Source organism: Rhodococcus sp. LB1, from assembly GCF_001583455.1.
Taxonomy (GTDB): Bacteria; Actinomycetota; Actinomycetes; order Mycobacteriales; family Mycobacteriaceae; genus Rhodococcus_F; species Rhodococcus_F opacus.
In genome coordinates this window covers 1-40,540 of the sequence record NZ_LTCZ01000011.1, presented here as the reverse complement: position 1 = coordinate 40,540, position 40,540 = coordinate 1, and the positions used below count along the sequence as shown (strand labels likewise).

Below are 40,540 nucleotides of genomic sequence, written 5' to 3'. Positions count from 1 at the left end.
GACGCCTTGTCGGAGAAGCTCCCAACGGTAGCCGACCATCTCGACGCGGCTCGCCCGGATCTGCTCGCGTTCACCGGCTTCCCGAAGCAGATCTGGCGGCAGATCTGGTCCAACAATCCCCAGGAGAGGCTGAACAAGGAGATCCGCCGCAGAACCGATGTCGTCGGGATCTTCCCCGATCGCACCGCCCTGATTCGGCTCGTCGGCGCGGTACTCGCCGAGCAGCATGACGAGTGGATCGAAGGCCGCCGCTACCTCGGCCTCGACGTCCTGGCTCGGTCTCGCGGCACCCACGCAACACCCGAACCTACCGAGGAGGTGACGCCGGCGGCTCTGACCGCATAACCCCACGAGGAGTCACGCGACGACCGTCGTACACCACGCCCTGGGACTTGACCGCACTCGATGGTTTCTTCTCCGCTCGCAGCCGTTTGTATTCCTTGCGGATCCACCGCACCAAGTAGGCGTTGATTCGTGAGAGGACTTGATACAAGGCAGAGCGGTGAAACGCCCCCGTGATACTGCATCCAGTCCCTTACCTGGATTGATGCGTCGTGCGAGGTCGGCGAAGGCGTGACCGGTGCGGGTGTGCAGCCGCCAGGACCGCACCGCCGCACCGATCTCCTTCACAGCGTCCTTGCTGTCCGCGGGCAGGAACGCGCTGAAGTGCTGCCCATTCCTGTGCGGCGCCCTGCGCTGGCGGAACGTGAACCCCAAAAACGTGAACGACGTGTGCTCGCGCGAGCCGCGCCGCGTGCCGTCCTTGCAGTAGACGATCCGTGTCTTGTCAGGATGCAACCGCAACCCGACCTGCCCATCCTGTTTGCTCAGCGACAGGCAGGGCCTTTACAGCAGATCGGCGTTCTCACGAGGTTCAGCGCTGAGGTGTCACATCTCGTATCCGGGTTCCAGTGAGGTCAAGAAGCCAATACTGCACGCTCACACCATCACTCTGGCCCTGTCTGACGGTCCTCCCAGTGTTACTGACGAAGAGGGGTATCACCGGATTGGACGCGCTGCCCACTCGTAGCCCAGTGGTCGACCTCGGACATTTCGGCCATCCCGGGTGCGTAGGCGGCGATGTCTTCCGGGCGCGCCAAGCCGGCGCCGCCGGATGCGTAAGAACCACCATCGATGGCCAGGTTGAGCCCCGTAACCCAGGAGGCCTCGTCTGAGGCCAGATAGACAGCCGCGCTGGCAATATCTTCGGGTTGCCCAAGGCGCGGAATCAGATTCGGTGTCATGGTAACACGCCGCTGTTCGGTGCCTTCCGTGCCGTAGAACAGCAGGCCGTTCGGGGTTGCCACACAGCCTGGTGAGATCGTGTTCACCCGGATGTTCGCGCTGGCCACTTCGTTCGTCAGGCAGCTTGCCAATCGGATGACACCAGCTTTGGCCACCGAGTAGGCCTGGATGATGGGGAGGTTGCCCGGGTACCCCGTCCCTATATCGGAACCGGCCACCGAGCCCATGAAGATGATGCTGCCGCCGCCGCGTGCGCGAAGGTGGGGAATGGCGTGTTTGGAGACCAGGAAGGGAACGGTCAGTGTGTGGTCGAGGGTGAATTTCCAGTCCGCGAGGCTGGAGTCTTCGACTGTTCCCAATCGTAACTGCATCGCGCTGTTGTGTAGGACGTCGATGCCGCCAAATTTCTCGGCGGCGAACTCGAGTAGCTGGTGCGCGTCCTCCTCGTTCGCGAGGTCGATTGGGTGCAGCGATTCCATCCGTCCGCCGGCCGCGCGCACGATTGCGAGCGTTTCCTCGGCGGCTTCCGCGTTGATGTCGCACCCGACGATCGACGCTCCTTCGGCCGCGAACCGCAACGCGACCTGCCGCGCCATTCCGCGGCCGGTACCGGTGATTACGGCGACTTTGCCCTCCAGACGACCAGTCATAGTGATCTCCTTGTCGAAGAAGTTTGTTTCGGATACTCGTAGATGAAAGAACCGTCCGCGTGCCGCCTCTCGCCCGTGAACTAGAGGGCGCTGTGTTCGCTCGGAGGCGGACGGCGACGAACGTACATCTCCATCTGAAGCGTCATGACAGGCTGCGAGTCTCGTGACGATAGGGTTCCGATGGTGGTCACCCGACCCCAGTGAGGGTGGGTATTACCGATTGCGGTGATACTGAAAGAACCCCGCAGGTAGGTGTCGGCACGGACCGGTGCGCGGAACTGCACCTCACGCAGTGCTCGGCCTGCAACGACGTGCCAGTTTCCGAATACTCGGTTGACAGCGAGGCGTTGGAATACCGCGAGCGTGTGGACGCCGCTCGCGATAATCGTGCCGAAGTGGCTTGCTTCGGCGAGTGCGACGTCGGTGTGAATGTGCAGAGGATCCCAGTGGTCGGCGAACGACATGATCTCCTCCGCAGTTACGAAGTACTCCCCGAGGTCGTACTCGTCTCCTACGACGAGGTCCTCGGCATAGCGCAGTTGGCCGTCACCAGGTGCGGCATGGTTCATTCCGACTTCCTTCCCTGCTACGGCTGGACGCTCTGCGCAGCGATTGCGGGTGACTTCGACGCCCCTGCCAGTCTTCCCGTGCGGTTACACGAAGTCGGTGTGTCGAGTGGGATGTTGGCCGGTCGCGGTCTTTGGTCGAGTTGCTCTGGGTAGCCCGTACGAGCACACCCCAGCGATTGCCAAGGGCACCAGTACTGCGATGTACAGATCTTTCGGTGACATGAAGCCGATTGCGTACCCGCCGAGGATGGGCGACAGGATCGATCCAACTCTGGCGACGCCTAGCATCGTGCCGAACCCTTTGGCTCGTATACGTATTGGGTACACGGTGGTTGCGATCGCGGTGAAGGCCGTCAGTGAGACGAAGACGAACAGACCCAGCAGCAGGGCCATGGCCAGCGCCAAGGCGCCCTGCAGGGTCAGCGCGAAGGCAACCAGGGCAACCATGCCCAGAGCCATCGACATCCAGGATATTTGGGCAGACGGCCGCTTGAGGCCAAGAAATCCGTACAGGATGGCCCCGATCATCGTGCCGACCGACAGCATGATGCCCACTAGCGCCCCGCTACCGGTGTCTCCGGTCTCATTCTTGATCAACTGAGGGGTCCAGGAACCGATGAAATAGAACGCGGCAGTGCAGAATCCATAACCGAGCCAGAGGAGCAGGGTCGTTACCCGCAGTCCTGGTCCGAGGAGTTTCGTATCCGATTGATCGACTATCGCCTCGTCGGCTAGAACACCGCCATTGAGGAGTCCTTCCTCCAGGTTGACCCGCGTAGACAACTTCTCGGCCGTCTCCTGCGCCGTGTCGTCCGATGACCGTCGAAGATGGGCCACTGTTTCCGGAATGAAGGCGGCGACAACGACGGTGACAGTTGCGCTGAGCCCAAACCCTACCCAGAACAACCCTTTCCATCCGCCTGCGGCTTCGATTACCGAGGCACCTGCCAGGCCTGCGACGAAAGTTCCCAAGGGGTAACCGAAGAGCACCACGCCCACCGAGAGGCTGCGGCGTGATGGTGGAGACATTTCCTGGGCGATGACCATAGAGATTGCACCCAGCACACCGATTGCCATTCCCGTAACGAATCGCGATGCGATCAACACTGAGTAGCTGGGGGCCAGTGATGAAACAAGGAGGCCGGCGGTGTTGAGTACCAGCGCGCCGAGCAACGTCGGGCGACGCCCATGGACGTCGGCCATCCGTGCCAGGAAGAAGGCCCCGACGCCGATGCCCACCAAGGCTGCGCTGATCAAGTAGCCCTTGCCGGACGCTGTTGCGTACCCCTCGGGGAGGTTGGGGAGGGCGTACCCCATGATGAACAAATCGTAGCCGTCAAGCAGGTTGACGAGCGAGCATACTAAAACGATTGCTATTTGATACGGCGTCATGGACGCCATCGAGCGAGCCCCACTGAGGGTCATGCCGACTCCTTCTCGAGTCACGGGTTGATCCGACTTGGTTAAATCCCCAGGATGCCGTCGACGGTGAGTCTCGGGGAACGGGGCGGATGTTGATCGCCCGGAATCGGACGGTCTGGTCTCGGCGGTCGCTGAAGCACTGTCACCGGTTCATTGCCTGGATCCCCACACGTGGAGCGCAAGTGCGGCGTGGTTGAAGTAGTTTGACAGTGGTTGTTTGAGGGTGAAAGCCCGCTGGACCCCGAAATTGCTTGCACGAAATCGACGGAGGCTGCGGCCCGGAATGGCTGGACTAGGAGGTCGCGCGGTTTGCCTCGGCCGGGGCATCTGTGAATGAACGACGGCTAGACCGCTCGTGTTGTGTGTCGCTCGCTGCCACGGCTAACCATCTTGCATTGGCTCGTGCGAGAGCGATATTCGTAAAGATTCGTTGGATCGATTCGGTGGCGCGGCGGGGTGTGATCAGACTGACACATGCAATGACGGCATGGATGATGAGCAACGGCATTTGAGAGGCCTTCTAGGTTTGCGGCGCGATGCCGAGTCGGGGAACGGGATACCTCGCGCACCGAGGGTCCGATGCCACGTTCTGCACCAGCACGACCGTCAGAAGACTCATAGCACAGGCCCGTCGGGTCAACCGGGGCAGTCAGTCGAGATTGTTGCCACGGAACGGATGGGCTCGAGAGGGATGATTTCGAGGTTCGACTGCAACAATGTCGTGCTATCGGCGAAGAACGCTTTCATGTATGGCTTTTCGAGGTGCTCACGGATTGCGGCACCGTTAGCGTAGAGTTCATAGAATGCGATGCTGTCGGGCCTAGATGCGGCCTAGATGCATCATGATGGATCTCGTACACAAGAATGCCGGGCTCGGCGCGACTCGGGTCTCCCAGGGAGAGCATCCGCTCCATCAGGATGTGGCGTGTTCCTTCCTTGGCTCGCGCGTAACCGTAAGACGCAACCGGTGTCTCGCTGGACAACAACTCGGCCGGGACGATCTCTGACACGGCATACCTTCCTATCAGCCCGCATCGAGCGAACAACGCCCTCGAGCGCGGGTTCGAATCGAACCTGGGGTGGCGAACCATCAGCTTGCTGACCACCGAAGACGGTGCACAACAGGTGCCCAAAACTACAAGAGCGGATAACCAGCGGTAACCTCCAACTGGGTTCCGGTGACGAATCGGCCACTCTCCCCTACCAAGTACAGGACGGCGCGGGAGATGTCGGCCGGGTCCACCCACGGTGTATCGAGTGCAGCGAGTGTCTGGAACACGGGTTCGACGCTGTGGCGCGTGGGTTGATCCACGTCCGGCGCGAAGAGATCGTAGATCATCGAGTTCTGGATCATCGGGGTATCGCAATTGGTCGGGTGGATGACGTTCACCCGAATCTGATGGCGTGCCAGTTCTTTGGCCAAAGCCTTTGCTACACCGACAACACCGTGCTTCGAGGCGATGTAGTGCACCATCGACTCGACGGGAGTAAGGGTACTGGCCGAACCTATGAATACCATCGATCCACCGCGTCCACCATCGACGATATGCTTCGAGGCAGCCTGCGCCGAGAAGAACGCGCCGGACAAGTTCGTGCCCACCACGGTGTTCCACTGCTCGGGCGTGATCGATTCTGCCGCGGTGATTTCGCATACGCCGGCATTGAGCACCGCGATGTCCAGTCGCCCCAGATCGCGTACCGCCCTCTCGACACCCTCCGTAACCGCGGACGGATCGCGCACATCGCATTCGAGGCGGTAGGCACGCTGTCCGTAATTCTCCACAAGACCGATCGTTTCGTCGAGGTCCTCTGCCGTCGACGTCGGGTATGGCACGGTTGCAACCTGTCTGCAGATGTCGAGCACGATGACGTCCGCGCCCGACTCAGCGAGGAAGGTGGCGTGCGAGCGGCCCTGCCCTCGGGCGGCCCCGGTGACCAGAGCGACTTTGCCTGTCAGGTCATGCATTCTCTATCTTCCCGTCCGACCGACTCGCAGGTCGGTCTTATCGTGATCTGTTGTCGTAGAATAGATATTGTTGCCGCGGAGCCGTTCGGTGTTACCCGTCCGGCTCTTGCGGTTTGCACTCCCCAAGGTTCACGCAATGTTGTTGGCGATGAGCCCGGCAGAAACGTGCAACACTTCGCCGGTGACCATGCGAGCGTCGTCCGACAGGAGGTACAGGTGGGCGTTGGAGACGTCCTGCCAGTCCACACCTGAGACGCCGAGCGGATGCATGGTTTTCATTCGTTCGACCATCTGCTCGCGCGTCGGGTTCTCGATGTCCGGGCAGAAGAGAGTTTGTAGGCTTCCTCGTTGTTGTTCATCGAGGGAAGGTCACCGGAGTTGACATTCGTCGGGGCCACACAATTGGCGCGTATACCGTATTCGCCGTATTCCATTGCTAGGGTCTTCATCAGTCCGATCACTGCCCACTTTGAGGCGCCGTAGTCCGAGATGTGGGGGTAGGCGGCGCGGCCTGCGGTGGACGAGGTGATCACGATGTTGCCTTTGCGCTTCGCGACCATGTGCGGCAGGACGGCGCGACACACGTTGAAAACGCCCGTGAGGTTGGTATCAATGACCGTACGCCACTGTTCGGGCGAGATGTCTGCGAGCTTGCCGAATTTCAGGATGATACCTGCACTGCTCAGCAGGTGATCGATTTGTCCGAGTTCATCGATCGTCTGTCGCGCAGCTTCCACCATAGCTTCGTCATCGCGAACATCCGCGACGATGCTGATGCACTTACGTCCCACGTCGGAAACCATGGCGCGGGTCTGTTCCAACTCCTCCCCGGAGCCGCCTGGGTAGTTCTGCCCCGCGACATCGGCAACGCAGTTGTCCACAAGTGCGATGTCCGCCCCCTCGCGTGCCAGTGTCAGAGCGTGGGATCGACCTGAGCCCTTTGCTCCGCCGGTGATGAGTGCAACCGTTCCATCCAGCTTCCCCATGCTCTATCACTCACCTGTTCTCGAAGTTTGACTGGATGTACCTATGCGTGTCGTACGCGTGATGTGTATCGAAGAACCGCTCGGTGCCCGTGTTCTATCGAAACCAATTGCAGTACAGGCACTGTCGAATACGCGAGCTGACCGGTGGCACAGGATATCTTTTTGTGTGCGACTCACCGGACATTGAATCCGACTCTTGAGTCGTAATATCGACCCACTGGTTAGTAACCTAGTTCCAGCGCATGGATGTGTCAATGGTCACAGACGCCCAGATCTGGCGAGGTGCCCTGACCGTGTCCGGATCTACACGCCGGTTTGGGCAGACAGCTGCAGTATTGAAACGCCGGACGAGTCCCACACGCGAGTTATATTCTCGCGTGCGTGGATTCGTCCGGCGTTGACTGTCACGTACCGCGGCTGGGGATCAGTTTCTGGCGACGAGGATACTGTCGTGGTTCGAATTACAGCGACGTTGGCCATCAGACTACGCAGCAGCTGTTGCAGCTCGACGTCCCCGCGCGGGGAGCTGTTGCAGCTCGACGTCCCCGCGCGGGGAGCTGTTGCAGCTCAGCGTTTTCCCCGCGCGGAGCTGTTTCGGTGGGCCCTGACAACGGCGGAGCAGGCTGAACTCTCACGTCGTCGACATCCCGCCGTCCACCAAAATGGTCTGGCCGGTGACGTACCCCGCTGCGGGCGATGCGAGCCAGACCGCGGTTGCGGCGAGTTCCTCGGGCTTGCCCGCTCTTCCCAACAGGAACCGGGGCTCGAGCGAATCGGTCACATACTCTGGGGAGTACGACTCCGTCATTTCGGTCTCGAAGAAGCCCGGCGCAATCGCGTTCACTCTGATTCCCGGCTTTCGGCCCCACTGCGACGCGAGGTCACGAGTGAGCCCAACGAGGCCGGCCTTGCTTGCGGTATACGCCGCCTGGGGCAGTGCAGCAGTAGTGAAGCCGAGAACACTCGATATGTTGATGATCGAGCTCCCCAGCGTCATCACTTCGGCGCAGGCTTGGGCCATCCAATAGCTTCCTCCGAGATTGACATCTACTACCGCCCGGAAGGCGTCCGGGCTTTCCCGAGTAGCCGGGACTGCGCTCGCCATGCCGGCATTGTTGACGAGGATGTCCACACGACCGAACCGTGCCATCGCCGCCTCGACCAGCTCTACGCACTGGCGAGGATCGGCCACGTCGGCGTTCTGTACCAGGGCCTCGCGCCCGTACCCGCGTACCGCCTGCGCGGTTGCCTCCAAGCGGTCGACCCTGCGCGATGCCACGATTACGTGGGCTCCGGCGCGGGCCATGGCCTTGGACAGCGATACGCCTAAACCTGCTGACGCCCCAGTGACGATCGCAACTCGATCGTCGAGGCGAAACATTTCCGCGAAGGCGCCTAGGTTGTCGGCCGCCTCTTGTTCGTGCATTTCACTTCCCTCTTCGAAGTCAGCCCCGACCCGAATTTCGACGGCTTACGCCGTACCGACCGACTCTGCTGAAAGTTTCGTCGACTCTTGAGGCTTGGCTACCGCTGTCGACACCTGGAGCCGGGACCGGTCTATTGACCAACTATTGGGAGCGCTCAGACGGGTGAGGGAGCCTCACCACGGCGGTCGAGAAGACGCTTGACCTTCCCCTCTCCTCCCAGCCCAGTCTGAGGAGCGAGGGATCCAGCAGGGACGATCGTCACCTCGACCGAGACACCGAAGGTCGACTTGAGACGATGCTTCATGTCTTCCTGGAGAGGTGCTGTGTCTTCGTCGTTCGCCTGCTCGATCAACACGGTCATTCGTTCACGGGAACCGAGACCCTCGCCGACGTTCTCCACCACGCACAGGAACTCGCCCGTCGATCGCGCGTCGCCCTGGACGACGTCCTGTGCTGACCGCGGATACACGCTTGTCGCTCTCAGTTTCACCATTTCGTCGAGCCGGCCCAAAAACCCGGACAGTTTGGTCGTCCGGGCACCGCACGCGCACGCTGCGCGCTCGGAACTACGCATACGGTCTTTGAGGTCGTATCTGATGATGGGTGGAACCGAGCGATGCAGGCTTGTGACCACGATGTCGCCATCGTGCCCTGGGCCGAGGATGCGTCCGGTCTCGCTGTCGGCGATCTCGACGATGGCGGTGTCGTCGTTGACGTGCAACCCATCTTTTGCAGCGCATTCGTATCCGATGAGGCCGACTTCATGGGTTCCGTAGTTGTCGTAGACCGGAACACCCCATGCATCTTCGAGCAAGTCGCGCAGGTGTCCTTCTGTATCCACCCCGAGATAGGTATGAATGAATCGAGTGGACAGATCCTTCTTGAGGTCGATGCCAGATCGATCAGCCTCTTGCGCCAGAATTTTGAGGTACTCGCCGAAGGCGACCCAACCACTTGTTCCCCAGGAGCGCGCCAGCTCCAGTTGCCTTGCCGAACTGGTGACGGCACCCGAACCGGTGGTCAAGGGGACCATGCCACACCAGTGCATGGCGGCGGTCGACGAACACCACGCGGTGTTGGCCAAACTGTTGGTGAGGGTGATCTGTAGGATGTCCCCGACTTCGGCCCCCTGCGCAACGAAAGCTCGGGCGAATTGAATTGCCTGCACTTCCCACGCTACGGGATCGAACAGTGTCGGCCGCGGCAGCCCTGAGGTGCCACCACTGGATTGAATCTTCAGCGGTGTTCGCATCGCGTCCAGTGCGAAGTTCTGATGGTTTCCGAACGGAGGGTGCTCCTCGATCGAGTGCTTGATGTCCTCACTGGTGAACGTAGGGATCTTCTCGAGGTCGTCCAGGCCTCGTATGTCTCCTGGCTTCAAACCGGAGTCCGACCACCGCTCGCGATAAAACGGGACCGCCCAAGCGTCGGCCACCCGTGCGAGAAAGCGTGATTCCTGAATCTGTCGCATCTCGTCGTCGGACCGTGCCGACATGACGGAGTTGAACAGGGGCGGCGGCGGGTAGTCCTCGGTGAGCTGACGCCAGTCGATGCTCGACCAGTAGTAGGGAATTTCGTTCTTCGACATCAATGCTCCTGAAGCTGTCGTTATGCCGGCAGCGTGTTCGCCGGTGGTGTTGTAGAAGTGCTCGGCTCAAGCAGTAACGAATTGGTAGGCGTTGCCGTCGCTCACGATACGACCGACACTGTTCCCGGCGAAGTGCGTGCCGAACACAAGAACATCACTGTCTGCAACCGACGCGAGGAACTCCTGACGCCGAGCGGAGGACAGCTCACGGTCCCAGTCACCTCGCGAACTCCACGTGGGATGGGCGGCCTGAATCGGGTGATGCACGAAATCACCAGTGATGAACCCGGTCTCACCCTTCGATTCGATGGTGAGACTGTGATGGGATTTGGTATGGCCAGGCGTGGATGTATACCGCACGCCCTCGCAGATGGTGTGGTTGACCGGAACCAGATCGACGAGGCCCGCCTCGACACACGGTTGAATCGACTGCGCGAACACGAGACGCGTCTGCCGGTGGATGTCCGGATCCGCTCCGTTGTACGTGACGGCATGCCCGAGGTCGTCGGAGACGGTACCGCCCTCGGTGAGTCCCTTGTGGTACTCGAACTCGTCCTGAACGAAGGTGTACCGGGCGTTCGGGAATGTCGGCACCCATCGGTCACCCTCGAGCACGGTGTTCCATCCCACGTGATCGAGGTGGAGATGTGTGATGGCGACGTAGTCGATCTGTTCGGGCTTGTAGCCGGCATCCGCCAGTCGATCCAGATAGGGGGTGTCCAGGCCACCCCAGGCCGGGATCAGCGGTAGATCCTTGTGATTGCCGCACGCGGTGTCGACGAGAACGACAGACGACCCGGTGTCGACGACGAACGAGTGAACGCTCCAGAGTGTCTGCCCGTGTTCGTTGGCGTAGTCGGGGTACAGCCACGGAACGGCCTTGACCGCATCCGGCGTTGCCTCTGCGATCAGTCCGTCGAGCTCACCGACCTCGACCGCGATTTCGTTTACCTGGGTGATTTTCACATCACCGATCTGCCAGCTATGAGCCATGGGGTTTCCTTCTTTCGTTGAGTGCGTGTGGTGCTTGTTCAGACACCGCGTCCGGCCATTTCGCCTTCGTAGATCGCCTCGTCCACCCGGCGAGGTGCCAAACAGTCTCCGACGGCCGTCACGTCGAACTGCGCTTCCAGTTGGGGAAGCAGGGCCGTATCAGAATCGCGAAGCATGACGGTCACGAGAGACTGCGCCGGCACCACTCTGGCAGCACCATCCCAGATACGATTCAGTACGACGCCGTCCGAATTCACCTCGGCGACAATGTGTTGCGGTGTCAGTGTCACCCCCTGCGCATACAGCCTCGGATAGAGATGCCCGACATCGAGGTTGAAAAGCGTGTTGTCGCCCAAGAACAGCTTCGAGGAAACCACTTCGACCTTCTTGCCCGTATTCGCGAGAAGCTCCGCCATTCCCAACGCGAGGTACTCGCCCGTGTCGTCGATGATGACCACGTTCTCCCCACATGCCGAGGGATCCTCGATGGCCTGGATCGGATTGAGAACGCGGATACGCTCCAACCCCGGGATTTCCGGGCGGGCGGCCAGGGCGGCGGAGAACCCGTCGGTGCGCCAGGTCGATCCGGATGCAAGTATGACGTGGTCCGCACCGACTTCATGCACGCTCTCGATGTCGGCGGTCGTATTGAGGCGGACATCGACCTTGTACTTTTCGAGCATTCGCTCCATGTCTTTGACCATGACGGACCACCGGCCACGCGTGGGCAACTTGGCGGCATATCGAATTTGCCCGCCGAGCGTGTCGCCGCGCTCCATTAGTACGACGTCATGCCCTCGCGATGCGGCAACTTCCGCTGCCCGCATTCCAGCGGGTCCTCCGCCGATGACGAGCACCTTCCGGGGGGTGGAGGCCAACTCCAATGTTCCGCTGCCGAGGTCTTTCTCGCGCCCAGCAGCGGGATTCTGCGTGCAGGTCAGCTCCCAGCCCTTGGACATCCGGCCGATACAGCCTTGATTGGCCCTTACGCAATGCCGAATTTCGTCCTCGCGTCCGGTCTGCGCCTTCTGCACCAGGAAGGGATCTGCGATGTGTGCTCTGGTCATAGCGACGAGATCGGCGTCACCCGAGGTCACAATCTGTTCGGCGACCGACAGCTCGGTAATTCCGTTTGCGGTCACGACCGGATAGTTTCCGACGACCTTCTTCGCGCGTGCAGCCAGGTCGACCAACTGGGGGCCGGGCAGGCTCATGGGAGAGACGACGCGATCGAACGTGGAAGCGTTCCCTGCGCTGATGCTGAAGTAGTCGAACAATCCCGAGTCCGCCAGGTTCTTGGCGATCTTCTCGCCCTCGGCCTCGTCGATACCGCCCGGAACGTATTCGGTGAGCGATAGTCTCACGCCGACCGCGAAGTCGGGGCCTCCCTCTCGGCGCACCGCTTCGGCGCACTCGCGAACGACGCGGCATCGATTTTCGGTGCTGCCGCCGTACTCGTCCGTTCGACGATTCGTCAGTGGGGAGAGGAAACTGCACAGGAGATACCCGTGAGCGGCGTGTACCTCGGCTCCGTCGATACCGGCAACCCGTGCGTTGCGTGCACTTCGGCCGAATCCCGCTACGAGCTGCTCGATGTCGGCGTGCGACATCGCTCGGCCGATCTCACCGTATGTAGTCGAGGGCAGACCCGAGGGACTCCAGAGCGCCCTCCAGTTCTCGAGAAACATTCCGTTGTAGTCTTCCACGCCGAAGTGTGAAAGGTCGACGAAAATTTTGGCTCCATGGCGGTGCACGGCTTTCGCCAGTCGCTCGTACACCGGTATCACCTCGGTTGGCCATCCCTGGTGGGTGCGGTACCCCAGTCCGCGACTCGTTGCATGCACGGCTTGAGCCTCGGTGAGAATGAGCCCCGCCCCTCCCCTCGCCCGCTCCTCGTAGTAGTCGATGCTCTGTTGAGTCATCAGGTTGTCTTTGTCGCCGTACATCAGCGCGTGTGCGGTGACCACGATGCGGTTCTTGACACTGACCGGGCCCAGTTCGATGGGCTGCCAGAGCGCCGGATGCTTGGTCATGATGTTTCCTCGTCTCGTCGCGGCTCGACTGTTCCATCCGGGGGCTGACCGGAGAGTCGAAAACCCAACCGATTGTTCAAAGCCGATAATGGCGTAGGTCACACAGGCTTGTCAATAAGGTGTGGCTCACCTGAACGGAATCCGCCGCGCAACGATGTTCCGGTAGCCCATTCGCCGTGCTGTCGCTCCACTGAAGCGTCCTGTCGTCGCTGGTGTGTTCGGTGCACCGATAGGCCTGCGGCCGTCTGGGCCGGTCGCGCCTCGGCGGCAGCGGGCGATCGATCACCGCGGTCGCTCAGAGGCTGGCAGGGGGCAGTTCAGAAGATGATTCGGCCGACGGTTTCTGCAACCAGGGCCGGTTTTTCTTCGCCTGCGATCTCGAGGGTGTTTGTCGTGACGATCTGAAGGGCCCCTCCGGGTGCGTCCCCGACGGAGTTCAACGTCGTCCGCAAACGAACGTGGGCCTCGACCTTCACCGGGTTGACGAATCGAACTCTGTTCAATCCGTAGTTGATCGCTAGCGTTGTGTTCTCGATCGTGTATATCTGCCAGTTGAGCAACGACACGAGAGACAGGCTCAGGAATCCATGAGCGATGGGGGCTCCGAACGGGCTCTCGCGTGTCGCACGTTCGACGTCCACATGGATCCATTGATGGTCCCCTGTGGCGTCGGCGAAGGTGTCGATGCGTTCTTGCGTGATGTGCAGCCAGTCGCTGGTACCCAAGTCCTCTCCGATAGCGGCTTTCAGTTGATCCGGTGATGTGAAGACGCGCATTGGTGCTGAAGCTCCTTCAGAGATGAACCGGCCCGGTCGCGACACGCACCCGTCATGGGGTGACCAGTTTCAAAGCTGTGCCCACTGCGGACAGCCGGTCGGCGGCGTGCAGACCATCCCACATGGCATTGTCGAGACGTCGGGGTGCCAAGCAGTCGCCGATGCGAACCACACGATGGTCATCGCCCAACTGCTGGTACAGGGTGTCGTCGACGGCGCTACCGGTTGCCAGAACCACGGTGTCGAAGCTGCCCAGTTCGACGGGCACGCCGGAGAATACATCGTAAGCTTCGACTGTCTTATCTCGAATGGTGCCGATCCAGGTGTGAGGCCTTAGCTCGACCCGTGCATTGCGCAACCGCTTGTACAGGAATTCCTGGCCGGCCCCGCTCCAGAGCCCCACCGAGGTCGACCTCGTCACGATGGTCACATCGTGACCGTTCTCTGCGAGGTATTCGGCAGCCGTCGTCGCGTGCCCTTGAAAGTCGTCCTCGACGACGAGAACTCTGTTCCCGACCGACGCGGTCGCGTGAAACACTTCCCATGACGTGACGACATGCGGCAAGTCGTGTCCTGGTACGGCCCTGGCATCCGGTCGGTGAGTAGTGAAGCCGGTCGTCCACGGCCTCGAGCCTGTTGCGAGAAAGACGTGATCGAAGGCCGAGAGGTCGTCGACGGCCGCGGTGGCACCCAGGTTCACCTCGACACCCAAGGCGTTGAGTCGGCGACGTAGATGTTCGATCAGCAGTCGAAACTCCGATCGACTTGCCGTGCGTGACGCCAGCTCGATTTGGCCACCCAACGTCTCGCGGGTTTCGAACAACACGACGTCGGCGCCGCGTTCGGCGCAGGCTGCCGCTGCCTGCATGCCTGCCGGGCCACCACCGACGACCACCACCGTTTGTCGGGTGACCTGCCCTCGGGTACTCGACCACTCGAACCCGACCCGAGGGTTGACGGTGCATTCCATCTGTCCGCCTTGAGCGGTCTTGCCGACGCAACCCTGGTTGCAGCTGATGCATGGTCGAACCTGGCTGAGACGGCCTGATGCGACTTTGGCCGGCATGGATGGGTCTGCGATCAACGCCCGATTCATCCCCACCATGTCGGTATAGCCCTGCGCCAGAATCGACTCGGCGACAAGAGGGTCCTTGATTCTCGTGGCGACAATGACCGGGATGGACACCGCATCTTTGATCGCTCGGGCGGCGTCGACGAAAAGTCCGGTGTCGTGCCCCATATCGGCAATCCATAGTGGATAGTTTTCGTTGCTTGCGCCGCTGACGTTGAGATAGCTGACCCCACCGGTCTGCTCCAACAGTGTCGCCGTGATGATGGCGTCGCTTGGGGTGTTGCCGCCGGCAATCATGTCGTCGCCGTTGATGCGCACACCCACCAGGAAGTCCGCGGAGACCACTGACCGGATACGTCGGACAATCTCACACACGACGCGTGCTCGGTTTTCGTGTGAGCCACCCCATTCGTCGTGGCGATGGTTCATCTGTGGAGAAACGAATTGGGCGAGTCCGTAACCCTGCGCTGCGAGGAGTTCGACTCCGTCCCAACCGGCTTGCTCCATGAGTGCCGCGGACCGAGCGAAGCTCGAGATCATGTCTTCGATCTCCGATGCTTCAATCTTCTTGGGTATCTCCCGAACAACGGGATCGGGTAGAGGTGACGCTGACAGAAGCGGCAGATGGCTCAGGCGTGAGGAACCTTGGCGGCCGCCGTCCCAGAGCTGTGCCAGTAGCAGCGAACCATGCGATTGGACAGCCTGTGCGAGCTTGCGATGGCCCTCGACCGCCTCCGGGGAGAAGGCGTAGTTTTGTCCTCCTCCGGTCTTCGACCGACCCCATGCTGCCATGTTTCCGACGACGATCATTCCCACGCCGCCCGCCGCTCTTTCGGCGTAGTAAGCGATTTGCTGTTCTGTGACCATTCCGTTGGACGCGTAGTACGTGCCATGCGGGGGTGAGACGATGCGATTCTTCACTACTCGAGAGCCGATACGCACCGAACTCGTCAGGTGCGGGAATGCCATCCCGTCTTTCCACTCTTCGATCATGACCGTGTCCTTTCTGGATCGGCAGCCTCGAGTAGCCCCCGGGCAGCGCTGACGGTGGAAATGAGTTCATTCATGGACGCGCGATCGAACGGCGACGACGGCAACTCACCGCCGAGTAACCGCGCGTCTTTGAGCAGGAGGTCGACTTGATTGTCCGAAAGGGTGGCCAGGGCGTCGCCGGCCGCACTCGATCCGGAGGACACCCGGATGACCTGGCTGACGATCGACGCGTCGACTCCCTGCTCGTGTGCGGTAGCGAGCGCCACTGCCGCACTCAGTACGTTGCGGGCAGCCAGGGTGTTGTTGATCAATTTGAGCAACGAGGGTTGACCGAACTCGTCGAACGGGAACAGTTTCGCAAAGACGTCCTGCAACAGGGCCTCTTCGAAGGCACTGGGTGGCGGGCCGGTAATCAGCCCAGTGAGTTCGCCTTCTCGCGCCCTCACCTCGCCGCCTGACACGGGCAGCTCGAACAGGCGCCACGCTCGATGCGCGTCGACGACTCGGCGGGCGTCCGACGGTGTCATCGTGGTGACGATGAAGGCGCTGGCACCGTCCTCCATCGACGAGCGCACGCTGTCGTCGGACAACACCGCTTCGACTTGCTGCACCGTTCGTACCGCGATGACCATGCACCGCACATCGCCCCAGTCGATGCCCGCGAACGAGGAGACTGCGCGACTACCCGTGTACTCCTGCCACTCGCGCACACGGGCATCGTCGACGTCCATCCCGATGACAGATCGGCCTCGCTGGGCCATGCGAGCAGCAATTCCACCGCCAATGCCACCGAGCCCGACCACCACCACCTGCGGGCATCGATGCGCATCACTCTCGGCCTGTGCCATCGTTCATCCACCTCACCTCGACATGGGACGTTTCGCTTGCCTGGTCCGGACCGACCGACCGCGGGAATCGCGAACGAGAACGCCGATAATGGCGCTCGCCACCGGCCTGCGTACGCGCCGTTGGTCCCATCCGCTGGAAGCCTCGCCGGTGTCCCGCTGCTGCGCCCCGGCACGCGACCGAACCAACCTACGGGTTGGAAACCTGACCTAATAGTCGAATAAAGTTGTACCATTCTTCTGGCGCGCATTCCAGGACTCCCGGCGATTGGTGCCACAGCGGCGCTCGGTTCGACCCCGGACACCAGCCGCATCGACCCCACTGAGGGCGGCCTTGCGTAGGTGTCACACAGATCCGTCGCCGTGAGCCCACCGAACAAATCCGACCGCATCCTTGAATTACTGACCCTCGGGTCGGTAGTGTCTTGGAGCAGACCGTTGAAGGTCAGCTTCCTGCACGCGCCCACTTAACATTGCACGCCCACCGCGGCGAGTTCGCCGAGCAGATGCCCGGCGCGACAACTAAATACGCACCCACATAACAGGAGAAGAAGATGAGTATCGCAGTCAACGGAATCAACATCGCCGTCCGCGACCTACCGTCCGCAACCGAGCGCTACGAACGCTTGTTCGATGTCCGAGGTGAGCACGTCGGCCCCGACGGATTTGCCTTCCCCGGCCTCGAGGGCACGAAGCTCGACGTGGGGGGCTTCATCATCAGCCTGATCGCCACGACCCAGGAGGGCACTTCGGTGGCACGCTTTCTCGAGCGCCACGGCGAGGGCGTCTTTCTCTTCTCCGCGAAGGTAGACGACCTCGATATCGCCACGGACGAGCTGAAGCAGCAGGGATTGTCGCCCCTGCTCGACGAGGCTGTCCGAGGAGATTTCGGGGCGGTCAACTTTTACCACCCCCGGGCGCTCAACGGCGTGCAGCTCGAACTGATCGAGCATGCGTGAACAGCGGGGCACCAGGGTGCTGCCGCCGACGTCACACTGATTGCGGTGCCCACCGGTACCGGCTTGGTTGCCGCGGTGTCTATCCTCGGAAGCTATGACAACGGCTTCTGATCGTGCGGACGCGGCGGCGGTAAAAAGCGCCGGTGGTTCGGTTCGCAATTCCGTGATGCGTGAACGCATCACAGAGGGTGCGGCCCGACTCTTCCAGGCCCGGGGGATCAACGGCGTCACCATGCAGGAAGTCGCTGCGGAGGTCGGGCTGTCGAAGGCCTCCATCTACCACTACTACGAAAACCGGGACGACCTTCTCCGGCACGTTTTCGGGGACTGGGCAAGGGGTGAGGTCGAGAAAGCCCGGGTGATCGCCGCATCGGATGTCGACGCAGCTACCAAGCTCACCGCTTTCATTCGTTTCCACCTCAACTCCCTGGTCGATCACCTGGACCTCTACTCACTGACTTTTCGCGAAGAAAGTGAACTTCCCGACGACGTCCGCGACGAGTTCCGGGCAGCCAAGCGCGAGCACGATGTGCTGGTCCGGCAAATCATTCGAGAGGGCGTAGAGGCACGCATCTTCGAACCAATCGATGAAACCCTGGCAGCATTCGCAATCGACGGCATGTGCAATTGGATCTGGAAGTGGTATCGCCCGGGTGAAGACGGCAAAACCGCTGACGAAATCGCCGAGACCTTCGCCCACCTGATTCTGCGCGGAGTCATGACGACCACGTCGACGGTGTCCGCCGGCTGGCCCGAAGACGTCCAAGGCGTGGATGCGGCGCTTGCCTACCACGCGCGCGAGATACGGCATCACACAAGCCAACTCGAACACGTGCTGAAGAATCGGTAAAATTCGACGCGTCAATTTTTCGCGTGTCGTCTCGATTAACTTCGTCGAGGTACTCCACTGGTCTTCTGCGCGCTTCGGTCTCGGCGCGCTTTTCGACGGACCGGCGAGTTGATCAGGGTGCCATTCGGGCTGATGACGCGACGACCGGCACGCGAAGCGGTGACGGTCGGGGCGGCACCGGGGTGCAGCCACACTGCACGGCCCGACCCGGGACATCTCCGCCGACGTGACTGATGCCGCGTGGGGGCCGAGGCGGCAGTCGACCATGGGCCCGCAGTCGTCGGCCGCGCATGACTCACACGCGCCTCCCCCCGCTGTACGCCGGTGTGCACCTGTCCGAGACGCACCTGTTCTCGTCGTCCGCAGGGCAGGACGCAGGCCTGCGGAAGTAGACCAGTCGAGCCGATGCACACTGCAAATTCGGTGTTCGAGGTCGAGTCGAACGTGTCGAACCCCGCTGGACGAGCGGCCCTTCCGCACGCCTAGGTCCGCGTATTCGCCTGCGGCCGTTGCGTAAGCACGCGCAATTGGCACATGACAGGCCAACTTGACCGCTACGTCCGGCGCAGCCATACTGCGATGAGTAGACCCGCTGATCGAATATTCGACCCACTAGTCGACAACATGAACGGACGAAGTTTATGCCTGAAGCAGTTATCGTCGCGACCGCCCGGTCCCCGATCGGTCGCGCAGTCAAGGGTTCACTCCGAGAGATGCGCCCCGATGACCTGGCAGCACAGATGGTGCTCGCCGCATTGGGAAAGGTGCCCGAGGTCGATCCCCGAACGGTGAACGACCTCATGCTTGGCACGGCTCAGCCCGCCGGCGAGAGTGGATACAATCTCGGACGGGCAGTGGGTGTTCTCGCCGGTATGGACCATCTACCGGGCGTCACCGTGAACCGCTACTGTTCGTCGAGCCTTCAGACCACCCGGATGGCGCTGCACGCGATCAAGGCAGGCGAGGGAAATATCTTCATTTCTGCCGGAGTCGAAACTGTCAGCCGTTTCAACAAGGGTATGGCCGACGAGAACCCCGAGACGCACAACACGGTGTTCTCCGACGCGGAGTCCCTCACCGAACGACGTGCTGCTGGGTCCCAGGACACGTGGGTGGACCCGCGAACAACCGGGGCACTTCCCGATCTGTACATCACCATGGGACACACTGCCGAGAACGTCGCAGAATACAGTGGGGTGTCACGCCGAGAACAAGACGAATTCGGCGTCCGCAGCCACAATCGGGCCGAGGCCGCGATCGAGCAGGGCTTCTTCGCCCGCGAGATCACACCCGTCACCCTCCCTGACGGCACCGTTGTCAGCACTGACGACTGCCCCAGGCCCGGAACGACGTACGACGTCGTCAGCACGCTGAAGCCGGCATTCCGCCCGAACGGAACCGTCACCGCAGCCAACGCCTGCCCGCTCAACGACGGCGCGGCAGCACTGGTCATCATGTCGGACGCGAAGGCGAAGGAGCTCGGACTCACCCCCCTGGCCCGCATCGTGTCGACCGGCGTGTCGGGACTCTCACCCGAGATCATGGGTCTGGGACCCGTCGAAGCGACACGGCGCGCACTCGACATCGCCGGCATGAGCATCGGCGATATCGACTTGGCGGAAATTAACGAAGCGTTTGCGGCTCAAGTCATTCCGTCGGCTCGCGAACTCGGCATCGACGACGACCGACTGAATATCAACGGAGGCGCGATCGCGCTCGGTCACCCATTCGGCATGACCGGCGCCCGTATCGCCACGACGCTGATGAACTCGCTGGAATTTCACGACAAGCAGTTCGGCCTGGAGACGATGTGCGTCGGCGGCGGCCAAGGAATGGCCATGATTCTCGAACGCCTGTCGTGACAACGGCCGGACAACACTGAACCGAAAGCAGAAATGCAATGGGCAACATCACGTACGACTTCACAGGCAAATCCGTCATCGTCACCGGCGCGGCCCGCGGCATCGGACAGGCGATCGCGAGACATTTCGTAGAGGCACAAGCGACCGTGTTCATGGTCGACTTCGACAAGGACGAACTTGCCAAATCGGCCGCAGACGTCGGTGCAATCGGGATCCCAGCGGACGTCAGCGATACCGACAATGTCGAACACGTCATTTCGACCGTCGTCGCCGAGACCGGCCGCGTCGACATCGTCGTCAACAACGCAGGAATCCTGCGCGACAAAGTCCTGTGGAAGCTCACCGACGACGACTGGAACCAGGTCCTGCAGGTACACGCGGGAGGCACTTTTCGGTTTACCCGCGCAGCGGTCCCCCACTTCCGCAAGCAGGAATTCGGGCGCATCATCAATATCACGTCGTACACCGGACTCCGAGGCAACCGCGGACAGGCGAACTACGCAACAGCGAAGGCAGGAATCATCGGATTCACCAAGACTGCTGCAAAAGAGTTGGCTGCCTTCGGAGTTACGGTCAATGCGATCTCGCCCAATGCAGCCACACGCATGACCGCCACGATCCCGGACGAGAAGCTCTCCGAGCTCACCGGTCCGATCGCCCGGCTCGCAGACCCATCCGAGATGGCCGACGCCATCTGCTTCCTCGCATCCGAGGAAGCCGCGTACATCACAGGCGTCGTGCTACCCGTCGACGGCGGGGTGTCGATGTGACGGACTACAGGAATCGGAGATCCCGATGACCGACGTACTGTCACAACGCGACTTGGACTTCTTGCTGTACGAGTGGCTTGATGTAGTTTCGCTGACAACTCGCGAACGGTTCTCCGAGCACTCGAAGGACACATTCGCCGCGGTGCTCGAACTCAGCGCGGACATCGCCCACAAACATTTCGCGCCACACAACAAGAAGTCCGACGCGAACGAGCCGACCATGTCGCCAGACGGTTCGATAGAGATGATCGCGGAGATCAAACAGGCTCTCGACATCTACTCCGCAGCTGGACTACTGGCCGGACAGTTCGACAAGCGCGTCGGAGGCATGCAGTTGCCGACGACTGTGTCCCGCGCTGCGATGGCGTGGTTTCAGGCCGCGAACGCCTCGACCTCGTCGTACCCGTTCCTCACCATCGCAAATGCTAATCTGATTTCGACCCACGGCACCGACCAGCAGATAGACGACTACGTCCGCCCGATGATCGAGGGCAGATACTTCGGAACCATGTGCCTGTCGGAGCCACAGGCCGGCTCATCGTTGGCCGACATCACCACTCGTGCCGTGAAACAGGACGACGGCCGGTACAGACTCACCGGTACCAAGATGTGGATCTCCGCCGGCGACCACGAGCTGACCGAGAACATCATCCATCTCGTCCTGGCAAAGGTTCCCGGCGGCGGGTCTGGGGTGAAAGGGATTTCGCTGTTCATTGTCCCGAAATTCTTACCCGGCCCGGACGGAGAACCCGGCATCCGCAACGATGTGACGCTGACCGGCCTGAATCACAAGATGGGCTTTCGCGGAACCACCAACACGCTCCTTGCCTTCGGTGACGGCACGCATCGGCCGGAAGGCGACGCCGGGGCGATCGGTTTTCTCGTCGGCGAAGAACATCGTGGGCTGAGCTTTATGTTCCACATGATGAACGAGGCGCGGATCGGAGTCGGGTTCGTGGCCATCGCCCTAGGCTACGTCGGCTACCTGAAGTCGGTCGAGTACGCGAAGGTGCGGACACAGGGCCAAGCACTGGGCGCGAAAGATCCGTCCTCACCTCCAGTCGCCCTGGTAGAACACGCCGATGTGCGCCGCATGCTGCTGGCGCAGAAGTCCTACGTGGAAGGAGCGCTTGCACTCGGCTTGTACTGCTCCTTCTTAGTGGACGAACACGACAGCGCCGACAACGAGGCAGATGCGTCCAACGCGACGCTACTGCTCGATGTATTGACCCCGATCGCAAAAAGCTGGCCGTCACAATGGTGCCTGGAGGCGAACAACCTCGCCATACAAGTTCACGGAGGCTACGGCTACACACGGGACTACGACGTCGAACAGTACTACCGCGACAACAGGCTGAATCCGATCCATGAGGGTACTCACGGAATACAGGGCCTCGACCTGCTCGGCCGCAAGGTCACAATGCAGGACGGCGCTGGACTGAAGCTACTGGACTCGAAGATCGCGGCGAGCGTGCAACGAGCACAGGCGATAGGCCATGACGCCGAGCGATATGCGACCGAACTGACCTCTACCTGGAGCCGAATAGTGGACCTGACATCCACGCTCTGGGAATCAGGTGACCCCTCCCTTGCACTCGCCAATTCAACCATCTACCTGGAAGCCGTCGGCCACACCGTCATCGCATGGATGTGGCTGGAGCAAGTCATCGCCGCGGATGGTCAGGCCGGCAACTTCTATGATGGCAAACGGCAAGCGGCCCGGTACTTCTACGCCTACGAACTACCAAAGGTCGGACCGCAGGTCGAGTTGTTGGCGAGCTTGGACAGAACGACACTCGACATGAACCCCGCGTGGTTCTGATCCGCGGGAGCGCAGACTGATGACTATCCTCGACAGATTTCGCCTCGACGACCGCGTCGCGATCGTCACCGATGCTTCATCAGTGCTAGGCGCGGCCCTGGCCAAAGGACTGGCCGAAGCGGGTGCAGACGTGGTCCTTGCCGCCCCTCGCACGAACGGACTCCACGAAGCGGCCGACATCGTCCGCCGTTCAGGTCGACGTGTGCTGACGGTTCCGACCGACATCACGGATCCGAGCCGCTGCACTGCTCTGGTCGAAGCGACACTCGACAAGTTCGGGAGGGTCGATGTCCTGGTCAACAACGCCGAACTCGTGACCGTGGGACCTGCGATCGGCGAGAGCGTTCACGAGTTCCGATCCGTGATCGATGTGAACCTACACGGTTCCTACTGGGCGGCACAGGCATGCGGGCGGGTGATGCAACCGGGGAGCTCGATAGTGAACATCTCGAGCATTCTGGGAATCACGAACACGGGCATGCCGCAAGCTGCCTACAGCGCGAGCAAGGCTGCCATCGCCGGGGTCACCCGAGACCTCGCGCAACAATGGGGTAGCCGAAAAGGGATTCGCGTCAATGCAATTGCGCCGGGCTTCTTCACAGATGCCATCAGCTGGAAATACCCAGAGAGCCACATCGAACAACTGGAAAGACGCATGCTCCTCGGACGAACCGGCGAACCAGAAGAGTTGGCGAGTACGGTGGTGTGGCTTGCATCCGAGGCGGGCGGTTACGTCACCGGACAGACGATAGTTGTCGACGGCGGCATCACCATCACTTGACCGGAACCTTAACCCTAGGTGCACCTCTCGTCCTGGCGCGCAGCCTCGGTATCGATCGGCGAACCATGCATCGTCACCTCCCGAGCGCATCGCAGACCTACTCTTTACGTGCTCAACGCTGTGCGCGTGGAACTGGCCGACTACCGGCAGCTCTTCTCGACCCCGGCGCGCTGCAAGGTACACGGCTCGGTGTCCCGAGGATGTACATCAACAAGGACCCCGGCGCCGCCGAGCCGATCGAGACCCGTGCCTGGATCATCGCGTTGCGGGAAAAAGCGGCCGAGGACCCGACGGCTTTGGGTGCGACGGTCATCGAAGTCGATTCCCGTCGTATCCAACTGCGAACGAGACCGGCCTGGTGCCCGGATACGCCGGGCTCCCGTCGTCGCCCTGGCACGACCGGGCGAAGCAGATCGCGCCGAGGGGTGCGGGCCTCAGCATGGTCGATCACGGCCTGGTGCCCGAAGGGTTCCTGCATTCAGAGTTGTACGACCTGATCGTCCATGCCTGGGACGACTTCCTAGCCGCCAACGCCGATCCGCACCTTTCCGCCTGGCCGATGTCGACGGGGACAAGATCTATCCGCATGGGTAACATGCATGGGAGGCGAGGACATCGCTGTCGTTTTCGCCTTGCTCGCATCGGTCGTGGCCGTCGCCGCTTGTCGGCTTTCACGGAACGCGCCCTTCAGCGTCCGGAGCGGATCCCAGATCTCAGATTCGCTTCAACCATTGCATGACGCGAGCCCCGAACGCCTCCCGGCGAGCCTGGTTGCGCCCGTCTCCGAATTGGGACGGGGCGACCACACAAGGGTCGTTGCCACCAGCCTGAAGTCACCACCCCACACCTCCAATCCTCTTTTCGGCCTGCGTAGTCGTCTGACGGGAAGCAGGCTGCATGGATGCTTCCTCCGGGACGGCAGGTGACGTCTCCATCTGGTTCGCTGTCCGGAAACGGTCGGCAGAGACCTCTAATCGGCAGCTCAGTGCTGCCCGGTCGCGCTCCCCAACCCACATCGAGGATCCATGAACACACCTACTCCCCCGACCCAGCGCAAGACCCCTTCGGAACGGAAGCAAGCGGCGGCGCTCAACCGGCAAAGCCTGTCAGAGGCAGATCTCATCGGCGTCATCGAGGCTCTGACGGGAGAACACCCAATCCCGGACAAGTGCAATGAATCTCGCCACAGAAGAGGGGTTCGACGCTAACCGCACGATCTCCCGGCACGCCCCGTCATCGCCTCACACGGACCGCCACGGGCGCCCCCGAGCGAACACGGCCGCAAATGGGCCGCACCGCACCAAGGGAGAACATGATGTCCAAGTACCTTCTGCTCAAGCACTACCGTGGCGCGCCGGCATCGGTCAACGACGTGCCTATGGACCAGTGGACGTCGGAGGAGATCTCCGCTCACGTGCAGTACATGAACGACTTCGCCGCCCGGCTCGAGGGCACCGGCGAGTTCGTCGACAGTCAGGCACTCTCCCCGGAGGGCATGTTCGTCCGCTACGACGGCGAGGGCCGGCCGCCGGTCACCGATGGCCCGTTCGCGGAGACCAAGGACGTGATCGCCGGCTGGATGGTGATCGACGTCGAGACCCACGAGCGAGCGCTCGAGCTGGCCGGCGAGTTGTCCGCAGCTCCGGGTGCGGGTGGGAAGCCGATCCACGAGTGGCTCGGCCCTTCCTGACCGCCGCACCGACCACTACGGAATGCGGCTTTCACCACGGGTGATGACACGTCCCCCGATCCTCTGCTCGCGGCGCCGGGGCCGCGCGAACAACGCGGGCTGTCTAGTTCGTGGGCAAGAATGGGCTAGAGTCTGGACACTGCGGATGCACAGATGAGCCGGAGGCGTTCACCCCTTCTCAGGGTTGGTGCCTTCGGATTCTGTTTCACGAGCCGCTCGGCGGTCATCCGTTTCTTCAGCTCCCGGCGGGCGCGTTGCTTCGGTGTCTCTTCGGTGTCTCTTCGGGTTCGCTCTCGGGTTGGTCGTCGACGGGCAGGAAGTGCGCGCGTCCCCGCTTGATGTCCGCGTGCACGACCAGCTCGGGTCGGCCCTTATCGTCGGTGAACAGTCCCATTCTCGTTCCCCTCATTTCTCGGTGATGCCCCGCAGCTGCACGATCATCCGCCGGCCGATGCTGCCGTCCGGGCGACGGGATCGCCCCTCACCGGCCGAGATCACCTCAAACCGCATTCTCGGTCGCCCTGTCGTGGCGGTCTGGGCACGGTCGGCTAGTCATGCGCTTGCTCGACGACCCAGGCTGCGACCTGTGTCCGGGAGGTGAAACCCAGTTTGGCCAGGATGTGCTCAACGTGTCCTTGGGCAGTGCGGGGTGAGATCACCAGTCGGTCGGCGATGGCCTGATTGGTCAGGCCTTCGGCGATCAGCTGAGCGACTTGGCGTTCCCGCTTGGTCAGCCGTGTCAACGCGTCGGTGGCGCGTGTAGCGGCGGCGGGCGGTTGCTCATGGAGGGCGTAGGCGATGGCCGCGTCGAAGCCGAGCTGTTCGCCTTTGCGGTGGGCGGCGTCGAATGCTTCGTCTCCTACTCGCCGACGCGCTCTCTGATCGCATTCCTGGTGGTAGACACGGAGCTCCGAGAACGCCACCGGGGGGCTACCTGCAGATCGCGCCAGTTCTGCGGCCGCCCCCATCAGCACGGCGGCGCGTGTGTGGTCGCGCTGTTCGCATGCGATCCAGGCCAGCGCCTCGAGGCATGTCGCGGCGATCCGCGGACTGTGCACTTGCCTGGTCAGGGTCAACGATTCGTCGAGGAGCCGCACTGCGCGATTGGCATCGCCCTGACGCCACACCGCAATTCCCAAAGCCCACAGCGAGTGCGACCGATACGCCTTCTCACCGTGCCTGTGTGTGATGGCGAGCACCCGCTCGTGGCACTTGATGGACTCCTTTCTCAGGCCAGACAATCCATAGGCCCATCCCAACGAGTACAGGACGTTGGTTTCGAGTGTGCGTTCCCCCCGTTCGCTGAACTCGGCGAGTGCGGTTTCGAGGTGAGGGTACGCGCGGGCGGGCTCACCGCTGTAGAGGGCCAGCATGCCGTCGGCGTCGGCGATGAGAGCGCGCATCATGGGGTCGCCGGTCTGCGCGGTCAGTACGCGGCCCTCTTCTACGAGCGTGGCCGAGGTGTGGAAATCACCCTGAACGTTGGCCATCACGCTGGCGCTGTAGAGCCCCTTGACCCAGTCGAGAGTGGGGAGGCCGCTTTGACGGGCCAGTAGTTGGCCAAGCCAACGCCGACCCTCGCTATAGAGGCCCTGGGAGGCCCAGAACACGTACATTGCGGTCGCGGTGCGCAGTCCGCCGGCGGGGTCGTCGTGGATGCTGAATTCGAGGGCCTCGCGGAGGTTCGGTTGTTCCCGCTTCAGCCGGGCGATCCAGTCGAGTTGGCGGGCGCTGATCCACTCGGCCTCGGCTTCGATCGCCAACGCTAGGTACCAGTCCCGATGACGACGTCGTAGTGCGATGTCCTTACCGCTCTGCTGGAGTTTCTCGAAGCCGTAGTCGCGGAGGGTCTCGAGCATCCGGAAGCGCACCACCGACCCGTGCTCCTCCCGAATCAGGATCGACTTCTCCACCAACGAGGTCAGCGTGTCGAGCAGATCGTCCGGGGGCAGGTCTGCTCCACACACCTGCTCTGCGGCGTCGAGTTCGAAGCTTCCCGCGAATACCGCCATCCGCCCCCACACCAGTTGTTCACCCGCGGTGCATAACTCGAAGCTCCAGTCGATGCACAACCGCAGGGTCTGTTGCCGGGTCGGCGCACCGCGACTGCCGCGGGTCAGCAGGGCGTAGCGGTCGGCCAGCCTCTCGAATATCTGCTCGGGCGACATCGCCCGCAATCGGGCCGCGGCCAGTTCGATTGGCAGCGGCAATCCGTCGAGGCGGTGGCAGATCCCCGCCACCGCCGCCGCGTTCTCCTCGGTGAGCGCGAATTCCGGAACGGCGGTAGCGGCGCGTTCAGTAAACAGGGTGACCGCATCGTATTTGGGTAACCCCCGCAGCGGGGGCGTGCGCTCGGGATCGGGGACGCCCAGCGTAGGAACTCGCAGCACCGCCTCCCCGCCGATGACCAGGGGTTCGCGGCTGGTGGCCAGGATCCGCAAGCGCGGACACACGCGCAGCAGGGTCTCGACCAACTCCGCGACCGCGTCCACCATGTGCTCGCAGTTGTCAAGAACCAGCAGCACTTCCCGCGACACGAGGAACTCGATCAGCACCTCCCGTAGCGGCCTCGTCGACTGGTCTCGTACTCCCACTGCGGCGGCTACGCCTTCCACCAGTAACGACCCGTCTCGCAGCTCCTCCAACTCGACCAACCGAACGCCGTCCGCGTACTCGCGTTTCACCGCGGCGGCGATCCGCATCGCCAGCCGCGTCTTGCCGACACCTCCGATCCCCGTCAAGGTCACCAGCCGGGACCCGGCCAGCAGGCGCTTCGTCTCGGTGAGTTCGTGCCGGCGGCCGACGAAACTGGTCAGTTCCAGGGGAAGGTTGCCGGTAGTACTCCGAGGGGCAAGATCTGCGGAAGGGTGCCGAACGCCTGACGGTGGTGGTCGGCCGCTGGTCGCTGCGCCGGGCCCGTCGCGGAGGGCCATTTCATCGACCGGGAAGCCGTGGTCGCGTTGCAGCCCGCCTAGCTGTTCGCCGAAGTCTGCAGCGGTGGCCGGTCGCTGACCGGGCTCACGGGACATCGCCCGGGCGATCGTGTCGGACACGTCGTCGGGGATCCCGTGCTCACGCAGCTCGGGCATCTCCTGTGTGGTGATCCGCAGGAACTGGGCGACCACCTGTTCGCCGCTGCGGCGTTCGAACGCGGCATGCCCGGTGATGGCACTGAACAAGGTGGCGCCCAGGCCGTAGACATCGGCTGCCGGGCTCGGTGGTTCACCGCCGAGGACTTCCGGCGCGGTGTACGCCGGCGACCCGGTGACGGCACCGGTGGCGGTCTCGAAGCCACCGCTGATGTGCGCGATACCGAAGTCGGCCAACTCCGGCTCGCCGTAATCAGTGAGCAGGATGTTCGCGGGNACCGGCCATCTTCACCCCCAACCGAAGCACCTGATCCAGGGTCAGCGGACCGTCCTTCCGTACTCGGGCCTCCAGCGAATCCTGCGGGTGATAGGGCATGACGATGTAGGGGAGGCCGCTGTCGGTGGCGCCGACCTGCAGAATGTTGACGATGTTCGGGTGCCCGGTGAGTCGGCCCATCGCCTGCTGCTCCCGAAAGAACCGGGCCCGGTTCTCCTCGTCGAGTTCGACGGTGAGGACCTTGACGGCCACGGTGCGATCCAGGTCCGACTGGGTACAGCGGTAGACCACGCCGAAACCGCCGCGGCCGATCTCCTGGGCGTCGTCGAAGCCGGTGCCTGCCAACTCCGCGGCCGGCGTCGGCGAGTACCGCTGAGTGTCGAGCGGATCACCTTCACCCATCAGGACGGTCTACTCACTCCGCCGGCTCGTGGTTCCCGTGCGCTGGTCCCGACGGCGCGACCAGCGCAGATGCAATCATGGACTCACCTCTCGATGGCGTGCTCTCAAGGATATCGCCGGCGACGACCCCGCCGAGATGCGCCGGACCGCGGTCCCGTCGCTCTCATGCGGTGAGCACGGACTCCACGGCTGCGAGCGCGATCTGCTCATCTTCGCTGTAGTGGGCCCCGCTGACGCCGACCGCGCCGATCACGCCGAGTTCGGGATGGCTGATCTGCTCGCCGCCGCCGAAGACGGCGTAATCCGGAACGTTCGTCATGCCATGGAGCAGCGCCGGGTCGGTCTTGATGAAGTCGAAGAGTGCTCCGGTGTTGAATCCGGAGGTGGCCGCGGTGCGTGCCTTGCGAACTGCGATGTCGGTGGACAGCACCGATGCACCCTCCATCCGTTGGTAGGCCTTGAGTACGCCGTTCGGGTCGGTGACCGCAATGGTCACGGCCAGTCCCAGCTCTTGTGCCTTCTGCAGACCGGCTTCGATCGCCGCGTTGGCCGCGCGGAGGGTGATGGTGTTGGTGGCGAAACTGGGTGACGTCATGATCGTGTCTCTTTCTCTTCTGAGTGGTACTTCGAGGCCAGGTCTTCCGCGGCCGTGTGTAGTCCCGGTTGCCGAACTCCGTGGCCGTGCCGCCGTCTGCCGGACCAGGGCGAAATCGATACCTCGGCGGGCTTTGTGAACTTCGAGTTTTCAATCTTCTCGGGCCGGATTGCCCAGTTCAGGTCGCTCTTTGTTCGCGTGCGGACGGGCTTGCGCTCGCTCGGTGTGCACGTGCGAGGTTGAACGGGTGGACGTCGTCGTCGCTGGTGTCTGGGAGTTGACCTCCTCCGCACGTCGTCGATCACAGGGCGGGGCCGGTTTTTCGGAGATCTTTGCGAAGAATCTTGCCGGAGGCTGATTTCGGGATCAGGTCGATGAACTCGACCGCCCGCACCTTCTTGTGCGGGGCGACCTGGTCGGCGACGAAGTCGATGACCTCGCATTCGGTCAGGTCGGTGTCGGGTTGTTTGACGACGAAGGCCTTGGGAATCTCCTCGCCGGTCTCCTGCTCGATCACGCCGATCACTGCGACGTCGGCGATCTTGGGATTGGTCAGCAGCAACGCCTCGAGCTCGGCCGGTGGCACCTGGTAGCCCTTGTACTTGATGAGCTCTTTGAGCCGATCTACGATGTAGACCACACCGCCGGTATCGACCTGTGCGAGGTCACCGGTGTGCAAAAAGCCGTCGGCGTCGATGGTGTCGGCGGTGGCCTGCGCGTTGTTGAGGTACCCGAGCATCACGTTCGGTCCCTTGATCCACAGCTCACCCCGCTGCGACAGTCCCTCGGCCGGTATCGCGACCTCCTCGCCGGTGGCCGGGTCGACGATCTTGTTCTCAGAGTTGGGGATCGCCCACCCGGTCGACGACAATGGCGGATCCTCACGACCGAGAATGGCGGGGGTGTCGAACGGGATGAGGTGGCTGACCGGCGACAACTCGCTCATGCCGTAGCCCTGCACCATGTGCAGATCCAACCGTGTCGCGACCGCCTTGCCCAGCTCGTCGTCGAGCGGCGCGGCTCCCGACATCATCGTGTGCAACGAGGAGAGGTCGTAGTCGTCGACGATCGGGTGCTTGGCCAGCGCCACCGCCACCGGTGGCGCGATGTAGGCCGCCGTGACCTGGAACTTCTGGATGTTCTCCAGGAACTCGACCAGATCGAACTTGGGCATGATCACCAGCCGCGCCCGGCTGTGAAGCGCAGCGTTCAACAACATCGTCATGCCGTAGATGTGGAAGAACGGCAACACTGCGATCACCACATCGTCCGGTGTCATGCCCTGCAGCGGCTTGATCTGGGCCACGTTGGCGACCAGGTTCCGGTGGCTCAGGGCCACGCCCTTCGGGTCGCCGGTGGTGCCCGAACTGTAGGGCAGTACCGCGATGTGTAGGGCGGGATCGATGGTCACCTCCGGCACGGCCAACTTGGGCTCCAGCAGATCGACGAAATTAGGATGATTCGACTTTCCCTGTCCCACACCGTCGAGGATGATGAGGTTCTCGTCCGGGATGCCAACCTGGTGTGCCGCGGCGGCGGCCTGGTCGGCCATCGAGGAGATGGTCACCAGCATCTTCGCCTTCGAGTCGGTCAGTTGCTTGGCGATCTCCGTGGCCGTGAACAGGGCGTTGATTGTCGTCGCGGTGCCGCCGGCTCTCAGGATGCCGTGGAGCACCGTGGCGAACTCCCGGTTGTTCGGCGACAAGATTCCGACCACGTCGCCGACCTCGATCCCCCGCGCGGCCAGAGCCCCGGCGGCGGCGTCGATCTGACCGATCAGTTGACGGTAGCTCGTCTCCGCCGCCGACTTCGGGTCGACCAGTGCGACCCGATCGAGATCCTCATCGGCGATTGAGCCGAAAAGGAAGTCGTAGACACTGAGGTCCGGGATCTCGACGTCGGGAAAAGGGCTCGAAAATGTCATGGCGGAAGTTCCGTTTCGATTGAGGTGATGACTCTGCGAGGTCTCAGTGCGCCAACGGTGAGACGCGGGACTGCTCTAGTTCGGACACCTCGGCGCCGGCCCTGCTCAGCCAGTCGTCCAAACCGACAGCACTGAAAAGTTCCTTGGGGCTGGCCGCTGCCGGCGGCTTACCGTGTAGGCGTAACTCTGTGAGCGCGTGGTTGATTGCCCCCATCGCTGCTGCGATTGTCAGCGCCGGATAGATCGCGATCTTATAGCCCAGCTCGGCGTACTCGTCGGCGCTCAGCACTGGGGTGCGGCCGCTGGCAATGACGTTGATCATCAACGGCGCGGTCACCTCTGCTGCGATGGTGCGCACGTCCTCGAGCGACGCGGGAGCCTCGACGAAGATGATGTCGGCGCCGGCTTCGATGTAGAGATGTGCTCGGGTGATGGCTTCGTCCAAGCCTTGAGGTGCGATGGCATCGGTCCGCGCGATGATCAGCATCTCGTCGGCGCCTCGGGCTTTGGACGCCGCGTGCACGCGACTGACGGCGTCGGCGCGACTGACGACGTCTTTGCCGTGCAGGTGGCCACACCGCTTGGGGAAGGTTTGATCTTCGATTTGCACGGCCGCGACGCCGCGCTGCGCCAGCCGTTCGACGGTGTGGCGGATGTTGATTTCGTTGCCGTATCCGGTGTCGATGTCGACGATGAGGGGCACTTCGGTGGCGCCCTGGAGGCGGCCGACGTGGTCGATCATCTCCGAGCCGGTCATGATCCCCAGGTCAGGGCGGCCGATGACCGACACCGAGGCTGCGCCACCGCTGACGTAGCCGACTTCGAAGCCGCTGCGCTGGGCGAGGGCTGCGCTGAGTCCGTCATAGATGCCGGGGGCGGTGAGAATGCTGTGGTCGTCGGCGAGCAGGTTGCGTAGTTGTATTGCCTTGGTATTTGCCATGGGTGTCTACTTCCTCGTCATGGGGATGCGCGCATGCTTCTTCTCGAAGTCGGCGATGACCTGGTCGTATGCGAGCGTGAGGTCGATATCGTCCAATCCCTCGATGAATCGGCGGCGCAGATCGGCATCGATGAGGAGGGGTTCGCGTCGTCCCGACCACTCCACGCTGTATTCGAGCAGATCGACCTGAATCTGTAGCTGGGGATCGTTGAGCACATCGTCGACCAATTGGGCGTGTGAGTCCGGTGCGAGGCGAATCGGGAGAAGACCGGCGCGACCACAGTTGGTGTAGAAGATGTCTCCGAAGCTGGGTGCGATGACGACGGCGAAGCCCCAATCTTGGAGCGCCCACACAGCATGTTCGCGTGAGGATCCGGTCCCGAAGTTCGCACCTCCGACCAGTACGGTGGCTTCCGAGCGGTTGGGATCGTTGAGGGCGAAATTAGGGTCCAGTCGCCATCTCGAGAACAGGTGCGGGGCGAATCCGCTTCGTTTGGTGGTCAGGCAATGGCGTGCGGGGATGATTTGATCGGTGTCGATATTGCTCTGGGTCAGAGCAATTGCGGTTCCGCGGTGACTCGTTACTTTTTGCATGGCTCCGTCACAGGTCGTTCGCTGAGGCGAGGTGGCCGAGCACTGCGGTGGCGGCGGCGGTGGTCGGAGAGACAAGATGGGTACGGACGCCGCTGCCTTGTCGGCCTTCGAAGTTCCGATTCGAGGTCGAGGCGCATCGCGTACCGGGCTCGAGGAAGTCGTCGTTCATTGCCACGCACAGCGAACAGCCAGGAGAGCGCCACTGCGCGCCGGCCGCCTCGAAGATGACGTCCAGGCCTTCGGACTCTGCGCGACGCTTCACCTCCGCCGATCCGGGGACAACTACCGTCGTCACGTGCTCGGGGATCCGTCGACCCTGGAGGATCTCCGCTGCCGCTCTCAGATCATCGAGGCGCCCATTGGTGCACGAGCCGATGAAGACCGCATCGACGGCGACGTCGCGCAATGGTGTGCCGGGAGTGAGGTCCATGTAGTCCAGTGCGCGGGTGATCTGTTCACGCCGGCGTGCATCTGGCTCCCCGACGGGGTCGGGAACCGACGAGCTGACCGGCAGCGCCTGCCCTGGGTTGATCCCCCACGTCACAAACGGTTCCAAGTCGGCGACGTCGAGAGTGACCTCTCGGTCGAAGGTGGCGTCGTCGTCCGTGAGCAACTGGTCCCAGCTGTTCTTGCTTTCAGTCCAATCGTGGCCCACCGGTGCATAGGGACGACCGCGTAGATAGTCATAGGTCGTTCGGTCCGGCGCAATCAGCCCGGCGCGCGCACCGGCCTCAATAGACATGTTGCACAGAGTCATTCGACTCTCCATGCTCAACTCGCGAATCGGTTCGCCGCGGTACTCGATCACGAATCCTTGGGCGCCGCCTGTCCCGATCTCGGCGATCAGGTGCAATACGAGGTCCTTCGCGGTGGTACCGCGCGGGAGCTTTCCGGTGAACGTGACGGCCATGGTCTTCGGTCTGGTCATCCACAGTGTCTGAGAGGCCAGGACGTGCTCTACCTGCGAGGTGCCGATGCCGAACGCCAACGCCCCGAACGCGCCGTGCGTGCTGGTGTGGCTGTCGCCGCAGACGATCGTCATGCCCGGTTGCGTGATGCCGAGTTGAGGGCCGACTACGTGCACGATGCCCTGGTCAGCTGATCCCAGCGAGTGGAGGGCGATACCGAATTCGGCACAGTTCTTCCGCAGGGCCGACACCATCTCCCGGGCGATGGGATTGTCGTCGCCGGATCCGAGCAGGTTCGGTCGAGTGGAGACGACGTGGTCTTCTGTGGCCAATGACAGGTCTGGGCGACGGACCGTTCTGCCGGCGATGCGGAGCCCTTCGAAAGCCTGCGGGCTCGACGCCTCGTGGAGAAGGTGGAAGTCGATGTAGAACAGGTCGGACTCGCCGTCTGGCGACTGTGTCAGCACGTGACTGTCCCAGACCTTGTCGATGATGTTCCTGGCCATACGTTACGGTCCTTGTCTATTTCGTCGATCCGGCAGCACGGGGAGTCGCGTTCTGTCCGTGGTGTGGCTTGTATCCGAGGCGGCGAGATAGGGTTTGTCCGGTCTCGACCAACACTGCGCCGGCCGGTCGACAGCACCCGCCTGATCTGGCTCGCCGACGACGCCGCCCGAGATCACGCGCAGGCTCCGCGGCCACGGGTTCACCGAGGCCATGCTCGCTGACGACGTCCCGCCTTACGCGGTGAGGACTAGCTTGTTTGGAGAAGTCATGGCTGTCGGTGGGCCACCCACTCAAGGGCTGGGTCAGGGAGGTGCTGTGCGGTCATTAGGCACGAAGGATTCGTCCTGTGCGCTCACGATCATGGCTGCCCAACGCGCATTGACGCGTACAACCGCAATACTCCGAAAGATCCGACGAGCGCATCCAATCACTGAGCAGCCGAGGCGTTTTTGCATTTGATGTATCTCTTTCAGGTCGTCCGGGCATGCGCTGGCTGTGCGCACGACGCTAGCTCGGCATAGTGGATGCAATTGCTTGGTCTGCGTCGAAAAGATGGCCCATCCGATCACGCTTCGAGCGGAGGTAGCGCTGATTGTGTTGGGTTTCGATCGGCGGATGAACGACGCGCTCGACCACATGGACGGCAGAGTTGTTGAGGCTGCGGTACTTTTCGAGATTGTTAGAGATCAGACGAATCCGTCGAACTCCTAAGTCGGTGAGAATCTGTGCCGCGGCGTCGTAGGTGCGGGCGTCGGCAGGCAGACCTTGTGCTGTGTTTGCGTCAACGGTGTCTAGACCTTTGTCCTGGAGACCGTAGGCTCGGATCTTGTTCACAAGTCCGATGCCACGGCCCTCATGGCCACGTAGGTACACCAAGACTCCGCATCCTTCGTTGGCAATGTCCGCCTGGGATTGTGCGAGTTGGGTTCCACAGTCACAGCGAAGGGACCCCATGACGTCGCCGGTCAGGCATTCGCTGTGCACCCGTACGAGAACACCTTGCTCGGATTGTCCGGCACTCGCGACGTCCCCCATCACCAACGCGAGGTGCTCGGTGCCGTCGAATGTGGACCGGTAGGCATGAGCTCGGAAGTCGCCTAATTGCGTCGGAATTGCCGAGCTGGCCAACTGAGCTACGGTCCGTTCAGTCGACCGACGATATCGGACCAGATCGGCAACTGACAGCAGTGGCAGGCCGTGAGCGTCGGCAAATTCACGTAGGTCGTCTCCGCGGCGCATCGAGCCGTCGTCGGCGACGATCTCCGCGATGACTCCCACACCACTGAGGCCGGCCATTGTCGTCAGATCGACGGCGGCTTCGGTATGTCCAGGCCGGGTCAGGACGCCGCCCCGCTGTGCCCGAAGTGGAAAGACGTGCCCCGGCCGGTGAAAATCGACCGGGGCACTGTTGGAGTCGGCCAGGGCTCGAACCGTCAATGATCGGTCATCGGCGCTGACGCCTGTGCCGACGCAAGCATGATCGACAGTGATAGTGAAGGCGGTTCCGTGCGTGTCGGTGTTCTCGGACACCATGAGTGGCAGTTGTAAAGCATCTGCATGCTGGCTGTTCATCGCCGCGCAGACTATCCCGGTGGTATGTCGCACGATGAAGGCCATCTGCGCGGGCGTGACCAACTCCGCGGCCATAACCAGATCGCCTTCATTCTCGCGGTCGGCATCATCGACGACGATAATCATGCCGCCCGCCGATAGGGCTGCGATGGCGTGCTGAACTAACGCCGATGGCGAGGCGTTCATCGGACCGACTCGAGCGGTGCGTGAGTGCCGAACTTGCGCTTGTGATACGTGAGTGGCTGGATGTCGGCCGCCGTCGCCTCTTTCACTCGACCGAACGCGATCACGTGATCACCGCCGTCGACCAGCTGCGAGACCGCACACGCCAGCCACCCACTTGTACCGACTAGTTTCGGTACACCGCTCCGAAGATCCCAGTCCACGCTGTCGAATTTGTCGAGACCTTTGCGTGCGAATGTCGTTGCCAGATCTGAGTGCGCGCTACCGAGGATGTTCATTCCGAACTGTTCGGTCTCTCGAATGATCCGTAGTAACTCGGACCCACGCTCGAGACAGACAAGGACCATGGGCGGCGTCATCGACAGTGACGCAAAAGCGCTGACTGTGGTGCCATGAGGTCGCGCACCATCCATGGCGGTTACGACAGCGACGGGTGTGCACACTCCTGCCATAACATCCTTGAGCTGGGTGGCTGTCGTGTCGGTCGAGGTATTCACGGGAGACTCCGGGGTTCTATGCGCTTGAAGTGATGATCTGATCGCAGGACAGAAGGTCGCGAAGTCGCTGCGAGGGCCTGGAGGGAGAGATGTTCACGGTCGTCACAGTGCAACTCTTTCGGTGAGGTCGGCATCGGCAGTGGTCACGATTTCTGACCTGAGTCCCGCTTGAACGAGGAGGGGCAGAATCTGCTCCCGGTACTGAGCGATACCTTCCTCGTAGTTGACCCAACTCAGGGTGCAACCATTCAGACCCGCACGGGACATTTTCAGGATTCCGTCGGCAATCTGCTCGGGGGTCCCAACCAGAGGCTGGGCGGCATATCCAGCGACCATGCTCGTCAGCGCGGATTTCGTACTCATATCCATCGCCTCGACATTTGTGGCGGCGACACCCATCATTTTCGCGGCGCCCTCCCAATCACCTTTCTGGTTGACGTAGTAGTCGAAGTAGGCTTTGGCTTCCTTCTCAGTGTCGGCGCAGACGACGTAACCCATTCCCATTACGGCGATCTCGCGGTTGTATTTATCGCGAGCGGTCCTCCGTGCCATTTCGGCCTTTGCGGCATGGGCAGCAATGTCTTCGGCCATGATGAAGTTGATGTTTGCGTGCTCGGCGGCGAAGGCTAGACCTGCGCCACTGGCACCCGCACTCATGATCAGGGGGCCGGGGGACTGCACGGGGCGTGGGGAGGAGTGCACGCCCTTTCCGCGAAAGTACTTGCCCTCGTAGTCGAAGGTATCCTCATTCCACAAACGCTTGATGACCGAAACCCACTCCGCGGCAACAGCATATCGCTCGTCATGTGGAAGCTGGGGAACTCCGAACATCGCGAATTCGGGTTCGTTCCAGCCCGCCACGATGTTCAGTCCGAATCGTCCTCCGCTGATGTGGTCAACCGTCGCGATTTCCTTTGCGATACGGAGCGGATGAGCTGTTGGCACGTGGATTGTTGCGAGCACTTGGAGCCGTTCGGTGACAGCTGCCACCGCGGCCGCCCAGGTGAAGGTCTCGAACGAGCGGTCGTTGAAGTTGACGGCTCCGCCTGGGCCCTTCCACCGTGCCACAGGGACCATGGCGTCGAGGCCGGCCGCGTCAGCCGCTTGCGCAATGCGTTTTGTTTCGGACCAATCGACCGCGATGGTTCCCTCGACGGAGGTGACCGCGCAGCCTCCGCTGACATTGGCGCCGAAGACTGCGAGTTTGAATGCGTTCTCGCTGTTCAGCAGGGGTGCGTCGGTAGACGCTTTTGTTTGATCGTCCGTGCTCACTGCAGACTTCCCATTCGTTTGGATGTTTGTCACGATGCGCTCCAACCGCCGTCGACTGGCACTGCTGCGCCTGTCATGAAGGACGCGTCGGAAGAGGCCAGGAACACGACCACCGCTGCCACTTCGTCTGGAGTGCCCAGTCGCTTGATCAGCTGCCGCGCGACCAGCAACGCCTCTGCCTCTTCCTCTCGGCCGGACCCCAAAGCTGCGTTCACGTAGGTCCACGGCATGGAGGTGTCGATGGTGCCCGGGCAGACGACATTGACGCGCACGCCGTGGGGTGCGAGGTCCGCCGCCAGTGCCCATGTCAGCCCGACGACAGCGGCCTTGGATGAGACATAGCTAGCGCCGGACGGCATACCCAGCAATCCGAGTACCGAAGACTGATTGACGATCGAGCCCTTGGTTTCGATCAGGTGCGGCAGTGCCTCCTGGACGAGAAAGAAGGGCGCGCGTGCGTTGATTCCGTAGATGTGATCCCACGAGTCCTCCGTGATGGATTCGGGGGTACCGCCAACCATGATTCCGGCGTTGTTGATAAGGGTGTCGAGTCGGCCGAACTCGCCGACTGCCCTAGCGACAATTTGCTTCCGAAACCCTGCATCGGTCACGTCGCCCGGCTCGGTGACCACTTTCCCTCCGAGTTCGGCGACCTCAGTGGCGACCGCAGCCAAGCCCGCCGGATCCACGTCCGTCAAGGTCATCGCGACATTCTCGGCGGCCAACCGACGCGCAATTGCTCGGCCGATCCCCCCCGCTGCTCCGGTGACCAGCGCAGACGCGCCCTCTTCAAACCTGCTCATGACACTCCTGTGATTAGTCGCAGTCCGACCCCCGGGAAAACTTCGCCGGAGAGGCACTGGCTCTGTGGTGCAGAGCCAGAGACCACCGTCCTGTGATCTGGGACTCATCTATCGTCCTACGAAATCTAGGGATGATTTGGTAGGTTGTCAACTAGGCCGATTGCGTGACGGCGTTTGCGACGATGGTTGGATGTCAGCAACAAGAGTTTCGCTGCGCCGACCGGCGCAGCGGTGAATGGCTGACAACTGGGAGGTCTGAATGGCGATCGAGACGGTCCAGCCCGGAACCGCCGTGCAGCGGGCTGTTCATGCCATCCGCGAGGGCATCCGGTCCGGCCGGTTCGTTCCGGGGCAGCGGTTGATCGAACCTGACCTCACCCGAGAATTAGGAGTCGGGCGCAACGCCCTTCGGGAAGCGTTGGCGCAGCTCGGCAGCGACGGTCTCGTCAAGCTTGAGCCGCATCGTGGCGCCTCCATCCGCCGCCTCACACGAGAAGATGTTGCGCACTTCTACCAGGTCCGAGAAGCGCTGGAGGGGATGAGCGCGCGGTTGGCGGCAAGCAACATCGACCTACCAGGACACCGAGAACGTCTTGAGGCTGCGGTGACCACGGCTCGCGAAGTCGCAGCGCAATACGACCAGCCCCGATACCTGGACGAGAACTTTCGGTTTCACCGAGTGATTGTCGAACTCACCGAAAACCCACGGTTGATCGAGCTGACCGATCGGTTGGAGACTCAAACATTTCGTCTCCAGTTCCGTTCAGCCCAGGCCCAATTCGACTACTCAATGGCCGAGCACGAGGAAATCGCAGCTGCGATTCTGTCGGGCGACAGCGACCGGGCAGAGTCGTTGATGCGCTCTCACCTCCAGCACACCTGTAGCGAGATCCTGAAATTGCCGAGCCACGACTTCGCCTAGGGTTTCATTCGAAAACTCGGTCCGACGTGGGTGATCAGCGCTCGACGCCTTCGTGGAAGTACTCGGAGCTTGCCCCCGATCCCTCGTGATGACTGAGATTCGAAGTTCGCATGGTGACGTCCTACCCGACCGCCGGCGATCATCTCCCGTGGCGCGGACCCCTCGACATCCATGGACGGCCGGAGCTACAACACCAAACACCCAGCGTCAGTCCTGAACTAGACCAACCGATCTCGACCGGAAACCACATCAGGAGACTCACGTCAGCTCGCCCGGCGAGGGCGCCAATACATTAATTGCGCTCCCGACAGTTGCTACACGGGGTTGTAACGTCCGAACTGGCTCTCTCCCTAGATATCGTTATCGGCACACCTGAACGCATGAATACTCAACGCGTGCCGGTGAACCTCTCGCTCGACAGCCATAGATCACTCACCTCTATCCATGATGAAGTGCACGAACGGGAGAACGGCGTTGTGACGACGGCGGCGTTCATCATCTTTGGTTGCCACCTGCGCGCATCCTCTTACTCCTGTCAGTGGACGGGAGTAGTTCGGCCGAGACTCGGATTCGCACGACTGTCCACTCGAGTGGCGCCGCCTACCCCGCTCATGTGATGGGCTACTCGCCTTCGGATTCTGCGGTGTCGGGCCGCGGTTGTTCATTCTGCTTCGGTGCTGCCGGCACCCATTCCCGCAGTTGTTGAACAACCGTCCCGTAGAACGCGTCGGTCGATGACGTCACGCTCGTGATGAA

Annotated in this window: 33 protein-coding genes and 1 pseudogene; 9 read left to right on the top strand and 25 right to left on the bottom strand. The window is 62.1% G+C overall.

All coding sequences use genetic code 11. The features are described from left to right. Positions 1-345: transposase (locus tag AZG88_RS53270; RefSeq protein ID WP_231913788.1), on the top strand; the 345-nt coding region annotated here is incomplete at its 5' end. A gap of 635 nt (positions 346-980) precedes the next feature. Here AZG88_RS53270 and AZG88_RS02225 read toward each other — a convergent pair. The 13 genes from AZG88_RS02225 to AZG88_RS02170 all read right to left on the bottom strand — a co-directional run bounded on the left by AZG88_RS02225 (position 981) and on the right by AZG88_RS02170 (position 16,568). Further along, on the bottom strand, positions 981-1,895 hold the full coding sequence (locus AZG88_RS02225) for an SDR family NAD(P)-dependent oxidoreductase (RefSeq protein ID WP_061696920.1): 915 nt from the start codon (positions 1,893-1,895) through the stop codon (positions 981-983). Between the two features lie 80 nt (positions 1,896-1,975). After that, positions 1,976-2,464, bottom strand: a complete 489-nt coding sequence (locus AZG88_RS02220) for a MaoC/PaaZ C-terminal domain-containing protein (protein ID WP_061696919.1) — start codon at positions 2,462-2,464, stop codon at positions 1,976-1,978. A gap of 84 nt (positions 2,465-2,548) precedes the next feature. After that, positions 2,549-3,889 (bottom strand): MFS transporter, encoded by a 1,341-nt coding sequence (locus AZG88_RS02215; RefSeq protein ID WP_061696918.1) that lies wholly within the window; start codon positions 3,887-3,889, stop codon positions 2,549-2,551. A gap of 1,132 nt (positions 3,890-5,021) precedes the next feature. Continuing rightward, a complete protein-coding gene (locus AZG88_RS02210) occupies positions 5,022-5,852 on the bottom strand; it encodes a mycofactocin-coupled SDR family oxidoreductase (protein WP_061696917.1) in 831 nt (276 codons plus the stop codon). Positions 5,853-5,981: 129 nt separating this feature from the next. Beyond that, on the bottom strand, positions 5,982-6,131 hold the full coding sequence (locus AZG88_RS52455; RefSeq protein ID WP_231913786.1) for an SDR family oxidoreductase: 150 nt from the start codon (positions 6,129-6,131) through the stop codon (positions 5,982-5,984). Next, entirely contained in the window at positions 6,128-6,838 is a 711-nt protein-coding gene (locus tag AZG88_RS02205) for an SDR family NAD(P)-dependent oxidoreductase (RefSeq protein WP_061696916.1), read from the bottom strand. The genes AZG88_RS52455 and AZG88_RS02205 overlap by 4 nt, the downstream gene beginning before the upstream one ends. 631 nt (positions 6,839-7,469) lie before the next feature. Continuing rightward, on the bottom strand, positions 7,470-8,264 hold the full coding sequence (locus AZG88_RS02200; RefSeq protein ID WP_061696915.1) for an SDR family NAD(P)-dependent oxidoreductase: 795 nt from the start codon (positions 8,262-8,264) through the stop codon (positions 7,470-7,472). A gap of 155 nt (positions 8,265-8,419) precedes the next feature. Further along, positions 8,420-9,760, bottom strand: coding sequence for a phenylacetate--CoA ligase family protein (locus tag AZG88_RS02195; protein ID WP_231913784.1), 1,341 nt, complete (start codon positions 9,758-9,760; stop codon positions 8,420-8,422). A 159-nt stretch (positions 9,761-9,919) separates the two neighbouring features. After that, positions 9,920-10,846, bottom strand: a complete 927-nt coding sequence (locus AZG88_RS02190) for an MBL fold metallo-hydrolase (protein ID WP_061696913.1) — start codon at positions 10,844-10,846, stop codon at positions 9,920-9,922. 38 nt (positions 10,847-10,884) lie between these two features. Continuing rightward, complete coding sequence (locus AZG88_RS02185) at positions 10,885-12,879, bottom strand: oxidoreductase (RefSeq protein ID WP_061696912.1); 1,995 nt, start codon at positions 12,877-12,879, stop codon at positions 10,885-10,887. Positions 12,880-13,196: 317 nt separating this feature from the next. Next, positions 13,197-13,655 carry a MaoC family dehydratase gene (locus AZG88_RS02180; protein ID WP_061696911.1) on the bottom strand — a complete coding sequence of 153 codons (459 nt, stop codon included), beginning with the start codon at positions 13,653-13,655 and terminating at the stop codon, positions 13,197-13,199. 52 nt (positions 13,656-13,707) lie between these two features. Next, on the bottom strand, positions 13,708-15,720 hold the full coding sequence (locus tag AZG88_RS02175; RefSeq protein WP_061696910.1) for an oxidoreductase: 2,013 nt from the start codon (positions 15,718-15,720) through the stop codon (positions 13,708-13,710). Then, the gene (locus tag AZG88_RS02170) at positions 15,717-16,568 is read right to left on the bottom strand and encodes an NAD(P)-binding domain-containing protein (protein ID WP_082833204.1); all 852 of its coding nucleotides are present in this window, start codon (positions 16,566-16,568) and stop codon (positions 15,717-15,719) included. The genes AZG88_RS02175 and AZG88_RS02170 overlap by 4 nt, the downstream gene beginning before the upstream one ends. A gap of 551 nt (positions 16,569-17,119) precedes the next feature. Between AZG88_RS02170 and AZG88_RS02165 the strand changes: the two genes are divergently transcribed. The 7 genes and pseudogenes from AZG88_RS02165 to AZG88_RS02135 all read left to right on the top strand — a co-directional run bounded on the left by AZG88_RS02165 (position 17,120) and on the right by AZG88_RS02135 (position 25,343). Further along, positions 17,120-17,524, top strand: coding sequence for a VOC family protein (locus AZG88_RS02165; RefSeq protein WP_061696908.1), 405 nt, complete (start codon positions 17,120-17,122; stop codon positions 17,522-17,524). 94 nt (positions 17,525-17,618) lie between these two features. Continuing rightward, positions 17,619-18,374 (top strand): TetR/AcrR family transcriptional regulator, encoded by a 756-nt coding sequence (locus AZG88_RS02160; RefSeq protein ID WP_082833203.1) that lies wholly within the window; start codon positions 17,619-17,621, stop codon positions 18,372-18,374. Between the two features lie 641 nt (positions 18,375-19,015). Continuing rightward, positions 19,016-20,236, top strand: a complete 1,221-nt coding sequence (locus AZG88_RS02155) for an acetyl-CoA C-acetyltransferase (RefSeq protein ID WP_061696906.1) — start codon at positions 19,016-19,018, stop codon at positions 20,234-20,236. Positions 20,237-20,274: 38 nt separating this feature from the next. After that, positions 20,275-21,006: an SDR family NAD(P)-dependent oxidoreductase gene (locus AZG88_RS02150; RefSeq protein WP_061696905.1), complete on the top strand. Its 732-nt coding sequence runs from the start codon at positions 20,275-20,277 to the stop codon at positions 21,004-21,006. A gap of 25 nt (positions 21,007-21,031) precedes the next feature. Next, positions 21,032-22,828 carry an acyl-CoA dehydrogenase gene (locus AZG88_RS02145; protein ID WP_061696904.1) on the top strand — a complete coding sequence of 599 codons (1,797 nt, stop codon included), beginning with the start codon at positions 21,032-21,034 and terminating at the stop codon, positions 22,826-22,828. A 19-nt stretch (positions 22,829-22,847) separates the two neighbouring features. Beyond that, positions 22,848-23,609 carry an SDR family NAD(P)-dependent oxidoreductase gene (locus AZG88_RS02140; RefSeq protein WP_061696903.1) on the top strand — a complete coding sequence of 254 codons (762 nt, stop codon included), beginning with the start codon at positions 22,848-22,850 and terminating at the stop codon, positions 23,607-23,609. A gap of 1,315 nt (positions 23,610-24,924) precedes the next feature. Next, positions 24,925-25,343, top strand: a pseudogene (locus AZG88_RS02135) (YciI family protein). Between the two features lie 191 nt (positions 25,344-25,534). Here the strand turns inward: AZG88_RS02135 and AZG88_RS02130 are convergent. The 12 genes from AZG88_RS02130 to AZG88_RS02080 all read right to left on the bottom strand — a co-directional run bounded on the left by AZG88_RS02130 (position 25,535) and on the right by AZG88_RS02080 (position 38,862). Further along, positions 25,535-25,693, bottom strand: coding sequence for a hypothetical protein (locus tag AZG88_RS02130; protein WP_442971697.1), 159 nt, complete (start codon positions 25,691-25,693; stop codon positions 25,535-25,537). A gap of 154 nt (positions 25,694-25,847) precedes the next feature. After that, positions 25,848-28,625, bottom strand: a complete 2,778-nt coding sequence (locus tag AZG88_RS02125) for an ATP-binding protein (protein WP_442971696.1) — start codon at positions 28,623-28,625, stop codon at positions 25,848-25,850. Between the two features lie 16 nt (positions 28,626-28,641). Then, on the bottom strand, positions 28,642-29,067 hold the full coding sequence (locus AZG88_RS55435; RefSeq protein WP_442971695.1) for a protein kinase domain-containing protein: 426 nt from the start codon (positions 29,065-29,067) through the stop codon (positions 28,642-28,644). A 163-nt stretch (positions 29,068-29,230) separates the two neighbouring features. Next, a complete protein-coding gene (locus tag AZG88_RS02120) occupies positions 29,231-29,662 on the bottom strand; it encodes a GlcG/HbpS family heme-binding protein (RefSeq protein WP_061696902.1) in 432 nt (143 codons plus the stop codon). A gap of 301 nt (positions 29,663-29,963) precedes the next feature. Beyond that, a complete protein-coding gene (locus tag AZG88_RS02115; protein WP_061696901.1) occupies positions 29,964-31,586 on the bottom strand; it encodes an AMP-binding protein in 1,623 nt (540 codons plus the stop codon). A 43-nt stretch (positions 31,587-31,629) separates the two neighbouring features. After that, on the bottom strand, positions 31,630-32,526 hold the full coding sequence (locus tag AZG88_RS02110) for an isocitrate lyase/PEP mutase family protein (protein ID WP_061696900.1): 897 nt from the start codon (positions 32,524-32,526) through the stop codon (positions 31,630-31,632). 6 nt (positions 32,527-32,532) lie between these two features. Further along, on the bottom strand, positions 32,533-33,120 hold the full coding sequence (gene leuD / locus AZG88_RS02105; RefSeq protein ID WP_061696899.1) for a 3-isopropylmalate dehydratase small subunit: 588 nt from the start codon (positions 33,118-33,120) through the stop codon (positions 32,533-32,535). 7 nt (positions 33,121-33,127) lie between these two features. Further along, positions 33,128-34,534, bottom strand: a complete 1,407-nt coding sequence (gene leuC / locus AZG88_RS02100; protein WP_061696898.1) for a 3-isopropylmalate dehydratase large subunit — start codon at positions 34,532-34,534, stop codon at positions 33,128-33,130. Positions 34,535-35,042: 508 nt separating this feature from the next. After that, complete coding sequence (locus tag AZG88_RS02095; protein WP_061696897.1) at positions 35,043-36,293, bottom strand: bifunctional 3,4-dihydroxy-2-butanone-4-phosphate synthase/GTP cyclohydrolase II; 1,251 nt, start codon at positions 36,291-36,293, stop codon at positions 35,043-35,045. Then, positions 36,290-36,742: a flavin reductase family protein gene (locus AZG88_RS02090; protein ID WP_061696896.1), complete on the bottom strand. Its 453-nt coding sequence runs from the start codon at positions 36,740-36,742 to the stop codon at positions 36,290-36,292. Before AZG88_RS02090 ends, AZG88_RS02095 begins: the two co-directional genes overlap by 4 nt. Positions 36,743-36,889: 147 nt before the next feature. Beyond that, entirely contained in the window at positions 36,890-38,059 is a 1,170-nt protein-coding gene (locus tag AZG88_RS02085; protein WP_061696895.1) for an LLM class flavin-dependent oxidoreductase, read from the bottom strand. Positions 38,060-38,088: 29 nt separating this feature from the next. Next, a complete protein-coding gene (locus tag AZG88_RS02080; RefSeq protein WP_063886765.1) occupies positions 38,089-38,862 on the bottom strand; it encodes an SDR family NAD(P)-dependent oxidoreductase in 774 nt (257 codons plus the stop codon). Positions 38,863-39,121: 259 nt separating this feature from the next. Here AZG88_RS02080 and AZG88_RS02075 point away from each other — a divergent pair, with 259 nt between their 5' ends. Next, positions 39,122-39,784, top strand: coding sequence for a GntR family transcriptional regulator (locus tag AZG88_RS02075; protein WP_061696893.1), 663 nt, complete (start codon positions 39,122-39,124; stop codon positions 39,782-39,784). Positions 39,785-40,540: the final 756 nt, after the last annotated feature.

Excerpts from the sequence above, each read along its gene's own strand:
- AZG88_RS02225 (WP_061696920.1), bottom strand. The coding sequence starts at position 1,895 with ATGACTGGTCGTCTGGAGGGCAAAGTCGCCGTAATCACCGGTACCGGC.
- AZG88_RS02220 (WP_061696919.1), bottom strand. The coding sequence starts at position 2,464 with ATGAACCATGCCGCACCTGGTGACGGCCAACTGCGCTATGCCGAGGAC.
- AZG88_RS02215 (WP_061696918.1), bottom strand. The coding sequence starts at position 3,889 with ATGACCCTCAGTGGGGCTCGCTCGATGGCGTCCATGACGCCGTATCAA.
- AZG88_RS02210 (WP_061696917.1), bottom strand. The coding sequence starts at position 5,852 with ATGCATGACCTGACAGGCAAAGTCGCTCTGGTCACCGGGGCCGCCCGA.
- AZG88_RS52455 (WP_231913786.1), bottom strand. The coding sequence starts at position 6,131 with ATGAAAACCATGCATCCGCTCGGCGTCTCAGGTGTGGACTGGCAGGAC.
- AZG88_RS02205 (WP_061696916.1), bottom strand. The coding sequence starts at position 6,838 with ATGGGGAAGCTGGATGGAACGGTTGCACTCATCACCGGCGGAGCAAAG.
- AZG88_RS02200 (WP_061696915.1), bottom strand. The coding sequence starts at position 8,264 with ATGCACGAACAAGAGGCGGCCGACAACCTAGGCGCCTTCGCGGAAATG.
- AZG88_RS02195 (WP_231913784.1), bottom strand. The coding sequence starts at position 9,760 with ATGTCGGCACGGTCCGACGACGAGATGCGACAGATTCAGGAATCACGC.
- AZG88_RS02190 (WP_061696913.1), bottom strand. The coding sequence starts at position 10,846 with ATGGCTCATAGCTGGCAGATCGGTGATGTGAAAATCACCCAGGTAAAC.
- AZG88_RS02185 (WP_061696912.1), bottom strand. The coding sequence starts at position 12,879 with ATGACCAAGCATCCGGCGCTCTGGCAGCCCATCGAACTGGGCCCGGTC.
- AZG88_RS02180 (WP_061696911.1), bottom strand. The coding sequence starts at position 13,655 with ATGCGCGTCTTCACATCACCGGATCAACTGAAAGCCGCTATCGGAGAG.
- AZG88_RS02175 (WP_061696910.1), bottom strand. The coding sequence starts at position 15,720 with ATGATCGAAGAGTGGAAAGACGGGATGGCATTCCCGCACCTGACGAGT.
- AZG88_RS02170 (WP_082833204.1), bottom strand. The coding sequence starts at position 16,568 with ATGGCACAGGCCGAGAGTGATGCGCATCGATGCCCGCAGGTGGTGGTG.
- AZG88_RS02165 (WP_061696908.1), top strand. The coding sequence starts at position 17,120 with ATGAGTATCGCAGTCAACGGAATCAACATCGCCGTCCGCGACCTACCG.
- AZG88_RS02160 (WP_082833203.1), top strand. The coding sequence starts at position 17,619 with ATGACAACGGCTTCTGATCGTGCGGACGCGGCGGCGGTAAAAAGCGCC.
- AZG88_RS02155 (WP_061696906.1), top strand. The coding sequence starts at position 19,016 with ATGCCTGAAGCAGTTATCGTCGCGACCGCCCGGTCCCCGATCGGTCGC.
- AZG88_RS02150 (WP_061696905.1), top strand. The coding sequence starts at position 20,275 with ATGGGCAACATCACGTACGACTTCACAGGCAAATCCGTCATCGTCACC.
- AZG88_RS02145 (WP_061696904.1), top strand. The coding sequence starts at position 21,032 with ATGACCGACGTACTGTCACAACGCGACTTGGACTTCTTGCTGTACGAG.
- AZG88_RS02140 (WP_061696903.1), top strand. The coding sequence starts at position 22,848 with ATGACTATCCTCGACAGATTTCGCCTCGACGACCGCGTCGCGATCGTC.
- AZG88_RS02130 (WP_442971697.1), bottom strand. The coding sequence starts at position 25,693 with ATGGGACTGTTCACCGACGATAAGGGCCGACCCGAGCTGGTCGTGCAC.
- AZG88_RS02120 (WP_061696902.1), bottom strand. The coding sequence starts at position 29,662 with ATGACGTCACCCAGTTTCGCCACCAACACCATCACCCTCCGCGCGGCC.
- AZG88_RS02115 (WP_061696901.1), bottom strand. The coding sequence starts at position 31,586 with ATGACATTTTCGAGCCCTTTTCCCGACGTCGAGATCCCGGACCTCAGT.
- AZG88_RS02110 (WP_061696900.1), bottom strand. The coding sequence starts at position 32,526 with ATGGCAAATACCAAGGCAATACAACTACGCAACCTGCTCGCCGACGAC.
- leuD (WP_061696899.1), bottom strand. The coding sequence starts at position 33,120 with ATGCAAAAAGTAACGAGTCACCGCGGAACCGCAATTGCTCTGACCCAG.
- leuC (WP_061696898.1), bottom strand. The coding sequence starts at position 34,534 with ATGGCCAGGAACATCATCGACAAGGTCTGGGACAGTCACGTGCTGACA.
- AZG88_RS02095 (WP_061696897.1), bottom strand. The coding sequence starts at position 36,293 with ATGAACGCCTCGCCATCGGCGTTAGTTCAGCACGCCATCGCAGCCCTA.
- AZG88_RS02090 (WP_061696896.1), bottom strand. The coding sequence starts at position 36,742 with ATGGCAGGAGTGTGCACACCCGTCGCTGTCGTAACCGCCATGGATGGT.
- AZG88_RS02080 (WP_063886765.1), bottom strand. The coding sequence starts at position 38,862 with ATGAGCAGGTTTGAAGAGGGCGCGTCTGCGCTGGTCACCGGAGCAGCG.
- AZG88_RS02075 (WP_061696893.1), top strand. The coding sequence starts at position 39,122 with ATGGCGATCGAGACGGTCCAGCCCGGAACCGCCGTGCAGCGGGCTGTT.